46 protein-coding genes (1 of these 46 running past the window's edge) are annotated in these 57671 nt (G+C 70.2%); 22 read left to right on the top strand and 24 right to left on the bottom strand.

What is annotated here, in order from left to right:
- The 4 genes from P1K89_RS10045 to P1K89_RS33295 all read left to right on the top strand — a co-directional run.
- Positions 1–5166 carry the 3' portion of an IPT/TIG domain-containing protein gene (locus P1K89_RS10045; protein ID WP_284616234.1) on the top strand. 498 nt of this gene lie to the left of the window's left edge, so the window shows 5166 of its 5664 coding nt (coding positions 499–5664); its start codon lies off the left edge, out of view; the stop codon is at positions 5164–5166.
- A gap of 34 nt (positions 5167–5200) precedes the next feature.
- Positions 5201–10927, top strand: a complete 5727-nt coding sequence (locus P1K89_RS10040; RefSeq protein WP_284616233.1) for an RHS repeat-associated core domain-containing protein — start codon at positions 5201–5203, stop codon at positions 10925–10927.
- Positions 10924–11271: a hypothetical protein gene (locus tag P1K89_RS10035; RefSeq protein ID WP_284616232.1), complete on the top strand. Its 348-nt coding sequence runs from the start codon at positions 10924–10926 to the stop codon at positions 11269–11271. The genes P1K89_RS10040 and P1K89_RS10035 overlap by 4 nt, the downstream gene beginning before the upstream one ends.
- A gap of 78 nt (positions 11272–11349) precedes the next feature.
- Entirely contained in the window at positions 11350–12729 is a 1380-nt protein-coding gene (locus P1K89_RS33295) for an RHS repeat domain-containing protein (RefSeq protein ID WP_350080772.1), read from the top strand.
- A 482-nt stretch (positions 12730–13211) separates the two neighbouring features.
- Here P1K89_RS33295 and P1K89_RS10020 read toward each other — a convergent pair whose 3' ends face one another.
- The 14 genes from P1K89_RS10020 to P1K89_RS09955 form a co-directional block, all read right to left on the bottom strand.
- Positions 13212–14555 (bottom strand): IS5 family transposase, encoded by a 1344-nt coding sequence (locus P1K89_RS10020; protein WP_284616231.1) that lies wholly within the window; start codon positions 14553–14555, stop codon positions 13212–13214.
- Positions 14556–14927: 372 nt separating this feature from the next.
- Positions 14928–16310 carry an amidase gene (locus P1K89_RS10015; protein WP_284616230.1) on the bottom strand — a complete coding sequence of 461 codons (1383 nt, stop codon included), beginning with the start codon at positions 16308–16310 and terminating at the stop codon, positions 14928–14930.
- 145 nt (positions 16311–16455) lie between these two features.
- Positions 16456–17955, bottom strand: a complete 1500-nt coding sequence (locus P1K89_RS10010) for an ABC transporter substrate-binding protein (RefSeq protein ID WP_284616229.1) — start codon at positions 17953–17955, stop codon at positions 16456–16458.
- Positions 17956–17997: 42 nt separating this feature from the next.
- Positions 17998–18984: an ABC transporter ATP-binding protein gene (locus P1K89_RS10005; RefSeq protein WP_284616228.1), complete on the bottom strand. Its 987-nt coding sequence runs from the start codon at positions 18982–18984 to the stop codon at positions 17998–18000.
- The gene (locus P1K89_RS10000) at positions 18981–19961 is read right to left on the bottom strand and encodes an ABC transporter ATP-binding protein (RefSeq protein WP_284616227.1); all 981 of its coding nucleotides are present in this window, start codon (positions 19959–19961) and stop codon (positions 18981–18983) included. Before P1K89_RS10000 ends, P1K89_RS10005 begins: the two co-directional genes overlap by 4 nt.
- 7 nt (positions 19962–19968) lie before the next feature.
- Positions 19969–20484, bottom strand: coding sequence for a class IV adenylate cyclase (locus P1K89_RS09995; protein WP_284616226.1), 516 nt, complete (start codon positions 20482–20484; stop codon positions 19969–19971).
- A gap of 75 nt (positions 20485–20559) precedes the next feature.
- Complete coding sequence (locus tag P1K89_RS09990; RefSeq protein ID WP_284616225.1) at positions 20560–22146, bottom strand: hypothetical protein; 1587 nt, start codon at positions 22144–22146, stop codon at positions 20560–20562.
- A gap of 127 nt (positions 22147–22273) precedes the next feature.
- The gene (locus P1K89_RS09985; protein ID WP_284616224.1) at positions 22274–22954 is read right to left on the bottom strand and encodes a flavin reductase family protein; all 681 of its coding nucleotides are present in this window, start codon (positions 22952–22954) and stop codon (positions 22274–22276) included.
- A gap of 123 nt (positions 22955–23077) precedes the next feature.
- Positions 23078–25765 (bottom strand): hybrid sensor histidine kinase/response regulator, encoded by a 2688-nt coding sequence (locus P1K89_RS09980; protein WP_284616223.1) that lies wholly within the window; start codon positions 25763–25765, stop codon positions 23078–23080.
- A gap of 20 nt (positions 25766–25785) precedes the next feature.
- The gene (locus P1K89_RS09975) at positions 25786–26946 is read right to left on the bottom strand and encodes an ABC transporter substrate-binding protein (RefSeq protein ID WP_284616222.1); all 1161 of its coding nucleotides are present in this window, start codon (positions 26944–26946) and stop codon (positions 25786–25788) included.
- A gap of 14 nt (positions 26947–26960) precedes the next feature.
- Positions 26961–27809, bottom strand: coding sequence for a pantoate--beta-alanine ligase (panC, locus tag P1K89_RS09970; protein WP_284616221.1), 849 nt, complete (start codon positions 27807–27809; stop codon positions 26961–26963).
- A 14-nt stretch (positions 27810–27823) separates the two neighbouring features.
- A complete protein-coding gene (gene panB / locus P1K89_RS09965; protein WP_284616220.1) occupies positions 27824–28633 on the bottom strand; it encodes a 3-methyl-2-oxobutanoate hydroxymethyltransferase in 810 nt (269 codons plus the stop codon).
- A 104-nt stretch (positions 28634–28737) separates the two neighbouring features.
- Positions 28738–29583, bottom strand: coding sequence for an ABC transporter permease (locus P1K89_RS09960; RefSeq protein ID WP_284616219.1), 846 nt, complete (start codon positions 29581–29583; stop codon positions 28738–28740).
- 67 nt (positions 29584–29650) lie between these two features.
- Positions 29651–30613: an ABC transporter permease gene (locus P1K89_RS09955; protein ID WP_284616218.1), complete on the bottom strand. Its 963-nt coding sequence runs from the start codon at positions 30611–30613 to the stop codon at positions 29651–29653.
- An 87-nt stretch (positions 30614–30700) separates the two neighbouring features.
- Between P1K89_RS09955 and P1K89_RS09950 the strand changes: the two genes are divergently transcribed.
- From P1K89_RS09950 to P1K89_RS09925, 6 genes are read left to right on the top strand one after another with little or no spacing between them, the layout of a single operon-like run.
- Complete coding sequence (locus P1K89_RS09950) at positions 30701–32158, top strand: aldehyde dehydrogenase family protein (RefSeq protein WP_284616348.1); 1458 nt, start codon at positions 30701–30703, stop codon at positions 32156–32158.
- 45 nt (positions 32159–32203) lie between these two features.
- On the top strand, positions 32204–32464 hold the full coding sequence (locus P1K89_RS09945; protein ID WP_284616217.1) for a ribbon-helix-helix protein, CopG family: 261 nt from the start codon (positions 32204–32206) through the stop codon (positions 32462–32464).
- On the top strand, positions 32461–32877 hold the full coding sequence (locus tag P1K89_RS09940) for a type II toxin-antitoxin system VapC family toxin (protein ID WP_284616216.1): 417 nt from the start codon (positions 32461–32463) through the stop codon (positions 32875–32877). Before P1K89_RS09945 ends, P1K89_RS09940 begins: the two co-directional genes overlap by 4 nt.
- A gap of 18 nt (positions 32878–32895) precedes the next feature.
- On the top strand, positions 32896–33675 hold the full coding sequence (locus P1K89_RS09935; RefSeq protein ID WP_284616215.1) for a glucose 1-dehydrogenase: 780 nt from the start codon (positions 32896–32898) through the stop codon (positions 33673–33675).
- Between the two features lie 22 nt (positions 33676–33697).
- Entirely contained in the window at positions 33698–36211 is a 2514-nt protein-coding gene (locus P1K89_RS09930) for a serine/threonine protein kinase (RefSeq protein ID WP_284616214.1), read from the top strand.
- Complete coding sequence (locus P1K89_RS09925; RefSeq protein WP_284616213.1) at positions 36208–37278, top strand: alpha/beta fold hydrolase; 1071 nt, start codon at positions 36208–36210, stop codon at positions 37276–37278. The genes P1K89_RS09930 and P1K89_RS09925 overlap by 4 nt, the downstream gene beginning before the upstream one ends.
- Here the strand turns inward: P1K89_RS09925 and P1K89_RS09920 are convergent.
- The 5 genes from P1K89_RS09920 to P1K89_RS09900 all read right to left on the bottom strand — a co-directional run bounded on the left by P1K89_RS09920 (position 37275) and on the right by P1K89_RS09900 (position 42048).
- Positions 37275–38084, bottom strand: a complete 810-nt coding sequence (locus tag P1K89_RS09920; RefSeq protein WP_284616212.1) for an HvfC/BufC N-terminal domain-containing protein — start codon at positions 38082–38084, stop codon at positions 37275–37277. The genes P1K89_RS09925 and P1K89_RS09920 overlap by 4 nt on opposite strands.
- On the bottom strand, positions 38081–38935 hold the full coding sequence (bufB, locus tag P1K89_RS09915; protein ID WP_284616211.1) for an MNIO family bufferin maturase: 855 nt from the start codon (positions 38933–38935) through the stop codon (positions 38081–38083). Before bufB ends, P1K89_RS09920 begins: the two co-directional genes overlap by 4 nt.
- Positions 38936–39140: 205 nt before the next feature.
- Entirely contained in the window at positions 39141–39395 is a 255-nt protein-coding gene (gene bufA2, locus P1K89_RS09910; protein ID WP_284616210.1) for a BufA2 family periplasmic bufferin-type metallophore, read from the bottom strand.
- A 243-nt stretch (positions 39396–39638) separates the two neighbouring features.
- A complete protein-coding gene (locus P1K89_RS09905) occupies positions 39639–40835 on the bottom strand; it encodes an amino acid aminotransferase (RefSeq protein WP_284616209.1) in 1197 nt (398 codons plus the stop codon).
- Between the two features lie 73 nt (positions 40836–40908).
- On the bottom strand, positions 40909–42048 hold the full coding sequence (locus P1K89_RS09900) for a DUF2332 domain-containing protein (RefSeq protein WP_284616208.1): 1140 nt from the start codon (positions 42046–42048) through the stop codon (positions 40909–40911).
- A 62-nt stretch (positions 42049–42110) separates the two neighbouring features.
- Between P1K89_RS09900 and P1K89_RS09895 the strand changes: the two genes are divergently transcribed.
- A complete protein-coding gene (locus P1K89_RS09895) occupies positions 42111–42806 on the top strand; it encodes a Crp/Fnr family transcriptional regulator (RefSeq protein ID WP_284616207.1) in 696 nt (231 codons plus the stop codon).
- 7 nt (positions 42807–42813) lie between these two features.
- On the opposite strand, the gene P1K89_RS09890 is transcribed toward P1K89_RS09895, so the two are convergent.
- Entirely contained in the window at positions 42814–43305 is a 492-nt protein-coding gene (locus tag P1K89_RS09890; protein ID WP_284616206.1) for a glutathione peroxidase, read from the bottom strand.
- Between the two features lie 143 nt (positions 43306–43448).
- On the opposite strand from P1K89_RS09890, the gene P1K89_RS09885 reads away from it, so the two are divergent.
- A complete protein-coding gene (locus P1K89_RS09885; RefSeq protein ID WP_284616205.1) occupies positions 43449–44384 on the top strand; it encodes a response regulator in 936 nt (311 codons plus the stop codon).
- Positions 44385–44396: 12 nt separating this feature from the next.
- On the opposite strand, the gene P1K89_RS09880 is transcribed toward P1K89_RS09885, so the two are convergent.
- Together P1K89_RS09880 and lplT are read right to left on the bottom strand one after the other, a co-directional pair.
- Positions 44397–45293, bottom strand: coding sequence for a DMT family transporter (locus P1K89_RS09880; protein WP_284616204.1), 897 nt, complete (start codon positions 45291–45293; stop codon positions 44397–44399).
- A gap of 1 nt (position 45294) precedes the next feature.
- On the bottom strand, positions 45295–46572 hold the full coding sequence (gene lplT / locus P1K89_RS09875) for a lysophospholipid transporter LplT (protein ID WP_284616203.1): 1278 nt from the start codon (positions 46570–46572) through the stop codon (positions 45295–45297).
- Positions 46573–46715: 143 nt separating this feature from the next.
- On the opposite strand from lplT, the gene alr reads away from it, so the two are divergent.
- The 7 genes from alr to P1K89_RS09840 all read left to right on the top strand — a co-directional run bounded on the left by alr (position 46716) and on the right by P1K89_RS09840 (position 53755).
- Entirely contained in the window at positions 46716–47816 is a 1101-nt protein-coding gene (gene alr, locus P1K89_RS09870) for an alanine racemase (protein ID WP_284616202.1), read from the top strand.
- Entirely contained in the window at positions 47816–49177 is a 1362-nt protein-coding gene (radA, locus tag P1K89_RS09865; protein ID WP_284616201.1) for a DNA repair protein RadA, read from the top strand. Before alr ends, radA begins: the two co-directional genes overlap by 1 nt.
- 234 nt (positions 49178–49411) lie before the next feature.
- Positions 49412–50218 (top strand): metallophosphoesterase family protein, encoded by an 807-nt coding sequence (locus P1K89_RS09860; RefSeq protein ID WP_284616200.1) that lies wholly within the window; start codon positions 49412–49414, stop codon positions 50216–50218.
- Positions 50215–50622 (top strand): hypothetical protein, encoded by a 408-nt coding sequence (locus P1K89_RS09855; RefSeq protein ID WP_284616199.1) that lies wholly within the window; start codon positions 50215–50217, stop codon positions 50620–50622. Before P1K89_RS09860 ends, P1K89_RS09855 begins: the two co-directional genes overlap by 4 nt.
- A 41-nt stretch (positions 50623–50663) precedes the next feature.
- Positions 50664–51587: a branched-chain amino acid transaminase gene (locus P1K89_RS09850; RefSeq protein WP_284616198.1), complete on the top strand. Its 924-nt coding sequence runs from the start codon at positions 50664–50666 to the stop codon at positions 51585–51587.
- A gap of 13 nt (positions 51588–51600) precedes the next feature.
- Positions 51601–51819, top strand: coding sequence for a zinc-finger domain-containing protein (locus P1K89_RS09845; protein ID WP_284616197.1), 219 nt, complete (start codon positions 51601–51603; stop codon positions 51817–51819).
- 13 nt (positions 51820–51832) lie between these two features.
- Positions 51833–53755: a sensor histidine kinase gene (locus P1K89_RS09840; protein WP_284616196.1), complete on the top strand. Its 1923-nt coding sequence runs from the start codon at positions 51833–51835 to the stop codon at positions 53753–53755.
- A gap of 9 nt (positions 53756–53764) precedes the next feature.
- On the opposite strand, the gene P1K89_RS09835 is transcribed toward P1K89_RS09840, so the two are convergent.
- Positions 53765–54493, bottom strand: coding sequence for an anti-sigma factor (locus tag P1K89_RS09835; protein ID WP_284616195.1), 729 nt, complete (start codon positions 54491–54493; stop codon positions 53765–53767).
- Between the two features lies 1 nt (position 54494).
- Positions 54495–55127, bottom strand: a complete 633-nt coding sequence (locus P1K89_RS09830; protein ID WP_284616194.1) for a sigma-70 family RNA polymerase sigma factor — start codon at positions 55125–55127, stop codon at positions 54495–54497.
- A gap of 134 nt (positions 55128–55261) precedes the next feature.
- Here P1K89_RS09830 and purU point away from each other — a divergent pair, with 134 nt between their 5' ends.
- Genes purU through P1K89_RS09815 form a run of 3 tightly spaced genes read left to right on the top strand, consistent with a single transcriptional unit; the run spans position 55262 to position 57588 of the window.
- Entirely contained in the window at positions 55262–56146 is an 885-nt protein-coding gene (gene purU, locus P1K89_RS09825; RefSeq protein ID WP_284616193.1) for a formyltetrahydrofolate deformylase, read from the top strand.
- A 9-nt stretch (positions 56147–56155) separates the two neighbouring features.
- Complete coding sequence (locus tag P1K89_RS09820; RefSeq protein ID WP_284616192.1) at positions 56156–56605, top strand: YybH family protein; 450 nt, start codon at positions 56156–56158, stop codon at positions 56603–56605.
- Between the two features lie 11 nt (positions 56606–56616).
- A complete protein-coding gene (locus P1K89_RS09815; protein WP_284616191.1) occupies positions 56617–57588 on the top strand; it encodes a YheT family hydrolase in 972 nt (323 codons plus the stop codon).
- Positions 57589–57671: the final 83 nt, after the last annotated feature.

Below are 57671 nucleotides of genomic sequence, written 5' to 3'. Positions count from 1 at the left end.
GGCGGCAATACGGCTGTTTCGGCGGATCCTTTCACGGTCGCCGGATCCACCGGCGTTTCGGCTCCGACGATCTCGGCCTTTTCACCGGACCATGGAGGAGCCGGGACGGCGGTAACGATTTCCGGCACGAACTTCGACCCGATCGCTGGAAACAACCTCGTCACGCTCAACGGTCGTCCTGTGTCGATCACTTCGGCCACGGCCACGCAGATCGTGGTCGCGATCTCGACCGAGGCGACCTCAGGCCCGTTCAGGGTGGCGACAGCGGCGGGTTCCGCCACCTCCGCGAGCGACTTCTTCGCGCCGCCCCCAGGCGACATTGACACCAACATAGTGACTCGGACCCGCCTGGTGGTCGATGGGCCGTCCGTTGCCGCGTCGGGTGTGCCGGCCTCAAGAGTCGCGATCCATGCATTCGCCGGCGCGGCTGGACAACGGCTCGGCCTGGGCATTAGCGAAGTGAGTTCGTCATCCGGTTACAGCGAGATGGATATCCGCATCTTCGCGCCTAACGGCAGCCTGCTTTCGGCCTGCGGAAACCTCTATGTCAGCGGCGGCGGCTGCATTCTTCCGCCTCTGCCTCAGGCTGGAACGTATGTCTTGCGGGTCGGTCCCAGCTCGATCAGCGGAAGCACTTCGTACAAGCTCACGTTGAGCACGGAGATCGCCGCTGAATTGCCAGTCAACGGCACTCAGCCGACCCTGTTTACCTCCAGTCGGCCAGGGCAGAACGGACGCTATGTGTTCCAGGGCATCGCCGGCGCCAGCTATAGCATCCAGCTTGGCGACGCGAGCGTCAGCAGCGCAGTCCTCGTTTACGGGCCCGGCGGGCAGCAGATTGGCACCGGCAGCATTGGGCCGGGTTTGTCTTCGACCATCGATATCAATGGCGTACTCGGCACCGGTGCCTACTCCGTTGTGGTCGACCCCGACGGTGCGAATACCGGTCAGTTGTCTCTACTGCTGAGCACTAGCGTAACCGGGACGCTGATGATCGATGGCGCGGCTGAGGTCGTCAGTCTTTCGAGTGGTCAGAATGCACGCTACGCATTCCAGGGCGCTATCGGACAGCGCCTTGGTCTTGGCCTATCGACACTCGCCACCATGCCAGCTGGCGGTTCGGTAGCCATCAAGGTGTTTGGTCCGACAGGTGTTTTGCTGGTGGCATGCAACAACGGCGCCGCCTACACGACCGTCGGCCGCTGCACCCTTCCTCGCCTTGAAGCAGCGGGCACCTACACCGTCCTGATCGATCCGCCAGGCCCCCACTCGGCATCGACAACACTGCTGCTGAGTTCGGAGGTCGCTGGGGTGCTGGTCGTCGATGCCTCAACGGCCACCACGTTCAGCACGAATCGTGTCGGCCAGGCCGGAAGGTATACGTTCAGCGGCATTGCGGGGAAGCGATACAGCCTGGTGCCAAGCGGATATACGTTTCCCGGCCCGTATACGAGCGTCGCCGTCTATTCTCCGACAGGAGCCTTGGTGGCCAGCGCGAACATGGCAGCGTGGCCCGGCGCGCCGCTCGACATCGTCAATACGCCGACCACGGGACCCTACAGCGTCGTCGTGGAGCCCTATGGCGCCAACATCGGTGAGCTTGCACTTCGCTTGATCTCGGTCGCCGAGGGCAGCCTGTCCGTCGACGGCAGTCCCGTCAACGTCAGTCTTGCGGGCGGTCAGAACGGACGCTACACCTTTACCGGCGCAGCGGGTCAGAAGCTGGGATTGGGCATCACATCGTTCGCGACGACGCCGGTAGGGGGTTCAGCCAACGTGAGCGTCCTCGGACCGACGGGAGTCGTCCTGGTTGCCTGCAGTGTCAACCGTTCGAACGGGTGCAACCTGCCGCCACTTCCAGAGTCGGGTCAATTCACGGTCGTCGTCGATCCGCAAGTATCGAGCGCACTCAGTGCGGTTCTCACCTTGAGTCGGGACGTTGGTGGAGCATTGACCATCAACGCCACCAGCGCAACGACGCTCAACACGACCCGGCCGGGTCAGAACGGACGCTACACATTCACTGGTGCCGCGGGAGGACGATACAGCCTTGCGATCACGAACGTGACCATTCCAGGTGCGTGGACCAACGTGAGCGTCATCGCGCCCAACGGTTCACTGGTCGGCATGCGCCAGCTGACTGCGGGAATCGCTCCGTTCGCGTACGACTTCGACACTTCCGTCGCTGGCACGTACACGGTGTTCATTGACCCCTTCGAAGCAAACACAGGTCAGGTGACGCTCAGTCTGAGCAGCACCACTGCCGTGGCGCTTCCCATTGATGGCAGTTCCGTGACGGCGACGCTGGTCGGCGGCCAGAACCGGCGCTACACGTTCACCGGCAGCGTCGGTCAGCAGTTGGGCCTGGGCCTGACCGCGATGAGCACGACCCCCTCAGGCGGATCGATCGACGTGAAGGTGTTGGCGCCCAGCGGCGAAGTCCTGATCACCTGCGGCTCCTACGCGGCGTCAGCCGGATCGGCTGCCTGCAGCCTTCCACGGCTGCCTGCGGCTGGCACGTACACGGTGCTGGTCGATCCGCAGACCACCTACGCTGCATCGGTGACACTGACATTGAGCCGGGACATCGCCGGCACGCTGACCGTCGATGCAGCAACGGCCACCACGTTCAGTACCGCGCGTCCGGGTCAGAACGGCCGGTATACGTTCAATGGCGTGGCCGGATTCAACTACGCGCTTCAACCCTCCAACATTACGGTACCAGGAGAGTGGACGATCATTCGCCTGTACGCACCCGATGGAACACCCCTGGGCAGCAGCACCGGCAGCAGCACGACCCCTCCTTCGGCCATCGCACTGAACAATGCGCCCGCGACAGGTGCCTACGTCATCGTCATCGATCCGTATCTCGCTGGCACGGGCAGTGTCGACATCAGGGTTTCCCAATCCGGCACGACGGACCCTGCCCCTCAAACGCCTAACGGAACCCTGGTGATCGATGGCGCTGCGACATCGATCGCGATGCCGGCGAACCAGGTTTACCGCTATACCTTCTCGGGCACGCAAGGCCAGACGTTGGGACTGGGTGGCGGCTGGTTGACGACGTCGCCGAGCGGCAAGAACGCTACCCTCACAATCACCCGTCCTGACAACCTGACGACGCTGACGACGTGCATCCACTTGCCGTCGGGATTCAGCTGCAATATCCCGAAACTGCCCAGCACCGGAACCTATACCGTCCGGGTGCAGCCCGACCCCGGCGCGGCCATCACTTCGGGAGCTCTGACCCTCTCCAAGGATCTGACAGGTGTGCTGCTTGCCAACGCTGGAACGCCCACCACCTTCAACACAGCCAGGCCAGGGCAGAACGGACGATTTACATTCTCGGCGACTGCTGGCAAGCCTTACAGCCTAGTTTGGTCGACCACGACGATCTGGGGTACGCACCCGTTGATCGTCTACCGCCCTGATGGAGAGGTGCTCGGCACGGGCGCGTTCCAGAACGGAACCGGCGTATGGGACCTGCCGCCCATTCCCGCCAGCGGCACCTATACGGTCTTGATCGATCCCGTTAGCGCGAATGTCGGGCAACTGGATCTGTCGCTTCGCCAAGGGCCTTCCGGCACGCTCGCGATCGATGGGGCCACGACGCCCGTTTCACTGATCGCGTGGCAGAACGGTCGCTACACGTTCGCTGGAACCGCAGGAAAGTTCTTGGGGTTGGGCATCACCAACGCGCAGACAGTGCCGAGCGGCGGCTCGATCTTGCTGTCTGTCTACGATCCAACGGGCTCTCTGCTTAAGCAATGCAATGTCGGCTCGTTCCCACTATTGAACTGCAATCTGGGCCCGCTCCCATGGGCTGGAACGTACAGCGTCTTCATCGACCCGCAAGGCAGCAACAGTGCAAGCCTGAGCCTCATGCTGTCGAACGAAGTCACCGGCACGCTGACGCCCAACCCTGCATCGCCGACCGTCTTCAGTTCGAGTCGGCCCGGCCAGAACGCGCGCTACACCTTCAGCGGCGTAGCGCGGCAAAGGTTGGCGCTCCATTGGTTCGGCTCGACGTTCCCTTCCGGCAGTGTTTCGGTCTACAAGCCGGACGGTGGCGTCCTGAACTCGGCGAACTTCGGTGGCGGCGGCGCGGGTGCGCTGAATCTGGGAGAGTTGCCGGCACCTGGTTCCTATGTCGTGGTGCTCGATCCGGAGGGCATGGAAACTGGCCAGGTCAGCATTGCACTTCGGGAGGCGAACACGGCGGCCCTGGCCCTCGACGGCTCAGCGCTCGCCGTGGCCTTGGCTCCCGGCCAACAGGGGCGCTACACATTTTCGGCATCCGCCGGTCAGCATCTTGGCCTGGCCATCATGGACCTGGCGACCGTGCCGGCGGGGAAATACATAACCGTGAATGTCTACGACTCCACGGGCGAGTTGGTCACGTACTGCGGAAGCCTCGGTACGGGCTGGGCGTGCGACATCGGGCCGGTGAGGCGATCGGGAGACCATACGGTGGTGATCACTCCCGACGATGCCGTGGACGCATCGCTGTCGCTGCTTCTCTCCAGCGACTTCGCAGGTGGAGCGCTCGACCTCAACGCGGTTGAACCCACCACGGTGAACATTACGCGCCCCGGCAGGAACGCACGGTACACCTTCGGAGCGACTGCCGGAGACGAGATGACCTTGCTGCAGTCGGGCCTCTCGGCCTTCGTCAAGGTCCTGAGGCCCGATGGAATGCAACAGGCCATGGCCTGGGAACTCGCCGGAAGCCTTCAGAATCTGGGCACTCTCTCCGTTACCGGAGACTACACGGTTGTGATCGATGCGGGCCTGACCACCGGCAGCATGTCGATCGCCGCAAGACGGGGACTGTTGCGCAACGCTGTCGTTGATGACAGCGCAGTCCAGGCCGTGACCCTGCTGTCGGCACAGCGCGTCACCTTCGCTTTCAGTGCAATAGCAGGGTCGAACCTCGGTGTAGTGCTGAGCGATCTCAGCACGAGCCCGGCTGCTCCATCATCGAATCCGATTGCGGTGATCCTCTCGAACGCAAGAGGCCAAGTGTTGAAGTCCTGCGTCATTGGCGCCGAGCCCAACCCGGGCTGCAAGTTCCCGACTCTGCCGGAGACCGGAACCTACAAGGTCATGGTCTCCCCGGGACCGAATGCGGCGAGTTTCGGCTTCAGGATTCGGTCGACGATTTGAACCCAGACAAGAAACATTCGGGAGGAGATCCGCCATGATCACAGCGCTCATCGAAGCAGCAAGCCTGCGTTTGCCGCGTCGCAACTGGCTGTCGTTCAAGCTGCGCGGTGCAGGTGCGCTCGCGGCAATCGGTCTGGCCTTGCTCGTGGGTCATGCGCCAACGCTGGCCGCCGAACCGGAACTGGCGAACCAGCCGCAAGCCACCTTGTTCGCCCAGCTCTTTCCGCGTCCGGCGACGATGGATGGACAGAGCGCGACCTTGCTCCCGGACGGCCGATGGTTGTTGCTCGGTGGGGCCAAGTCGAACGGTGGGCCACCCAGCTCAATCGTCTCGGTCCTGGACCCGTCTACGCGTCGCACCACTGTCATTTCGGCTACGTTGCTGCAGGGCCGATCCCATCACAGCGCGACACTGCTTCCGAACGGCCAGGTGCTCATCCTTGGCGGGGTAACCGCCAGCGGAGGAGCCGCCGCGGCAGAACTGTTCGATCCGTTCGCAGGAGCATTCAAGCCGGCCGGCGAACTGGGCCTGCTCGCGCGATCCAAACACGCGGCGACGCTGCTGGCGGATGGCAGGCTGCTGGTGACCGGCGGGCTTTCGTCGCGCGGCACCCCCATTGCAGAAGCCGAGCTGTTCAATACGCAGTCGCATTCGGTCGAACGATTCAATGCGCGTCTGGAAGCTGCGCGTTTCGGTCACTTGGCGCACCTGTTGCCAAGTCACGCTGTGCTGCTGGTCGGGGGCTACGACGCCGCGGGTCGCCCGGTGCCCAATGCCGAAATCTACGACGTTGCTCGGCAGCGCTTCGTGCCGGTCGCGAGCGAAAGCGCCCTCGAACAGGCGCGGGCGGTATCGACGCCCGCGGCCCCGCTGATCCTGGACAGCCAGCCGGCGGCAGACAGCCGCAACGTGCCGGTGGACCAGGTCATTGCCGTTCGCCTGTCCAAGCGCATGCTGGTATCGACGATGAATACCAGCACCGTCACGCTGATCGGGCCGAGCGGCGCGGTGCCGGCCACGGTGGTTCCGGCCGAATCCGGCATGTTGCTCTTCGTGACACCCCGGGTGCAATTACTACCGGCGAGCACTTACACCCTCTTCGTCAAGGGTGCGACGGATGAACGCGGACAATCTGTCCCCTTCACGACCGTGGGGTTCACCACCGCGTCCTTGGCTCCGGGTCAGGCGACCCCACGCGAAGCCGCCACCAACAAGCTCGGGAAGACCTCCGATGGCGGTGCGCTCCAAGCGGCCAATGCGCTTGCACGCGCCACGCCATTGCCTGCGCCGGCGACGGCGACGGCGACGGCGCGCAATGCGGCCCCGAGCGGCGCCGCGCAGCAGGTGGAGGCGAGCGAAGGCGAAGACTGGCTGATCACCAACCCACAGGTTCCCGGAAAGTGGTACTACGCCAAGCCCTTCGGCGGCACGATGCGGGAGTACTTCAAGCACATTGAAGATAGTCGGCTCGCGCACCATGCCCAATTGCTCAAAGCGGGCGCCGGCGTGACTGCCGTCGCGGGCAGCGTCAAGCGGGTCAATGGACAGCCGCTGGCTGGCGTGGCCCTGGCGATCGGCGATTCGCGCACCGTCAGCGATGCCCAGGGCCGGTTCCTGCTGACAGGAGTGCCCGCAGGCGACCAGACGCTGGTTATCGAAGGCTCCACGGCCAACCGTCCCAACGCCTTCTACGGCAGCTACCTTCGTCACGTCGCTCTCAAGGCGGGCGAAACGCTGCTGCTCGACGAGCCGATCTACCTCACTAAGCTCGATCCCAAGGGAACCATCCAGATCCCATCGCCGACCACGCGTGAGACGGTAGTCACAACGCCGTCGATCCCCGGCCTGGAGATCCGCATTCCCGCCGGCACGGTCATCCGCGACCGCCTGGGCAACATTCTCACGGCCATCAACATCAGCCCCGTGCCGACCGACCGGGCGGCGTTCCCGATGCCCAAGGAGGCCGACTTCCCCGTCTACTTCACGGTGCAGCCGTCCGGCGCCTACATCCAGTCCGTCGCGAGTGGTGCGCCGCAGGCGGTCAAGGTGATCTATCCCAACAACACCGGCCAGGCGCCGGGCACGCCAGTTCAGTTCTGGGCGTACGACCCGGTCGCGGCCGGGTGGCACGCCTATGGCCGCGGCCTTGTCAGTGCGGATGGCAAGACGATTCAGCCCGAAGCGAACGTCGGCTTCTTCCGGTTCACAGGGTTCTCGTTTGGCCTATTTGGCGGCGGAGGCGGTGGCGGCGGGCCATGCCCGGGTTGTGCTGGCGGCGCCGGGGGCGGCAGCCCGGGAGGTTGCGGCGGCGGAGGAGCTTGGGGCGCCGGAGCGGGTTGCGGTGGCTGTTGCGGCGACCCGGTCTTTCTCGCGCGCGGCACCTTCCTTCACAGCATGACGGACCTGACTGTGTCCGACGTGGTGCCCCTGAGCCTGGAGCGCACGTACATGGACCAGGATGGCACGAACCGCGCCTTCGGCGTGGGCGCGATGCATCGATTCGACATGAACTTGTACCCCCTCGAGGCCTATGCCGGTGGTGATCTCGGCCACAACGCCGGCAAGATTGCGCTCATTCAACCCAACGGCATCCAGCTGGTCTTCCATCGCGTTCTGACCAGTGGCACCGGCAACTACAACGCAACCTGGGAACACCAGGAGGCGGGGCCCTTCTACAAGGCCGTCATCGAGGCGGCTGCGCCGAACTTCAATCTGCGAACACGCGATGGCACCACCTACGTGTTCTACGGATACGGCTTCAATAAGCTGCAGGCCATCACGGATCGGCTGGGCAACACCATCGAGCTGGCGCGCACGCCCGCGCTGAGCGGCCCCATCACCAAGATCATCTCGCCCCACGGCCGCTTCATCGAACTGTTCAACGACGGCAGTGGGCGAATCCAGACCGCCAAGGACAACATCGGCCGCACAGTGAGCTACGAGTATGAAACCGCGGCACCGAACGCCGGGCGCCTGAAGAAGGTGACGCTGCCCGATGGCGGCACCTGGCGCTACACCTACACGCCCGGCGGCCGCATCGAAAGCGTGTTCGACGCGCGTGACAAGCGCATGGTGTTCAACGAGTACGACACCGCCGGCCGCGTGAAGAAGCAGACCTACGCCGACAACTCCACGCTGCAGATCGCTTACACCACCGACGGCAACAACAACGTCACGCAGGCCGACGTGACCGACCGGCGAGGCTTCGTGCGACGGGTGAAGTTCGACGCCAACCGGCAGATCATCGAGAACGTCTATCCGCTCGGGCAGCCCGAGCAGCAGACGACGACCTACGTGCGCGATCCGGTCAGCGGCCATGTGATCACGTCCACCGACAACCTGAACCGGACGACACGCTACACGTACGACGCCCTGGGCAACGTCAAGACCATCACGCGCCTGGACGGCACGCCCAAGGCGGTGACCGAAAGCTTCGCCTACGACCCCAAGTTCAGCCGGCTCAAGTCGCGCACCAACGAGCTGCTGCAGACCACGAACTACGAGTACGACAGCCGGGGCAACCTCATCGAGATCAGGGATGCGAACTCGAACAAGGTCACCATGACCTACGACGAGCTCGGCCGCCTGCTGACCAGCAAGAACGCGCTGAACCACGAGACCCGGTGGGAGTACGCCGGCCCCGACCTGGCGACGCTGACCGACCCGCTGCTGAACATCACGCAGTTCGGCCACGACCCCGCAGGCCGCCCGGTGGTGCAGCGCGACCCGCTGGGCAGCCAGGCGGAATCGAAGTACGACGGCATGAGCCGGCAGACCCAGAGCAAGAACGCCCTGGGCGGCGCGGTCGACTACGAGTACGACCGCATGGGCAATCTGCGCACCCACCGCGACGAGAACACCAACCCCACGGTGTTCGAGTACGGGGACATGAACCTGCCGACACTGCGGCGCGACGCACTGCTGGCCGCCGACGACCGGCAGTACGACTTCGGCAACAACCTCACGCGCTTCACCGATCGCAAGGGCCAGGTCAGCGGCCGCCGGTTCGACGGCCTGGGGCGCATGACCTTCGTGGGCTACGGCGCCACGCCCGCCGCGCCGACGGCCTACACCAGCGGCACCCGCCTGACCTGGGACGGCGGCAGCAGGCTGACCAAGCTCGAAGACGGCGCCTGTGCCGGGCTGGACTGCGCCACCTTCACCGTGACGGCAACGATCGACCGGGTCTATGACGATCTGGATCGCCTGACACGCGAGACCAGCGCACAGGGGCAGGTCGACTACACCTACTACGCCAACGGCCTTCGCGAAACGATGACGGTGGCGGGCCAGCCCACCGTGAGCTACACCTACGACCCGGCAGGCCGCCTACGCCAGATCCAGCATGCCGCGGGCGCGGTCAACGGCAATGTGGCCCAGACCATCACCCTGGACTACGACGAAGCCGACCGCCGCACCAAGGTGACGCTGGCCAACGGCATCACGATGACCTACGGCTACGACAACGCGAGCCGGCTGACGAGCATCAGCTACAAGCGCGCCGACCAGTCGGTGATCGGCGACCTGGCCTACGGCTACGACAAGGCGGGCCGGCGCACGAGCGTCTCGGGCAGCCTGGCCAACACCGAGCTGCCCAGCGACGTGACCACGGCCACCCACAACGCCAACAACCAGCTCACCGCGTGGGGAGGCGCGGGAGCGCCGGCGATCAGCTACGACGCCAACGGCAACCTGACCCACGACGGCAGCCATGCCTACCTGTGGAACAGCCGCAACCAGTTGACCGAGATCCGGCAAGGCACGGTCACGGGGCCGCTGGTGGCGAGCTACGGCTACGACCCGGCGGGCCGGCGCATCTCGCGCACGGTGGGGTCGACGGTGACGGGCTTCCTGCACGATGGCTGGAACGTGGTGCAGGAGCTGAACGCGGCCAGCGCGAACGCGGGCAAGACCAACTACAAGGCCAACGTGCTCAACGGCCTGGCGCTGGACGAGCGCTACCTGCGCGCGGTGGCGCCCAACGGATCAGACAGCAACCTGCCGCGCAACCCAGCGAACCCGAGCACGACGGCCCCGCTGCTGACCAGCCTGCTGACCGACGCACTGGGCTCGACGCTGAAGGTGACGAAGGCGGACCAGGTGGTGCAGGCGAGCTTTGGCTACGAGCCCTTCGGGCGGACGACGCAGACCACGCCACCCGGGCAGCCCGTCAGCGACATCCCCTACCAGTACACGGGGCGGGAGAACGAGGCGGCCAGTGCTACGGGGAACCAGGCCGCAGCCCCACTGGCGTCGCTTTACTACTATCGGAATCGGTTCTATTCTGTGGCGCTGCAGAGGTTTGTGTCGGAGGATCCGATTGACTTGGCGGGAGGATCGAATTTCTACACGTATGTTGGCGCCAATCCCGTCTCTCTAGCAGACCCCAGCGGCTTGATGCCGCATACGGGTCCAATGCCAAATCGGCAGACCCTCAAACAATGTCCTGATCCATGTGTCGCGTTGGATGCGGCAATTTCTGAGACGCTGAGCGCGCTGAAGAAGGCTTGGGTCATGCTGTTCTATGATCCAGAGAACCTGTGGGATCGTGCTCGATACTCGAAGATCGTGGGTCTTGAACGTTTGGGCACCTACTCAGGCCATCGGACGAATTTCTACAATATGCGCAATCAGTTGAGGAATCTCATACAACTCGCGCGAGAAAACAGCTGCCCCGTAGACCCTGAGGCAGAACGCTGGTCCCTCTACGCGCATCCGCCAATCTCTCCTCAGACAAGTGATCCCGGATGGATGCTATGAACGGCGAGAAGCTCTACTACGTTAGCTTGTCGGCAGCGGACCCAACGAACAAGACGGATCCAAATGGCGTCCACGCGCGTGCTGCAAATCTCATCCTTCACGTCTACGTCAGGGCGATCGACGACATCTACGCGAGTGCTGCGGCCTCAGACGTCTGTGCGGAACTGGGGTGCCAGTTCAGAAGCTTCATCTATTTGCCGAAGGAGACCGATGGTTCGGCGTTTCTGCCCGGTGAAGAGCATGCTGCGGCGTATCGGTTCGCAATCGAGCACGGGCTCTCGTACATCGCCTCGCGCGTCTTTGATTGCAACCATCGCCAAGTCGACCTGCCTCAGTTCTCATGAGGAGTTGCGAGCTACACCTACGACCCGGCAGGCCGCCTGCGCCAGATCCGGCAGGCCGCGGGCGCGGTCAACGGCAACGTGGCCCAGACCATCACCCTGGACTACGACGAAGCCGACCGCCGCACCAAGGTGACGCTGGCCAACGGCATCACGATGACCTACGGCTACGACAACGCGAGCCGGCTGACGAGCATCAGCTACAAGCGCGCCGACCAGTCGGTGATCGGCGACCTGGTCTACGGCTACGACAAGGCGGGCCGGCGCACCAGCGTCTCGGGCAGCCTGGCCAACACGCAGCTGCCCAGCGACGTGACCACGGCCACCCACAACGCCAACAACCAGCTCACCGCGTGGGGAGGCGCGGGAGCGCCGTCGATCAGCTACGACGCCAATGGCAACCTGACCCGCGACGGCAGCCATGCCTACCTGTGGAACAGCCGCAACCAGTTGACCGAGATCCGCCAAGGCACCGTCACGGGGCCGCTGGTGGCGAGCTACGGCTACGACCCGGCCGGCCGGCGCATCTCGCGCACTGTTGGGTCGACGGTGACGGGCTTCCTGCACGATGGCTGGAACGTGGTGCAGGAGCTGAACGCGGCCAGCGCGAACGCGGGCAAGACCAACTACAAGGCCAACGTGCTCAACGGCCTGGCGCTGGACGAGCGCTACCTGCGCGCGGTGGCGCCCAACGGATCAGACAGCAACCTGCCGCGCAACCCGGCCAACCCCAGCGCCACGGCGCCGCTGCTGACCAGCCTGCTGACCGACGCGCTGGGCTCCACGCTGATGGTGACGAAGGCGGACCAGGTGGTGCAGGCAAGCTTCGGCTACGAACCCTTCGGGCGCACGACGCAGACCACGCCGGCCGGGCAGCCCGTCAGCGATATCCCCTACCAGTACACGGGGCGGGAGAACGAGGCGGCCAGTGCGACGGGGAACCAGGCCACGGCTCCGCTGGCGTCGCTTTACTACTATCGGAATCGGTTCTATTCTGTGGCGCTGCAGCGGTTTGTGTCGGAGGATCCGATTGACTTGGCTGGAGGATCGAATTTCTACACGTATGTTGGCGGAGCTCCAGCGTTCAAGATTGATCCACTGGGGTTGCTCGACAGCAGTCCTGGTGCGATTGGCAACTCTCTAGACCCCGCCGTTGAGCTGATCAAGGTGGTCTTTCCGGATCATCAGAATATCGACATACCTCTGCGAGCGGTCGAAGCACCGCTCAGCGAAGAGATGAAGTGTCAGGCCAAGTGCAACCTGATTGCAGGGCAGGCCTGCAAGGGAGCGGTGCGGGCTCCTGGCGGATTCTGGGGCAAGGGCGCGGCTTACGTCGGATGCAATGCGGGGATCTACCTTGCGTGCAAAAAGGCCTGCAAGCCTGCTGACCCATGCGAGCCTGCCGCCAAAGAAAGAGTGCCCGCCCTGCCTGAGTTCGGCTACTTCCCGGATGATCGCTAAGGTGCAGACGGTACTCTTGGTGGCCATCGCGGTCCGAGTCGTTCTTGACTTGATCACGATGACGAGGCGACGGTGGCAAATTGATGTTGGCTATGGCGTATTGTTCTTCACAGTTGGCATCGTCGACGTTGTCAACGACGGGTCGAGCGTCTTTGCTGTCGCCTGCGCAGCACTCGGCTTCTTCTGGTTCATCCGTGGCCTATTCTTGCTTAGGGCGAGTTGATCAGGCGAGGAGTCGTAATCTTTCAGGATCACTAGCGCGAAGCGGACGCGGAACAGCCAAACTGCTTTCAGGCCGCGCGGCGGAGGGCCTCGTTCGAAGGACTTGGATGGGCAGAGCGCAAGACAGGCTTGTAGGGTGGCTTCGTCGCATGGCGAAGCGGCCTCGCTCTGAGTTGATCGCTCGCTTCAGCGTGGAGAATCGAAATCTTCTCGCTCAGTTGGTAGATCAGTGCGTACCTAGTCGGTCCTGAACAACCTGCTTAGCGTCTGGCGGTGGCCGGAGCGAGCAGGCTTCCCGGCGATATGAGCGTCCATAGATGCCGAACGAGTACGGCAACGAGGAACGGAAGCACCCGCAGGTGCGCCAGCACGAGCCTCAGGTTGTGCCCGGCGCCGCACAGCAGCGCGTGCATGGCGTCGCCGAGCGCGCCCTTGAGCCAATTCTTGTCCAGTAGTCCGTCGGCCTTCATGTGCCCGATGACCGGCTCGATCGCCTGACGCCGCTTGAGCAGCCGCTTCAGTCGTGGTGGTAGGCGCCGGGTGTGGCTGAGCAGCAGCTGCGTCCCCTCGGGAGCTTGCACGCCGCGGTAGCCGCGATCGGCCAGCACCATGGACGGCTGCGCGCCGGTCAAGATCTCGACTTGCTCGAGTTGGTCGCCCAGGGTGTGGCCGTCGTACGGTGAACCGGGCATGGAGCGCATGCCCACCACCAGGCCTTCCCTGGCCGTGACTGCCAGCGACACCTTGACGCCGAACTCGTACGGGGTTCTTGCCTTGCCTTTGGCCAGGCACTCGACCTCCGGGGCGTGCAGCGCGTACAGCTTGTTCTTCCCGTCGCGTTGTTGGGCATGCAGACGCTGAGCAAGTTCGAGCTTGCGCCGCAGATCTGTTGAAGGCTCGATCGCCTTGCGCTTGACGTCGCGAATGACTCGGCCCAGCCAGGTCCGCAGCCTTCGAATCTCGCGACGCATGCGCTTCCACTGCTTTGCGTGAGCGTACCGGCCAGCCTGGCGCTCGGCGGCCTTGCCTACGCGTGCGTAGCTCTGGCGAAGTGCGATGCCAGCGCCTTTCGCGGCGGCCACCAGGTGCTCGCGGGCGCGATTGAGCAGTCGGCTGTCGGTCGGATGCGCGATAGCCTTGGGCTGCACCGTCGTGTCGACCACGATCGTCCGAAGGCTCTCGCTCTTGATGACGCCTGCTTTGCGCGCAGCCTCGATGCTGTGTTCGAGCAGCCACTCGCAGCCTTCCTCGCCGATGCGCTGACGCCAGCGCACGAGGCTCGACGGATCACACGGCAACTCGTGCTGGAAGTACCGCTCGCCGCTGAAGTGCTGGTAGTACGGGTTCTCGACCCAGCGCTCGCAGACCTGCTCGTCGCTGAGGGCGTAGACGTGCTTCAGGTACAGCAGCGAGGCCATCAAGCGTGTGGACAGCGCCGGCCGACCCGTCGTTGTCTCGAACTTCGGCCCCCACTGCTGCGCGAAGACCTCCCAGTCGATCAGCGCTGCGAGCCTCACCAGCTCGTGCTTTTGGTTGATCAGGTTGACCAGTTCCGTTCGGAACAGGTCCTGATCGCTCGACTCCCCAGGTGGCTTCGGGCCCATCAGCACTCCCGCTCATATTGCAAGGAATTGAGCCCATTGCACTCGATTCCTGCAAACTCCACCATCGGAAATCGCCCTCATCACGAGGAGACACGGGGCTCAGCGGCGTTCTTCAGGACCGACTACCTACCCAATTGGTACCAGAAGACTTGGCTGCTGAAGACTTCCCAACGTGGATCTACGGATTGAGGGATAGCGATAGGGACTGGAGTCGAGCGCTCGGGGATACGCTGCTGATGCTCAACGGCGAGTGCGCCGAAGGGGGGCCGGCAGCAATCGAGAAGTTGACCGAGTTTATGCGTCGATGCCCATGGGTGTCGCTGCGCGAGATCGCCGAGCGTGAAGTACGACAGCACGGCGGACGCAGATGAACTACATCGGCCAGTCGCGCATCGCCGGTCGCATCTCCTCCCACGCCCGAGCCATCTGCAGCACGCCGAGGTCGTCATGCCGCCGGCCGGCGATCTGCAGCCCGATCGGCAATCCGCCCGTCGTGAAGCCCGCATGCACCGACACCGCCGGCTGCTCGCTCATGTTGTAGGGCAGCGTGAAGGCAATGTGCTCGAACGGCCGCAGCGGATCGTTGATCGGGCTCGCCCACTCGGCCGGAAAGCTCGGCACCGGGCTGACCGGCGACAGCACGAAGTCGTACGGCTGCGTGGCGTTGACCGCGGCCTCGCGGAACGCGCCCATCGCGCTGTAGCCGTTGAAGACGTCGCTGCCGGTCAGCGTGGCGCCGGCCGCCACCCAGTCGCAGATGTACGGCAGCACACGCTCGGCGCGCTCACGCGGCAACGCATTCAGGTCCATCCAGCTGCGCATGCGCCAGAAGCGGTCCATGCCGTCGATCATCGCCCGCGTGCTGAACGGTGCGAGTGGTTCGACGATCGCGCCGGCGGCCTCGAAGGCGCGCGCCGCGGCTTCGATGACGGCGCGGGTTTCCGGCTCGACGTCCAGGCCCCAGCCGGCGTCGAGCTGCAGGCCGAGCTTCAGGCCGCGCACGTCGCGGTCCAGCTGCAGCCACGGGATGCTCTGGTACGGCAGGCTCATCGTGTCGCGCCAGTCGGGCCGCGTCAGCACCGTCATCAACCACGCGGCATCCTCGACCGAGCGCGTCATCGGCCCGGCGACGCGCCCGGCGTACGGCGGCTTGATCGGGATGCGGCCGAGGCTGGGCTTCAGGCCGACGAGCCCGCACCAGCCGGCCGGCAGCCGGATCGAGCCGCCGATGTCGGTGCCGACATGCAGCGGGCCATAACCCGCGGCCGCAGCGGCCGCGGCGCCGGCACTCGACCCGCCCGGGTTCTTCGTCAGGTCCCACGGGTTGCGGGCCAGCTTGTGGAAGCTCGACAGGCCCGAGGACAGCATGCCCCAGTCGGGCATCGTCGTCTTCGCCAGCAGCACCAGGCCGGCTTCCTTCCAGCGCGCGGCGGGCGGCGCGTCGTCGGCCGCGGGCACCAGCTCGGTGGCCGCGGTGCCGGCCGGCACCGGGCAGCCGCGGGTGGCGATGTTCTCCTTCAGCGTGCCAGGCACGCCGTCGATCGGCGACAGCGGCTCGCCACGTTGCCAGCGCTGCTCGCTGGCGCGGGCCTGCGCCAGCGCGGCGTCGGGATCGAAGTGGTAGAGCGCGCAGAGCGCGGGCTCGCGGCGCTCGATCTGCGCGATGACGGCTTGCGTCGCTTCCACCGGCGACAGCTCGCGCGCAGCGAATGCACGCGCCAGCTCGCCGACGCTCAGCGCATGCAGCGCCGTCATGTTGCCCCCTTCGCGCGTTCCGCGCGGTCCCCCCGAGGGGGGTGAGCCGGGACGTCGCTGGTCCGGTGGACCAGCGACGCCTGGCGAACGGCTGGGCCGTTAGGACCAGCCCGTCCGAGCCTGCTTCGGGCGGCCGGGCGCAGGCTCATTCCCAACGCACCGCCGCCATGTCGTTGGCGAAGATCGGCGAGCTGGCCCACAGGCCCTTCAGCCCCTTCTTCGCCACCGCCACCTGCGACGGGTTGAAGATCCACGCGTTGACCGCGTCGGTCGTCAGCTGGCGCTGGATGTCGCCGTAGAGCTTGGTCTGCTGCGCCTTCGGCGCTTCGGCACGCTGCTTGGCGAGCGCGTTGAAGGCCTTGCTGTCATAACCCCAGTAGTACGCGGGGTTGGCGTACTGCATGTAGTCCAGCGGCTCGACGTGGTTGATGATCGTCAGGTCGAAGTTGCCCTTGAAGGGGCCCGAGAGCCACTGCGCCCACTCGACGTTCTCGATCTTCGCGACGATGCCCACCTTGGCGAGCATCGCGGCCACCACCTCGCCGCCCTTGCGCGCGTACTGCGGTGGCGGCAAGGTCAGCGTGACGTTCAGCGGCGTCGCGACGCCGGCCTCCTTCAGCAGCGCCTTGGCCTTCTCCGGGTTGTACGGGTAGACGCCGGTCAGGTCGACATACCCCGCGTCGGTCGGCGCGGCATGGCTGCCGATCGGCTTGGCCAGGCCTTCGAGCACGCCGTCGATGAAGGCCTGGCGGTCGATCGCATGCATGATCGCGCGCCGCACGCGCACATCGTCGAAGGGCTTCTTCTTGTTGTTGATCGTCAGCTGGCCCTTGCCGGCGGTCGAGCCGATCTCGACCGTGAAGCGCTTGTCGGCCTGGAACTGCTTCAGGTTCTGGAACGCGGCGAAACGCGGCACGCCATCGATGTCGCCGGCCAGCAGCGCCGCGACCTGCGCCGCCGGGTCGTTGATGAAGCGGAAGCTCACGCGCTTGAGCGGCACCTTGGCCGCGTCGCGGTAGCCGTCCCACTTCGCCAGCGTCACCGACGAGCCCTTCTGCCAGGTCTCGAACTTGAAGGGCCCGGTGCCGACCGGCTGCGTCGCAGTGCTCGCCGCGCTCTTCGGCGACAGGATCACCGCGGTGTTCTCGCCGAGGCGGAAGGGCAGCGTCGCGTCCGGGTTGTTCAGCGTCAGGATCACGGTGTGCGCATCGGGCGTGGCGATCGACGACAGGTTGTCGAACACCGCCTTCTTCGCCTTGTTCGTCGAGCCCTCGGCTTTCGCGCGCTCGAAGGTCCACTTCACGGTCGCCGAATCGAAGGGCGTGCCGTCCTGGAAGGTGACGCCCTTGCGCAGCTTGAAGGTGTAGAGCTTGCCGTCGGGGTCGCTCGACCACTCGGTGGCCAGCAGCGGCGTGACGCTGCCGTCGACGTTGATCTTCGTGAGGCCTTCGAGGATGTTGTAGTGCACGATCTCGCCGATCGCCGCGGCGGGCGCCATCGTCGGGTCGAGGCCCGGCGGCTCCAGCACCATGCCGAGCACGACGCTCTCCTTGCGCGCCTGCGCATGCGCCGGTGCGACGGCGGCGGCCAGCGCGGCGACCGCCGCGAGGGCCAGAAGGGAACGGCGGACGATCGACAACGACATGCTCGGCTCCTTGGGATGGGTTCGGGGTGGGGTCGGCGGTGATCAGGCAGGCAGTGCGTCCAGCACGCGCTCCGCCTCGTGGCAGGCAGCGCGATGACCGTCGCCCACCGCGCGCAGCGCCGGCGGCTCCGCGAGGCAACGATCCTGCCTGAACGCACAGCGCGGCGCAAAGCTGCAGCCGCCCGGCGCGGCGACCGGCTCGATCGGGATGCGCGTGGCGCGTCGCGCACCGGGGCGTGCCTGCGGCACCGCGGACATCAGGAGCCGCGTGTACGGATGCGCCGCGGCGCGGAACAGCGTGTCCGGATCGCCCTGCTCGACGATGCGGCCCTGGTACAGCACGATCACCTCGTCGCACACGAGGTCGACGACCGCCAGGTCGTGGCTGATGAAGAGGTAGGTGACGCCCAGCGTGTCCTGCAGGTCCTGCATCAGGTTCAGCACCTGCGCCTGCACCGAGACGTCGAGCGCGCTGACCGGCTCGTCGGCGACGATCAGCTTCGGCTTCGTCACCAGCGCACGCGCGATCGCGATGCGCTGGCGCTGGCCGCCGGAGAACTCGTGCGGGTACTTCGCGACATCGGCCGCGCGCAGGCCGACCGCCTCGAGCATCTCGGCGGCGCGGGTGCGCTGCTGCACCGCCGGCACGCCGCCCTGCGCTTCCAGCGGCTCGGCGACGATGCGGCCGACCGACTGGCGCGGATCGAGCGAGCCGAAGGGGTCCTGGAACACCATCTGGAAGTCGGCGCGCGCGCGGCGCAGCTCGGTGGCGCTCAGCGCGTTCAGGTCGCGACCGGCCATCGTCACGCTGCCGGCGGTCGGCGCCTCCAGCGCCATCACCAGCCGCGCCAGCGTGCTCTTGCCGCAGCCCGATTCGCCGACGACGCCCAGGCTGCGCCCGGCCTGCAGCGTGAAGCTGACGCCCTGCAGCGCGCGCACCACCGGCGCGGCTTCGAGCAGGCGCTCGCGCGGCAGGCGGTAGTGCTTGACGAGGTTCTTCACCTCCACCAGCGCCGTCGTCCCGTTCATGCAATTTCCCGCACGCGGATGCAGCGCGCCGCGTGCTCGGGCGCCACCTCGATCGGCGCCGGCGGTGCGTTGCGGCAGTCGGACACGACCCACTCGCAGCGGTCCGAGAACGGGCAGCCGGCCGGCAGGTCGATCAGCTCCGGCACGCGGCCGGGGATCGTCTTCAGCCGCGTGCCGCGTGGCAGGCCGAGCGCCGGCCGCGCGGCGAACAGGCCGCGGGTGTACGGATGTGCCAGCCGCTGGAAGACGGCATCGGTCGGTCCGCTCTCGACCACCGTGCCGCCGTACATCACCAGCATGCGCTGCACCGTCTCGGCCATCACGCCGAGGTCGTGGCTGATCAGCAGCAGCGCCATGCCGTCCTCGGCGACGAGCTGGCCGATCAGCGCCAGCACCTCGCGCTGGATCGTCACGTCGAGCGCGGTGGTCGGCTCGTCGGCGATCAGCAGGTCGGGCCCGCAGGCCAGCGCGATCGCGATGACCACGCGCTGGCGCTGGCCGCCGGAGAGCTGGTGCGGGTAGGCATCGAGCCGGCGCCGCGGCTCGGGCAGCTGCACGCGTTCGAGCAGGCGCAAGGCTTCCGCGCGCGCGGCCGCGCCGTCGAGCCCGCGGTGGATGCGCAGCGATTCGCCGATCTGCCGGCCGATCGTGTGCAGCGGGTTCAGCGCCGTCATCGGCTCCTGGAAGATCATCGCCAGGCGATTCCCGCGCAGCGCACACCACGCGTCCTCGGACTGGCCGGTGAGCTCCTGGCCATCGAGCCGGATCGAGCCGGCCACCCGCGCGCCGTCCGGCAGCAGGCCCATCAGCGCCAGCGCGGTGATCGACTTGCCGCAGCCCGATTCGCCGATCAGCCCCAGCGTCTGGCCGCGTTCGAGCGCGAACGAGATGCCGCGCAGCGCATCGGCCGGGCCGCGCGGCGTCTGCAGCGTGACCCGCAGGTCGGAGACAGCCAGCAGCGGTGCCGTGCCGTGCATCGGTCGGTCAGTGCGGCAGCAGGTCCAGGTAGGCGCCGCTGATCAGCGACGACGCCGGCACGCCCAGCGCTTCGAGCAGGCTGCGCGCGATCTCGGTGCCCTCGGCCTCGGACTGGCCCTCGCGCAGCACGACCTCGAGCTCGAGGAAGTCGCCCAGGCCTTCGACATGGTCGAGGTGGATGCGCGTCTGGCCGACCAGCACCAGCACGCGGTGCTTGACGACGCGGCCGAGCACGCCGCAGGCGCGTTCGAGCGCCTCGCGCAGGCTGTCGGGGTCGGCCGCCGGCGTGATCACGTAGTCCGACACCTTCGGCCCTTCGGCGTCGGGGCGGTGGTAGTGGATCAGCTCGCCGGCGCCGTCGCTGAACACGCGCAGCTTCAGGCGGCCGTTGGGCACCTTGAAGAAGGTGTCGTCCTGGTGCATCAGCTGCGGCGGCTCGTCTTCCTCGGCCAGCGCGCGGGCGCGCGGCAGCAGGTCGTCGATGCTGTCGATGCGGGCTTTGATCTCGACGTTGGCGGGCATGAAGCCCATTGTGGGGCCTAACGTGGGGCCCAACGTCGGGCCTCACTCGCGGCCGACACGCCGCGTGCGAGCGCCTCACCATTTGCAGCCCTTGTTCCCGACGGCGTCGCGCACCAGCGGCACCACCGCCGCCAGGCCCATGCCGGCATAGGCCTCGCGGCAATCGGGCTTGGCGGCCTTCTCGATCTGCTCGGCGAGCTTGCTCTTGCGCTCGGGCGGCGGCGGCACCAGGTTCAGCAGGCTGCGCGAGCCCTGCGGCGAGAGCTCGCCGCCACGCGCGGGGCGTGGCAGGTCGAGGTTCAGCCGGGGCGCGCTCGGCGGCAGCGAGGGGGGCGTCGCGACATCGTGGCCGATGCGCGGGCCGGCGTCGGGTGCGCCGGGCGTGCCGCGCGGCAGCGCATCGGGGGCCGGGCCGGACCCGGTGGCCGGGCGCGGCGGGGCGTCGGCGCTCGGTGGGGCGGTGGTGGGCTGGGCACCAGCCGGGGCCAGCGGTTGGGCGGCAGCGGGCGCGGGCTGGGCGGTGGGCGGTGCCGTCGTCGCCGGACCCGGGGTGGCCGGGGCCGTCTGGGTCGCAGGTGCAGCCGGAGCTACCGGCGCGATGGGTGCGACGGGCGCCGCGCGCACGGCCGGCAGCGGCGGCGTCGCTGTCGGCGTTGGCACCTCCGCCGGCTTCATCTCGATCGGCGCCGGCCGTTCACGCGGTGGCAGCGGCGCCAGCGCGGGCGGCTGGGGCACCGGCGGGGCGACGGGCATCGCGGGCAGCGGCATCGGTTGCAGCGGTGTCGGCGCGGCGAGCTCGGCCGGTTTCATCTCGAGGGGGGCGGGCCGGCTGCGCGGCGGCAGCGGGGCCAGTGCGGGCGGCTCCGGGGCCGGCGGCGCGGCGCGAACGGCGGGCAGCGGCACGGGCTGCGGTGGGGTGGGTGCGGGCAACTCCGCGGGTTTCATGTCCAGCGGCGCGGACCGGGCGCGTGGCGGCAAGGGGGCGAGCGGGGGCGGCTCGGGCACCGGCGGCGCCGCGCGCACCGCCGGCAGCGGCGGCGCGGCCGGGCTGGGCGCTGCGACCTCGGCCGGCTTCATCTCGATCGCCGCCGGCCGGTCGCGCAGCGGCGGGGCGGTCAGCAGCGGCGTCGGCTCGATGGTGGTATCAGTCGGCGCGGCCGGTGCGGCCGCCGCCGGCGGCGCGGTGGGGGGCAGCGGCGGCGCGGCTTCGGGTGCGGCGGTGGCGCGCGCCGGGGCCGGTTCAGGCGGCGCCTCGCGCGCCGGGCCCGCTTCGGGCGGCGCTTCGCGCGCCGCGTCGGCCGGTGTCGGCTGCCACGGGCCCTGCTGCGCGGCGCCGGGCTCGGCATTCGGCGCCGGCTCGCGCTCGCGCACGGCGCCACCGAAGCGCTGGCGCTCGGCGCTGCCGGTGGGGCCGGCGGCCTGCGGCGGCGGGGCTTCGGCCGCGCCGTTGCCCGGGTCGCTGCGCAGCCCGCGCAAGGTGACGTTCAGGCTGCCCCAGACCCCTTCACCCTGGCGCGCGGTGCCGCCCGGCACGGTGCCGATCAGCAGCACCGCCAGCACGTGCAGCAGCAGCGCCAGCGTGAGGCACTGCCGCAGCGGCGGTGCCTGGGTGGGCGCGGGCGGCCAGGCGGCCGGGCGGAACTGGGGGGCGGCGGTGGTCACGGCGGGACGGCGAGGCCCCGAGTGTGCCCAGCACCGCCGGCAGCGTCCACGGCACGGCGGTCGGGCGCGCCACCCATTTGCACGCTGCGGATGTCGTTTGCATCCTGCAAACCGTCGACGCGTGTCGTCACGCCACGGTGGCGGCCTCGCGTGCGCGGTCGACATCCGGGCTGCGGTACATCGCCTCGGGAATGCGCGCCAGCGTCGAGCGCTGCAGCCGGCCGTCGCGCAGCCCGTAGAACTGCTGGAAGCTCATGATCAGCGGGCGCCAGCGGTCGGGGTCGATGCGGTCGGGCTCACCGTCGGCCAACAAGGCCGGCGCGACGTGCACGCGCTGGATGCGCGCCTCGAACACCCAGCACGTGCCGCGCAGCTTCGCATCGTCGTCGCCGAGGCCGTGGCGGCCCTCGATCACCGCTTCCATCTGCACCGGGCACTCGGCGATGCGCGGCGCGCGCACCGTCTCGGACGGTTCGGGCGTCAGCCCGGCCGCGGCGAACTTGTCGCGCACCGTGCGGTAGCCGCGCTGCGCCTTGCGCGCCGGCACCGGCTCGGCACCGGTGGTCAGCGCGAGCCGGTCGACGAGATCCACCTGCGCATCCGAGGGCAGGTTGATCACGCACTGCGGATCGCGCAGCAGGTTCTGCGCCGTCTGCGACAGCGCGCCGAGGCCGAGCATGCAGCGCCAGCCGAGCCAGAAGGCCGAGCTCATCGGCGCGATGTTCGGCGTGCCGTCGGGGTTGGTGGTCGTCAGCAGCACGACCGGGGTGCCGAAGTAGAGGATCGGCGGTTCGCTGCGCACATGCATGGGGTCACTCCATCGCGGGTCGGATGGCAGCAGTGTGCGCAGTGCGGCGCGCGCCGGCTGGCCGGATTCGGACCTCCGATTCGGCGGCCGGTTCACCATTCCAATGGCCGCGCCTTTTGTATGTCAGCAGATGCCGTCGTCGAGCCGCGCCGGCGGCGCCTCGTCGAGCAGGCGGCCGATCGTCTGCAGCGTCTCGTCGACGCGGATCGGCTTCGTCAGGTAGGCCGCGGCGCCGCGTGCGAGCGCAAGCTCGCGCTGCTGCGGCGTCGCGTCGGCCGACACCAGCACGGCGGGGATGCGCGCGCGCGCGGGCTCGGCCTGCAGCCACGACAGCAGCGACAGCCCCGAGCCGTCGGGCAGGTGCAGGTCGACCAGCACCAGCGCCGGCGGCTGGCGCTCGATCGCCGCGCGGCCGTCGGCCAGCGTCGTGCACACCTGCAGCGTGTGGCCCGGCCGCAGCGCGACCACCTCGCGCATCAGCGTCGCGTTGACCGGGTTGTCCTCGATGTAGAGGATGCGGTGCACGCCGCTCGGTGCCGGCAGCGGCGTCGCGCCCTCCGCCGGCGCCGCGCCGTCGTGCGCCGCGGCGGGCGCCGCCGGCAGCCAGACGCAGAAGCGGCTGCCCTCGCCGGGCACGCTGTCGACCTCCAGCCGGCCGTTCATCAGCTCGACCAGGCGCCGGCTGATCACGAGCCCGAGTCCGGCCCCGGGGACCATGCTGTTTTCGAGGCCGAGGCGGTCGAACGGCGAGTACAGGCGCTGCAGCTGCTCCGGCGACATGCCGCGGCCGGTGTCGGCGACGACGATGCCGACCTCGTCGATCCCGTCGACGTGGTGGCGCTGCAGCCGCAGCTGCACCTCGCCGCCAGCGCGGTTGTACTTGATCGCGTTGGACAGCAGGTTCACCAGCACCTGCTGCAGCCGCGTGGCGTCGGCCAGCACGGCGCCGGCCGCGCCGTCGTCGGCGGCCGGGTCGTGCAGCCGCACCGAGGCCGCCTGCGCCTGCGGCGCGACCAGGCGCAGGGCCTCGTGCAGCACCGAGCCCAGCGCCAGCGGCTTCAGATCGAGCTGCATCCGGCCGGACTCGATGCGCGACAGGTCCAGCAGGTCGTCGATCAGCCGCAGCAGGTGCCAGCCGGCGCCTTCGATGTGGCGCACGCGGTCCTGCTGCGACGCCGACAGCGGATGCGCCGCGTCCAGCGTCAGCAGCTGCGCGTAGCCGAGCATCGCGTTCAGCGGCGTGCGCAGCTCATGGCTGACGCGCGACAGGAACTCGGTCTTGGTGCGGCTGGCGGTCTCGGCCGCCTCGCGCGCGAGCTCGGCGCTGGCCGCGCGCTGGCGCTGCGTCTGGTCGAGCGCGATGCACAGGAAGCCGGCGGGCGTGCCGTCGCCGTCGTGCAGCGCGGTCGTCGCCACCGAAACCAGCAGGCGCGAGCCGCCGCGGCAGACGTAGGTCCAGTCGCGGATCTCGTAACCCGCTTCGTGGGCGACGGTGGTCAGCACGTCCAGCGGCTGCGGCGCGGCGCCCGGCGCCGCGGCCAGCTCAGCGGCACGGGTGGCGAGCTCGCCGGCGTCGTGGAACTCGGCGATGCTGCGCCGGCCGACCACCTCGTCGGCGGCGTAACCCAGCATCTTCGTCGCGCCGCGGTTGAACATGCGCACGGTGCCGGCGGCGTCGAAGGCGATCACCGAGACTTCGGTCGCCGCGTCGAGCACCGCCTGCAGCCGGCCCTGCGCGGCCTCGGCGCGGCGCTGCGCGCCGCGCAACTGGTCCAGCAGCGCGGCCATGCGCAGCCACAGCTGCTGCGCTTCTTCGGTGGCCTGCTCGGGGTCGGGCGCCTGGTCCGGGTGGTCGACCAGTGCCTGCGCCGCGTCGGCCATCTGCCGGTAGCGCCGCGACACACCGCGCGCCATGCGCGAGGCCATCAGCAGCCCCAGCAGCAGCGCCAGCAGCGAGATGCCGGCGGCCACCGCGGCGATGCGCAGCAGCGGCGCGACGACGCGCGAGCGCGGCTGCGCGACCAGCACCAGCCAGCCGGTGGACTGTGCCGGCGCGATCGTCGCGATCCAGTCCTCGCCGCGGTAGCTGATCGGCCCGCTGGCCGGGCGGCCGCCGAGGGCGGCGCGCACCGGTCCCAGCTGCGCGAGGTTCTCCTGCCAGTTCGCCAGCTGCTGCTCGGGGTGCACGATGACGCGTCCCTTGGCGTCCAGCACGATCACCAGCGCGCCGCTGGCCGGGTCGGGCCGCGGCAGGCCGGCGGCCAGCCGGTCCAGCGACAGGTCGGCCACCAGCACGCGGTCGCCCAGCGACAGCGCCAGCACCGCGGTGACGCGGCCGGTCAGCGACGACAGGAAGCTGTCCGAGCGCACCAGCGTGCCCGCCGCCTGCTTCGCCGCGGCGAAGTAGGGCTGGGCCGACAGGTCCAGGCCGATGACGTTCTGCGCGCGCACGCCGCTGTGCGCATGCGCGGCCGCGGCCCGCACCGTGCCGTCGGCGTCGGCCAGCATCAGCAGGTCGAACGAGCCGGTGTGCGCCAGGCTGCGCTGCAGCAGCTCGGATGCCGCGTCGGAGCCGGTGCCGCGCAGCAGGTCGGCGGTGAGCTGCAGGCTGCGCTCGGGCATCTGCAGCGCGCTGCTGATGTGACTGTGCACCAGCGCCTGCGTCAGCTGGTTCTCGGCCTCGACGCGCCGCCAGGCGTCGGGCAAGGTCAGCAGGCCCCAGGCCAGCGCGGCCACCAGCGGCGGCAGCGCGGCCACCAGCATGAACTGGCGGGCGAAGAGTCGCCGCAGCGAGACGCGCCGGGTTGCCATCGCGCGGGCGGTCGCGTCCGTCAGCGCGCCGGGGCCGACGCGGCGGCAGCGACGGCGGCGGCCGGCACGAAGCGGCCGTCGCGCACTTCGGCCAGGTGCAGCGGCCGTTCGGTGTCACCGAAGGCATCGAAGCGGTACTCGCCCAGCAGGCCCGGCCAGGGCTTCGCCGGATCGGACAGCTGCTTGGGCAGCGCGGCGCGGCTGCCGGCGGCCGCCAGCGCGGCCGCGCCGACCATCAGCGCGTCGTAGGACTGCACGGCCGGCGTGGCCGGCAGGTCGCCGAAGCGCGTCTTGAAGCGGTTGCGGAAGTCGACATAGGCCGGCACGGGGCTGTCCAGGTCCAGCGCCTGCAGCGCGAGGCAGCCTTCGACGGCCCGCGCGCCGACCTGCAGGAATTGCGCGTTCGCGGCCCAGGGCGACACCGCCAGCTGCACCTCGGGCTGGCGCCGGCGCAGCTGCTGTGCGAGCAGCGCCGCATCGCCGACGCCGGTGACGATCAGCACCGCCTGCGGCCGCGTCGCGAGCAGCTGCTCGGCGATGGCGCCGAAGTCCGGGCTGCGCTCCTCGTAGCCGATGCGCCCGCCCACCTGGCCGCCGAGCGCGGCGAAACGTTCGGCCGCCGCCACGCCGAAGCCGGCCGAGTACGCCCGGTTCTTGTGGTCCATCACGATCGCCAGCGAGGCCATGCCGCGCCGGTGCAGTTGCTCGCCGAGCTGGCGCGCGCCGATCGCCGCCGCGGTGCCGACGCGGAAGAACAGGTCCTTGCGGCCGCTGAGCTCGTCGGTGGTGGCGGTCGGGCTGATCAGCGGCAGTTGGTGGCGATCGGCCGCCGGCAGCGCGGCCACCGCCATCGCGCTGGTCATCGGGCCGATCGCGAAGGCCGCGCCGTCGCGGGCCAGCGCATCGATGGCCGCGACGATGCGCTGGGCGTCCTGCTGGTCGTCCTGCACCAGCAGCTCGTAGCGCGGACCGTCGCGCTGGTTCAGCGTTTCGACGGCCAGCAGCGCGCCGTTGCGGCCCTGCACGCCGAGCTCGGCGACCGAGCCCGACAGGCCGCCGACGAAGCCGACCTTCACGAGTTGCGGCGCGCGCTGGCAGGCCGCCAGCGGCAGGGCGAAGACGGTGGCCAGCAGCGCATGGCGCCGGCGAACCGGGCGGGCGGACGCCGACGCAGCTGCCACGATGACCTCGACGGTTAGGGGGTGAGCTCCAGATTGTCGATCAGCCGCGTCGTGCCCAGGCGCGCGGCGCTCAGCACGACGAGTGACGCATCACCGCTTTCATCCTCGCTCGAGGGAAGCGCGAGGTCCTTCCGGCGCCGGATCGCGACGTAGTCCGGCGCCCAGCCGCGTGCGCTCAAGGCCTGCATCGCCTCGGCCTCGATCGCCGCGAAGTCGCGCCGGCCGCCGGCCACCGCGTCGGCGACGCCGCGCAGCGTGCGCGACAGCGTCACGGCTTCGGCGCGCTCGGCGGCGCTCAGGTAGCCGTTGCGCGACGACAGTGCGAGGCCGTCGTCGGCGCGCGTGGTTTCGCCGCCGTGGATGGCGATCGGCAGCGCCAGCTGCTCGACCATGCGGCGGATCACCATCAGCTGCTGGTAGTCCTTCTTGCCGAAGACCGCCAGCTGCGGCTGCACGATGTTGAACAGCTTCAGCACCACCGTGCACACGCCGGTGAAGAAGCCGGGGCGGAAATGGCCTTCGAGGATGTCGGCCAGTTCGCTGGGCGGCTGCACCTTGTAGCCCTGCGGCTCGGGGTAGAGCTCGCGCTCGGAGGGTGCGAACAGGAGGTCGCAGCCCGCCTCCTGCAGCAACTGCGCATCGCGCTCGAGCGTGCGCGGGTAGGTGTCGAAGTCCTCGTGCGGCGCGAACTGCAGCCGGTTGACGAAGATGCTGGCGACCACCGGCGCGCCGCCGGCCGCGCGCGCCTGGCGGATCAGCGACAGGTGGCCTTCGTGCAGGTTGCCCATCGTCGGCACGAAGGCGGTGTTCGGCGCGCCGGCGAGGGCCGCGCGCAGCTCGGAGAGGGTGTGGATCGTGTGCATCGGGAAAGCCTCCTTCAGTAGCCGTGCAGTGATTCGTCGGGGAAGCTGCCGTCGCGCACCGCGCCGACATAACGTTGGATCGCCGCGGCCACGCCACCGCCTTCGGCCATGAAATCGCGCACGAAGCGCGGCGGCTTGCCCGGGTTCAGCCCCAGCATGTCGTGCAGCACCAGCACCTGGCCGCTGCAGCCGGCGCCGGCGCCGATGCCGATCACCGGAATCGGCAGCGACGCGGTGATCTCCGCGGCGAGCGCGCTGGGCATCAGCTCCAGCACCAGCATCGCGGCGCCAGCGTCGGCGAGCTCGCGCGCGTGGCGCCGCAGCGTCTCGGCGGCCGCGTCGTCGCGGCCCTGCACGCGCCAGCCGCCGAGCGCATGCACCGATTGCGGCGTCAGCCCGAGGTGCGCGCAGACGGGAATGCCGCGTTCGCTCATCTGCCGCACCAGCGGCGCGGTCCAGCCGCCGCCTTCGAGCTTGACCATGTGCGCGCCGGCCTGCATCAGTCTGGCGGCGCTGTCCAGCGCCTGCGCGGTAGACGACTGGTAGCTGCCGAACGGCAGGTCGCCGAGGACCCAGGCGCTGCGATTGCCGCGGGCCACGCACTTCACGTGGTAGGCCATCTCGTCCAGCGTCACCGGCAGTGTCGACGGCCGGCCCTGCAGCACCATGCCCAGCGAATCGCCGACCAGCAGGATGTGCACGCCGGCGTCATCGGCGACCCGCGCGAAGGTCGCGTCGTAGCAGGTGAGCATGGCGATCTTCTCGCCGGCGGCATGCATCGCGCGCAGGCGATGCAGCGTGATCGGTTTGCGCGCGTCGGGCATGGGGGCTCGCCGGGGTACTGCAGGGGCGCGCAGTCTAACGCTGCAGTGCAGCAAAAGTCTGTCGTGGGGATGACGGTTGGAGCGCTCGCTCCAGTCGCCGGCGTTCAGCGCTTGCGTGCGAGCTTCGGGTCCATCAGGTCGCGCAGCCCGTCGCCCATCAGGTTCAGCCCCAGCACGCTCAGCGCGATCGCCACGCCGGGGTAGACCGCCAGCAGCGGCGCGCTGAAGAGCTGGCTCTGCGCCTCGTTGAGCATGCGGCCCCAGCTCGGCTGCGGCGGCTGCGTGCCCAGCCCCAGATAGGACAGCGCGGCCTCGGCGAGGATCGCGGTGGCGAAGGAGATCGTCGCCTGCACGATCAGCACGCTGGCGATGTTCGGCAGCACATGGTCGAGCGTGATGCGCCAGGGCCCCTTGCCGGCGGCGCGCGCGGCCAGCACGTACTCGCGCGCCCACACCGCGTTGGCCGCGCCGCGCGTGATGCGCGCGAACACCGGGATGTTGAAGATGCCGATCGCGACGATGCCGGTGACCAGCCCCGGCCCGTAGATCGCGCCCAGCATGATCGCCGACAGCAGCGCCGGGAACGCGAAGGTGAAGTCGGCGGCGCGCATCACCAGTTCCTCGACCCAGCCGCGCCTGGCCGACGCCAGGCAGCCCAGCAGCACGCCGGCGATCAGCCCGATGCCGACCGCGATGATGCCGACGACGATGGAATTCTGCGATCCGACCAGCAGCTGCGACGCGATGTCGCGGCCCAGGCTGTCGGTGCCCAGCCAGTGCGCCGCGCTCGGGCCTTTGAGCTTGTTCGGGATGTCGATCTCGGCCGGCGGGTAGGGCGACCATAGCAGCGACAGCGCCGCCGCCAGCAGCAGCAGCGCCGACAGCGTGGCGCCGAGCACGAAGCTGGGGTGGCGGCGGGCGCGGGCCGCGAAGCTCGTCGGCGTGTTCATGCGGCCCCCTGGGCGCTTCGCGCCGTCCCCCCGAGGGGGAATGAGCCCTTGGGGCGGCCCGGCGGGCTCATGCGTCGCTCGCCCGCAGCCGCGGATCGACCAGCGCGTACAGCACGTCGACGACGAAGTTGACGACGATGACGATCGCCACCAGCAGCATCACGACGTCGCGCACGACGACGAGGTCGCGGTTGGCGATGGCCTGGAAGACGAGCCGGCCGATGCCCGGCAGTACGAAGACGTTCTCGACCACGATGGTGCCGGTGATCAGGTTCGCGAATTGCAGGCCCATGATCGTCAGCACCGGGATCATCGCGTTGCGCAGCACGTGGCGCCACAAGGTCGCCCGGCTACTGAGGCCCTTGGCTCTGGCGGTCCTGACGTAGTCCTCGCGCATCACCTCGAGCACCGACGAGCGCGTCACCCGCGCCAGGATCGCCGCCTGCACCAGCGCCAGCGCGATCGCCGGCAGCGCCAGCGACTGCAGCGCCGGGCCGAGACCGCCGCCGTCGGCTTCGCTCCAGCCCGGGAAGCCGCCGGCCGACACCCACTGCAGCTGCACCGCGAACAGCAGGATCAGCATGATCGCGAACCAGAAGTTGGGCACGGCGATGCCCAGCTGCGACGCCAGCATCACGCCGACGTCGCCGGCGCGGTTGTGGCGCGCCGCGGCATAGATGCCGAAGGCCAGCGCGAGCACCGTGGTCAGGGCCATCGCCAGCAGCGCCAGCGGCACGGTCACGCGCAGGCGCTCGACGATCAGCTCGGCGGTGGGCGTGCCGTAGGACAGGCTGTTGGCGGTCTCGCCCTGCACCAGGCCGGCGATCCAGGTGATGTAGCGCTCGCTCGCCGGCCGGTCGAGGCCGAGCTTCTTCTCCAGCGCGGCGATCGATTCGGGCGTCGCGGTATCGCCCAGCATCACCTGCGCAACATTGCCCGGCAGCAGCTCCAGCACCGCGAACACCAGCAGCGAGGCGACCGCCAGCGTGGCGAAGAAGGTCGCGAGGCGCCTGGCCAGGAAAACGCTCATGCGGGCTGGTGCGCAGCGGTGCGGGACATGAGAACTATCATGCCCCAAACCCTCTGTTCCCCTGTTGCCCTTGGCGGAGCGATCGAGATGGCCGCGACGATTCCCTTCGACACCACGCAAGTCCTCATCGGCGGCCGCTGGTCGCCGGGCGCGAGCGGCGAGACGCTGCCGCTGATCGATCCGAGCGACGGGTCGCTGCTGGCGCAGATTGCGCGCGGCACGGCGGCCGACATCGATGCCGCGGTGGCCGCCGCGCAGGCGGCGCTCGACGGCGACTGGGGCCGGCTGACTGCCGCCGAACGTGGCCGGCTGCTGCTGAAGCTGTCGGCGCGGGTGGCCGACGCCGCCGACGAGCTGGCGGAGCTCGAAGCGCGCGACGTCGGCAAGCCGGTCAAGCAGGGCCGCGCCGACGCGCTGGCGCTGGCGCGCTACCTCGAGTTCTACGGCGGCGCGGCCGACAAGGTGCACGGCCAGACGATCCCGTTCGCCGACGGCTACACCGCGCTGACGCTGCGCGAGCCGCACGGCGTCACCGGCCACATCGTGCCGTGGAACTACCCGATGCAGATCATCGGCCGCTCGGTCGGCGCGGCGCTGGCGATGGGCAATGCCTGCGTGCTCAAGCCCGCCGAGGAGGCCTGCCTCACCGCGCTGGCCTTCGGCCGCCTGGCGCTGGAGGCCGGCCTGCCGGCGGGCGCGCTGAACATCGTGCCGGGGCTGGGTGAAGAAGCCGGCGCGGCGCTGACCGCGCATCCCGGCGTCGCGCACCTGTCCTTCACCGGCTCGGTGGCGGTCGGCCGGCTGGTGCAGGCCGCCGCCGCGCGCAACACCATCCCGGTCACGCTGGAGCTCGGCGGCAAGAGCCCGCAGCTGGTCTTCGCCGATGCCGACCTCGACGCGGCGCTGCCCTTCCTGGTCAACGCCGGCATCCAGAACGCCGGCCAGACCTGCTCGGCGGCGTCGCGCATCCTCGTCGAGCGGCCGGTCTTCGACGAGGTGGTCGCGCGCATGGCCGAGCGCTACCGCGCGCTGCGCGTCGGGCCGGCGCTGGACGATCTCGACGTCGGCCCGCTGATCTCGGCGCGGCAGCGCGACATCGTGCAGGGCTATCTCGCCGCGGCGCACGACAGCGGCCTGCGCATCGCCGCGCAGGCGACGCTGCCGCCCGGCCTGCCCGAGCGCGGCTGCTACGTGCCGCCGACGCTGCTGGCGCCGGTGACGCCCGAGCACCGCCTCGCGCAGGAAGAGATCTTCGGCCCGGTGCAGGTGGTGATCCCGTTCGACGGCGAGGATCACGCGGTGGCCATCGCCAACGGCACCAACTTCGGCCTCGTCGCCGGCGTCTGGACGCGCGATGGCGGGCGGCAGTTCCGCGTCGCCAAGCGGCTGAAGTGCGGCCAGGTCTTCGTCAACAACTACGGTGCCGGCGGCGGCATCGAGCTGCCCTTCGGCGGCGTCAAGCAGTCGGGCCACGGCCGCGAAAAGGGCTTCGAGGCGCTGTACGGCTTCTCGGCGCTGAAGACGGTGGCGATCCGGCATGGATGACGCTGTCATACAATGGATGACAGTCCGGAAGACAGGAGGACGGCCATGCGTGTCAATGCTCGCCTCGATGACGAGACCCAGAAGCAGCTCGAGTACCTCGTCGAGACGACCGGCGAGAGCGTCAGCCATGTCGTCCGCGAGAGCGTCGCGCGCTACTACGACGAGGTGCGTTCCCGCCAGCCCACGCTGAAGCATTTCGGCCGTCTGATCGGCAAGGGCCACAGCGGCCGTAGCGACATCGCATCCAACGTCAAGCAATACGTCGCCGAGAGCCTCGAGGCCAAGCACGGGTTGCGGCGCAAGTGATCGCCGTCGACAGCGGCTTTCTGTTCGCGCTGGCCGATGCCGATGATCGCTGGCATGCGCGCGCGAGTGCTGCTGCCGACACCGTCGCGGAAGGCTGGGTGACGACGTGGGCCGTCCTGGCGGAGACAACGCACCTGCTGGCGGCGCGGCTGGGCATCGAGTTCGCCATCGGCCTGATGGAGGACGTGGTGGCAGGCGCGATCGTGGTGTGGGACCCGCCCCCGCTGCAGCGGGCGACGATTCCGGCATTGATGCGCAAGTACGCCAAGTTGCCGATGGACCTGGCCGACGCGACGCTGGTCCTGCTGGCCGAACACCTGGGCCATGGACGCATCCTCACGACCGACCAGCGCGATTTCGGCGCCTACCGCTGGAAGCAGCGCAAGCCCTTCCACAACCTGCTCGCCGACTGAACACATGAGGAGACTCACATGACCCCCACCGGCACGCGCTTGAAGAACAAGGTGGCCATCGTCACCGGCGGCGGTTCCGGCTTCGGCGCCGGCATCGCGGCGAAGTTCGTCGCCGAGGGCGCGCAGGTGCTGATCGCCGACCGCGACCTGCAGGCCGGCCTCGACGTCGCCGCGCGGCTCGGGCCGGCGGCGCGCGCGGCGCGGGTCGACGTCAGCGACGCCGCCGACGTGCGGCTGATGTTCGAGGCCGCCGAAGCGCACTTCGGCCGCCTCGACATCCTCGTCAACAACGCCGGCGTCGGCCACAAGCCGCAGCCGCTCGAAGGCCTGCCCGAGGACGAGTTCGACCGCATCACCGCGGTCAACATGCGCGCGATCTACCTCGCGATGCGCGAGGTCGTGCCGCGCCTGAAGGCCAACGCGCCAGGCGTGCACGGCCAGCGCGGCGTGGTGCTCAACGTCGCGTCGACCGCCGGCGTCAGCCCGCGGCCGCGCCTGGCTTGGTACAACGCCAGCAAGGGCTGGGTCATCACCGCGACGCGCGCCTGCGCGGTCGAACTGGCGCCCTTCGGCATCCGCGTCGTCGCGCTGAACCCGGTGGCCGGCGAGACGCCGCTCCTGGCCACCTTCATGGGCGAGGACACGCCCGAGATGCGCGCGAAGTTCCTGTCGACGATCCCGATCGGCCGCTTCTCGCTGCCCGAGGATCTGGGCAACGCGGCCTGCTTCCTGTGCAGCGACGAGGCGACGATGATCACCGGCGTGTGCATGGAAGTCGACGGCGGCCGCTGCATCTAGGCGGCAAAAGGCGCGGCAGGCGATGGCCGATCCGGATGCGACCCGCGTGCGCGGGGCCGACCCGGACGCCACCCGCGTGCAGGGCGGCGATCCCGATGCGACGCGCGTGCGCGATGTCGATCCCGATGCGACCCGTGCGCGGGCGCCGGCGGCAGCCGACCCGGAGGCCACCCGCGTGCGCCCGGCGGCGCCCCCGGCGGCCGAGCCCTTCCCCGGCGGGCGCGACACCGATCCCGAAGCGACGCGCGTGCGCGTCACCCGCCATCGCCGCGATGCGCTCGACGAGCCCGAGCCGCCAGAACTACCGACGGCGCCGGTGCCGCTGCCGCGCCAGCCGCCGCTGGCGCTGCAGCCCGGCTTCCGGCTGCACGAGTACCGCATCGAACGTGTGCTCGGCCAGGGCGGCTTCGGCATCACCTACCTGGCCACCGACGTCAACCTGCGTGCGCCGCTGGCGATCAAGGAATACCTGCCGGAGGAGATCGCCTTCCGCACCGGCGACCGCAGCGTCAGCCCGAACGCGTCGCGCCACCGCGAGCGCTACAAGCTGGGCCTGGAGATGTTCCTCGCCGAGGCGCGCACGCTGGCGACCTTCCGCCATCCGAACATCGTGCGCGTCGCGCGCTTCTTCGAGGCTCACCGCACCGCGTACATGGTGCTGGAGTACGAGAAGGGCCAGCCGCTGCGCACCTGGTGGCCCGAGCACCAGTCGCTCGGCGAGCGCGGCCTGCTGCAGCGTCTGCAGCCGCTGCTCGACGGGCTGGCGGTGGTGCATGCGGCGGGTTTCCTGCACCGCGACATCAAGCCCGACAACATCCAGGTGCGCGCCGACGACGGCCGCTTCGTGCTGCTGGACTTCGGCTCGGCGGCGCAGACCGTCACCTTGGCCGACCAACAGGCGGTGATCGTCACGCCCGGCTTCGCGCCGCTGGAGCAGTACGGCTTCGGCGAGCAGGGCGCGTGGACGGATGTCTACGCGCTCGGCGCGACCTTGTACTGGGCCGTCACCGGCCACAAGCCGCCGGATGCCGAAGCGCGCGCGGCGGGCGTGCAGATGAAGCCGGCGGTCGAGGCCGGGCGCGGGCGCTACGGCGAGGCCTTCCTGCGGGCGATCGACTGGGCGCTGGCGACGAGCGCCGGCGAGCGCCCGCGCGACATCGCCGCGTGGCGGCAGGCGCTGCTGGCCGACCACGCGGCCTCGCTGGGGCTGAAGGAGGCGCTGCACCGCGACGATCGCGGCGCGGCGTCGGCGAACCAGGGTGTCGGCGCTCGTGCGCTCGAGGGCGTTCGCACCGTCTTCTCGCCGTCGGCCTGGCCGCTGGCGGTCAAGCTCACCGTCGCGATGCTGGTCACCGCGCTGCTGCCGATGCTGCTGACCGCGGCCTACAACCTCGACCGCAGCCGCGAGGCGCTGCTGACCAGCGAGATCGGCCAGGTCGAGCTGCTCGCGCACCAGACCGCCGGCCGGCTGTCGCAGCTGATCGTCGACAGCCAGAACCTCGCGCGCGTGCTCGGCACCGACAGCGACTTCGTGCGCTGGCTCGGCGCCCCGGACGAGGCCGGCAAGGCGATGCTGCGCGAGAAGGCGATCGCCATCGCGCAGGCCAACCGCGACGTGCACCTGGTGATGGTGATGGACCGCGACGGCACCGCGCAGGTGTCCAACGACCCGCAGGTGATGGGCCGCAACTTCCGCTTCCGCCAGTACTTCCAGGAAGCGCTCGCCGGCCGCCCCTTCATCACCGGCGTCGTCGTCGGCGCGGTGGCCGGGCAGGCGGGCGTGTTCTTCTCGGTGCCGGTGCAGGACGCCGCCGGCGCGGTGGTCGGCGCCGTCGTGCTGCGCATCCATGCGGCGTCGTTCGCGGCCATCCTTGACGAGATGCGCTCGGCTGCCGCCACCGCCGGCGTGTCGTCGAGCGAGGCGGCGCTGACGCCCTTCCTCGTCGACGGCGACGGCGTGGTGATCTACCACCCGCGCGAGGACCTGCTGTACAAGAGCCTCGCGCCGCTGCCGCCGGACCGGCTGGCGGCGATCCGCGCCGACCAGCGCTTCCGCCGCGACACCATCGAGCACCTGAACCAGCCCGAGCTGTCGGCGGCGATGCTGCGCGCGCAATCGCCCGGCCACCTCAACTACCGCTCCGCGATCACCGGCGTCGACGAGATCGCCGGCTTCGCGCCGGTGCCCGGCCAGGGCTGGGTGGTCGGCGTCAGCGAGCCGCGCGCAGCCTTCGAGCAGCCGGTGGACGAGCTCTACCGGCAACTGCTGGTCAGCATCGGCCTGGTCGGGCTGCTGTTCACCGGGCTGGCGCTGCGCTTCGCGCGCAGCATCGTGCGGCCGATCCAGGCGTTGACCGGCGCGGCGCATGCGCTGAAGGCCGGCGACTTCGAGAAGGCGACGGTGACCGTGCACAGCCGCGACGAGGTCGGCCAGCTCGCGCGCACCTTCAACGTGATGATCGACGTGCTGCGGCAGCGCGAGCGGGAGCGGGAACGGGAAACCTCCGCCGCGCCGCCGCCGAAGGATCGGCCGTGACAGGGCTGCCGCCGTTGCGCAAGTCCGCCTGGCCGCCGCCGGGCTGGCACGACTGGCTGGCGATCGCCGAACGGCTCGACCGCCGCTTCGACGGCCACTACGCGATGGCCGGCTTCGACTACCAGCAGGCGGTCGCGTTGCAGGCCGCCGTGCCGCTGCGGCTGCGCCGGCCCTACGAGGTGCCGGTGGCCTGCACCGACTGGGGTCCGCGCCACGGGCCGCTGGTGATCTGCTGCGGCGGCGTCGCGAACACCGCGATGCGCTTCGCCTTCCTCGCCGCCGACCTCGCGCGCGAGGGCTTCCGCGTGGTCTGCATGGACTGGCTCGGCCGCGGCCGCAGTGGCTGGCTGGCCGACCACAGCGAGTACACGCTGGCGAGTTACGTCGAGCAGCTGCGCCAGCTGATCGGTCACCTGGGCGGCGAGCCGGTGGCGCTGGTCGGCTCGTCGATGGGCGGCAGCGTCGCGATGGCGCTGGCGGCGCAGGCGCCGCAGCTGGTGTCGCGGCTGGTGCTCAACGACGTCGGGCCGCACATCCCGCGCGCGCGCCGGCTGCGCCGCGCCGAGACGCTGGCGCGGCACTACGTCTTCCGCACGCCCGAGGAGCTGATGCGCCGGGCCGGTGCCGCACAGAAGCACGACGGCCCGGTGGCCGACGACGTGCGGCTGTTCATCGCCTACCACCAGACCTGCTGGTCGCCCGACAACGGCGGCCGCGTCTACCGGCACGACCTGCGCGCGCTGCTGGCCTACCGCGACGACGCGGCGAGCAGCGTCGACCAGTGGGCCGAATGGTCGGCGATCGGCGCGCCGGTGCTGGTGCTGCATGGCGAGCAGTCCGATGCGCTGACGGCGCCGACCCTCGAGCGCATGCGGCAGAGCCGGCCCTTCGCGCTGGCGCACGTGCCCGAGACCGGCCACACGCCGGTGCTCGCCGACCGCAACCAGACGGCCTTCATCGGCGCCTGGCTGCGCGGCGCGGTCGGCGATGCGGTCGAGTGTTCGCTGCAGCATGCGTCGCCACGGCATGCGTGGCAGTCCGCCGAGGACGTGTCTTTCGAGCGCTAGGACGCCGGCCCGGCCAGGCCCGACAGCAGCCCGTCGTCGAGCCAGCGCGCGAGCAGCCCGGCGACATGGGCCGGCGCGGCATCCTCGTCGACGAACCCCACCGCGTGCTCGCACAGCGTCGCGAAGTCGGCGCCGTCGGCCAGTGCCTGCAGCAGCGCGGCTTCGTCACTGGCGAGCGATCGCCACAGCGTCTCCGGCCCCTGCCGCCAGGCGAGCAGGGTGTGCGGCGCGGCCTCCGGTGCCGGCAGCTCGGGTTCGTCGCCCGATTCCGGGTCGGCTTCGCGCAGCACGCGCCAGGCCGCTTCGACCGCCCAGTCCAGCGGGAGGCGCTGCACCGCCGGGTGCAGCGTGAAGCGCAGCGCGGGCCAGTCGCCGGGGGCCACGGCGGCCAGCGCGGCCCGGTCGAGCAGCGGCGCGTCGGCGGCGTCGAAGGCGGTGCGCAGCGCCCAGTCCATGCGCGCGAGGTCGACGAAGGCCGGGTGCGGCACGAGGCTGTCCTCGGCGTCGAGCGACGCCGCCATGAACTCGGCGAGGCGGTGCCCGAACCAGCGGATCGACGGCGTGCGCGAAGGATGCGCCGCCAGGTAGGCGCGCGCCAGCGTCTCGAAGCCCTCGTCGCCGAGCGCTCGCGCGAGCACCTCGTGGTTGTCGCGCAGCGCGTCGACCAGCCGGGCCGCGTACGCATGGCGATAGGCGAACAGCGCCGGCGGGCCGCCACGCGGATCGTCGGCCAGCAGCGCACCGGGCTCGGCGCCATCGGCCACCGCGGCGGCGAAGGCGCGTTGCGTCTCGCGCAGGCCGTTCATGCGGGTACTCCCGCCGCGGCCTCGGCGACCACCGCGGCCGCGATCTGCCGCGCGATGTCCAGCTCGGCCAGCAGCTCCGGCAGCGGCGGGATGTGGTCGTCGCGTTCGATCATCGTCGGCTTGAAGCCCAGGCGCTGCAGCGTGTAGCGGTAGAGGTCCCAGACCTCCGCGCACACCGGCGCGTCATGGGTGTCGATCAGCACGTCGCCCTGGCGCGAATGGCCGGCCAGGTGGATCTGCAGCACGCGATCGGCCGGCATCGCGTCGATGTAGGCGCGCGCATCGAAGCCGTGGTTGACGCTGGAGACGAAGACGTTGTTGACGTCGAGCAGCAGCCGGCAGTCGCAGCGCCTGAGCAGCTCGGCGACGAACTCGTACTCGCGCATCTCGTCGGATGCGAAGCGCACGTAGCTCGACAGGTTCTCGATGGCGATCCGGCGGCCGAGGATCTCCTGCACTTCGTCGATGCGCGCGACCACGTGGCGCAGCGCAACCTCGTTCATCGGCAGCGGCAGCAGGTCGTGCAGGTTGCGGCCATCGACGCCGGTCCAGCACAGGTGGTCGGACAGCCAGGCCGGCTCGACCCTGGCGGCCAGTGCCTTCAGCTCGCGCAGGTAGCCGCGGTCCAGCGGATCGGTGCCGCCGATCGACATCGAGACGCCGTGCATGACCACGGGGAAATCGCGGCGGATGCGCTCCAGGTGCGCCAGCGGCCGGCCGCCGGGCACGAGGTAGTTCTCGCTGATGATCTCGAGCCAGTCGACCGCCGGCGGCGTGCCGGACTGGAAGTCGGCGTAGTGCTCGGTGCGCAGGCCGAGGCCGAAGCCGGTGATGGTGGAAGGGCCGCTCATCGTGTCCGCCATGCAAAAGCACCCGGCACCGTTGCCGGCGGCCGGGTGAAGAAAGGCACCAGGAACGAGCTCCTCGCGAAAGCTCCTGGAGCGTGCACCGCCGCCGGCCGATGTCCGAGGGCGGTGCACGCGCCAGGCGCCCGGCGTCCGGCCCCGACGCGGGGTCGCCGGACGCCGAGGCGCTCAGGGCGCTCGGCGGGGCCGCTTACTTGGCGACCTTGCCGCCCTTGTCGGTGCACTCCTTGGCCGACTTGACCGTCACCCAGCCCTGGCCCTTGCAGCTGTTCTGGCCCTTGCACGAGCTGCTGGCGGTCTTGCACTCGCTGGTGCCCTTGCAGCTGTTCGTGCCGGTGCACTTGACGCCCGCGTCGGCGGCGGCGGCGGTGGTCGGGGCCAGGCCCATCGAGAACAGCGCGGCGGCGGCGGTCGCGATGGCCATGCCGGACTTGAGGTGCTTCATGTCTGTCTTCCTTTCAGTGGATGGGAACAATGATCGGCGCGTCGGTCCGGAGAAGCCGGTGCCGTCATCGCGCCTGTCTGTCGCGGCCAACGGCGAAAGCCTTACAGGCTTCGCCACCATTCCGCCGACCAGACCTGGATACGCGTGCCTCCCCCGATCGGATGCAGGCGGCCGCAGGGCCGCCTGCGGGCCGGTTCGATCGACAGCCGATCGACAGCCGATCGCCAGCCGATCGCCAGCCGATCAGCCGGCCAGCACCGCCGCCATCGCCTGCGCGGTGCGCTCGACGTTGCTGGTGTTCAGCCCCGCGACGCAGATGCGGCCGGAGCGGATCAGGTAGACCGCGTGCTCCTCGCGCAGCCGGTCGACTTGGTGCGCCGTCAGGCCGGTGTAGCTGAACATGCCGCGCTGGCTGAGGAAGTAGCCGAAGTCGCGGCCCGGCACCAGCGCCACCAGGCGGTCGTGCAGCGCGCGGCGCATCGCCGCGATGCGCTCGCGCATCGCGGCCAGCTCGCCTTCCCATTGCGCGCGCAGCTCGGGGTCGCCCAGCACGCGCGCGACGATGCGTGCGCTGTGCATCGGCGGGCTGGAGTAGATGCGGCGCACCGTGTAGCGCAGCTGGCCCATCACCAGGTCGGCCTCGGCCTTGTCGGCGCAGATCGCCGACAGCGCGCCGCAGCGCTCGCCGTAGACGCTCATGCTCTTGGAGAACGAGTTGGCGATGAAGAAGGTGAGGCCGGCGTCGGCCAGCGCGCGCACCGCGTAGGCATCCTCGGCGATGCCGTCGCCGAAGCCCTGGTAGGCGAGGTCCAGGTAGGGCAGCAGCTCGCGCTCCTTCAGCACCGGCACCAGCGCGTCCCATTGCGCGTGGCTGAGGTCGACGCCGGTCGGGTTGTGGCAGCAGGCGTGCAGCAGCACGATGCTGCGCGCGGGCAGGCTGCGCAGGGTGTCGAGCATCGCGTCGAAGCGCACGCCGCCGGTCGTCGCGTCGTAATACGGGTAGGTATTCACCTTGAAGCCCGAGCCCTCGAACATCGAGCGGTGGTTGTCCCAGGTCGGGTCGCTGACCCACACCTGCGCCTCGGGCAGCCAGGTCTTCAGGAAGTCGGCGCCGACCTTCAGTCCGCCGGACGAACCGACGCTCTGGATCGTCGCGACGCGGCCCTCGGCGATCGCTGGATGGTTGTCGCCGAGCAGCAGCTTCTGCACCTGGCGGCGCGTCTCGGCATCGCCTTCCATCGCCAGGTAGGGCTTGGGGCCGTCGGCGGCGACGATCTGCGCCTCGGCGCGGCGCACGCTGTCCAGCACCGGCAGGTGGCCCGCCTCGTCGAAGTAGATGCCGATCGACAGGTTGACCTTCTGCGGCCGCGGGTCGGCGTTGAAGGCGTCGACGAGCGCGAAGATCGGATCGCCGGCGTAGGGCGTGATGTGCTGGAACATGCGCGAGGTCTCGGTGGCGTTGCGGGAACCGGGGATTATCGAAGCCCTGTCCCCGAAAAGGTCACCGAAAGCCTCACCCGGTCCAGGCCGCCCAGCGCCCGTGTGGGTGGCTGCGGGCGACGAGTCGCGGCCCGGTGTCGGGCAGCGTCAGCCACCACGACGACGCATTGGCGAGCTCGGCGTCGCTGACCAGCGCATCGGCCGGCGGGGGCGGCGGCGCGTCGCCGAGCGCGAGCCCCGGCCCTTCGGCGCTCAGCCACGCGATGCGGCGGCGCTGCACCAGCTCGCGCATCGCGGCCACATGCCGTTGCAGCGCCGCCGGCTCGAAATACGCCAGCACCCAGCTGTTGAAGACCACCGGCTGCACGCCGGCCGGCAGCGCATCGAGCCAGGGCTCGATCGCCGCGAAGCAGTCGGCCTCGCGCCGCACCGGCCAGCCGGCCGCGCGCACGATGGCCGCGGCGGCGTCGAAGCGCTCGCGGCGGCGCCGGTCGTGCGGCCACAGGCAGGCTTGCAGCCAGCGGGTGGCATCGGCGTCGTGCAGGTCCACCGGCGCGGGGTCGATCCCGATGCGCTCGGCGATGCACGCCGGCGGCAGCGCCGGCGGTTCGATGCCGCCGACCGGGTGGCAGTCGATCAGCGGGGCGGCGGGGTCGTCGACCGCGCCCCAGGGGGCCGTGCCGTGCCGATAGCGATAACGGTCGACGCCGAGGTTCAGCCCGGCGCTGCAGCCGAAGTCCAGCAGCGCCAGCGGCCGGCCGCCGGTCGCCCGCGCGAGCTGCGCCAGCGCCGGCCACAGCACCGCGCAGCGGCCGGCCTCGTTGGTCTGCGTCGCCCTCGTCGCGCAATGGGCGGCCAGCGTGGGCGCCTCGCGCTGCAGGAACTCGTCGAGCGCCGCGGCCAGCGCCCCGTCCGGTGGACGATCGCCTTGCGCGCTGGGAAACCAGGCGGCCAGCCGACCGCCGGCACCGGCGAGCACGCGTTCGTGGATCGCCGCCAGCAGCAGGTTCGGCCGCTGCTGCGTGCGCGGCGCGGCATCGAGCAGCGCCAGTGCCGCGGGCCGTTCCGCCAGCAGCCGGCACAGCACGACGTACAACGGGTCGTCGCCGCATTCGGTGCGCGCGAAACGCTCGAACTGGTCGCGCCGGCGCTGCAGCGTCATCGGGTCGGCGCCCGGTGCGGTGGGGTCGGTGAGGGAGGGCGAGGGGTTCATGGTGCGCCGCAGCGTACGCCCGCAGACCCACCGGTCTCTGTCGGGTAGCCGACAATCGGCGCATGGCTTCGGCGGCGTCCTCGATCGACGTCCGGCTGCACGCGCTGCTGGGCGCGAACTTCCCGGACCTGCGGCTCGAGTCGGTGGCCGCCGCCGCGGTGCTGGGCCGCGCGCTGCCGCACTGCCGCGTGCGGCGCCTGGCCGCCGGCGCGACGCTGTTCGCGCAGGGCGCGCCGGCGACCGCGCTCTATGGCGTGATCGACGGCGAGCTCGCGCTGCGCTTCGCGGGGGTCGACGGTGCGCTGTCGACGATCGAGCTCGCCACGCGCCACCGGCTGTTCGGCCTCGCCGCCTTCGCCGGCGGCAGCGCGAGCAGCTACGAGGCGGTCGCTCAGCAGGCGAGCCAGGTGTTCGTGATCGGCCGTGCCGGCTACGACCTGCTGATGGACGGCCTGCCCGGCTTCGGCCGCGCGCTGATGCGCGAGTTCGCGCAGCGCCACGACGGCATGCTGCGGCTGCTGGAAGCGTCGCGCCTGCAGTCGGCGCCGGAGCGGCTGTCGCTCGCGCTGGCGCAGCTGCGCGCCGCGGGCCGTGCCGAGGCGCCGGACGCCGACGGCTGCGTGCTGCTGCGCACCACGCAGGCCGAGCTCGCCGCGCTGGCCGGGCTGTCGCGGCAGACGGTCAACGAATGGCTTCGGCGGCTCGGCGCCCAGGGGCGCATCGAGACCGTCTACGGCGGCGTGCGCCTGCGACCCTGAAACCCGCTCAGGCGGCCAGCGCGGCCTCGATGTCGCCGGCCAGCTTCTCCGGCGCGTCCTGCGGCGCATAACGCTTGAGCACCTGGCCGTCGCGGCCGACCAGGAACTTGGTGAAGTTCCACTTGATCATCTGCGTGCCCAGCAGGCCCGGCGCTTCCTTCGTCAGCCACTGGTACAGCGGGTGGGCGTTGCTGCCGTTGACCTCGATCTTGCTCATCATCGGGAACGACACGCCGTAGTTCAGCTGGCAGAACGAGGCGATCTCGCCGTTGCTGCCGGGGTCCTGCGCGCCGAACTCGTTGCTCGGGAAGCCGAGCACGACGAGGCCGCGGTCCTTGTAGCGCTCCCACAGCTTCTCCAGCCCCCCGAATTGCGGGGTGAAGCCGCAGGCGCTGGCGGTGTTGACGATCAGCAGCACCTTGCCTTTGTACGTCGACAGCTTGACGCGCTTGCCGCCGATGGTCTGGGCCTCAAAATCCCCGATGCTTTGTTCAGACATTGCTGACACACTCCTATGCATGGCCATTTCGCAGTCGGCCGGGCATGTTAATCCCTAGCTCGCCGGCCTCGCGTGGTTGACGATCCGGGAGTCCGCCCGGACCATGGCCGCCCCTGGCCGATCCTGTCGAATCCTTTCAAGCGATGTCCTCGTCGATTCCGGTTGCATTGCTGGGCTTCAGCGCCTTCGAACGCAATGCGCTGGCGTCCTACTTCCGCCTCTCCGCACGGCGCAGTCCGCACTACGCGCATGTGCTGGACGTCGACGAGGCGCGCTTCGTCGTCGCCGATGCCGACCAGGCCGGTGTGCCCGAGCTGCTGCAGGCGCTGGGCCGCATCCCCGACGCGGTGTTCGTCGGCGCACAGGGCCCCGAGGGCGCGGCCAGCTGGATGATGCGCCCGATCGACCCGGTGCACGTGCTGCGCGAGCTCGATGCGCTGGTCGCGCTGCGTGACAACCCCGGCAGTGGCCCGCTGCCGCTGCTGGCGCCGACGCCCTCGCATGCGCGGCCGACGACCATCGGCAAGGCGGTGCCCAGCCCGCTGCGCCGCGCCGCCGACGAGCAGCAGATGCAGGCCGCCATCCCGCTGTCGCCCGAGGAGCGCCGTGTCGCCTCCGAGCGCCAGCGCGCCCGGCGCGAGGCGATGCTGCGGCCGCAGCCGCTGCGCAGGGCGCTGCTGGTCGACGACAGCGAGCTCGCGCTGCACTTCCTCGACCGCCAGCTGCAGCGCTACGGCCTGTCCACCGAATGGGCGCACCACAGCGGCCGCGCCCTGGAGCTGCTGTCGACGCAGGCCTTCGGCTTCGTCTTCGTCGACATCGACCTCGGTCCGCACAGCGACCTCGACGGCCTCGCGCTGTGCCAGCAGATCAAGCACCGCCATGTGCACCCGGGCGGCAAGGCGCCGCAGCTGGCCATCGTTTCGGCCTTCCACGATCCGGTCGACCGCGTGCGCAGCACGCTGGCCGGCGCCGACATCCACCTCGGCAAGCCGCTGGACTTCGAGGCGCTGGACCGCTGGCTCAGCCAGCAGGGCTTGACCCGCGGGCCGGAGCTGCCGGTGCCGGCGGTCGAGTAGCGGAAGTCGGGATCAGCGGCGCAGGGCCGCCAGTGCCGCCGCAGACAGGATCAGCGCGCCGCCGATCGCCGTGCGCGCATCGAGCGCGCCGGCACCCAGCAGCAGCGCGGAGGCGCTGGCGAAGACCACCTCGGTCAGCATGATCACCGCGGTGGTCGCGGCCGCCAGCCGCGCGGCGCCGTACTGCAGCGCCAGGTTCGACGCGACGAACCACGCCGCCAGCGCCGCGGTGCCGATGACCCAGCCGAACGCCGGGGCCGGCGGCGGCCCGATGCGGCCGGCCTGCCACTGCACCAGCGCCAGCAGCAGCGCGATCAGCATGCCGCCGCCGAACATCGCCAGCGCGCGCGCCGGCTCGCTGCGCTTCGCTTCGCGTCGCAGCATCACGTTGTTCAGCGCGAAGCTGAAGCCGCCGACGAGGCCCAGCACGTCGGGCAGCGTGAAGGCGGCGAGGTCGGTGCCGTTCCTCGGCCACAGCACCACCACCGCGCCGACCAGCGCCAGCACGATGCGCAGCACCGCGGCGGCGTGGATGCGCTCGCCGAGCAGCGGCCGCGCCAGCAGCACCGCCCACAGCGGCATCAGGTAGAACAGCAGCACCACGCGCACGACGTCGCCGATCGTCACGCCCCAGTTGAAGCAGGCGTTGGTCGTGCCGGCCGCGAGCACCAGCGTCCACAGCGCCGGCGTGCGCAACACCTCGCCCAGCGCGCGCGGACGCGCGAGCAGCAACCCGGCGACGGCGACGCCGAAGGTGATCGCCGTCAGCCACAGCGGATGCAGCCCGGCGCCTTCGAGCTGGCGGAACGGCCACCACGAGACGCCCCAGGTGAAGGCGTTGAAGACCAGCGCCAGCGGCGCCAGCGTCCGCGCGTCGGTGGCGCGGGCCGGAGAAGCGACGCCCGCCACGCTAGTGCTTGTCGGTGCGCGCGATCGCCAGCAGCCGCTCGACCTCGTCGCGATGCGTCACGCAGTTGCGCTTGTGCCAGCGGCCGATCAGCCACATCGTGCCGGCGACGACGAGGCCGAACACCGCGATGGCGGTGAAGGCCGACAGGCCGAGCTTGACCATGCCGGTGTAGAACGCGCCGAGGCCGAGGATGCAGGCCTGCTCGTTGAAGTTCTGCACGGCGATCGATCGGCCGGCGCCCATCAGGTTGTGGCCCCGGTGCTGCAGCAGCGCGTTCATCGGCACCACTAGGAAGCCGCCGGCCAGGCCCAGCAGCGTCAGGAACGGGATCGCCACCCACAGGTCGCGCACGACGTTGAGGCCGATCACGAACACGCCCATCGCGATGCCCAGCGGGATCACCGAGGTCGCGCGGTCCAGGCGCATGCGCATCGACGCGACCACCGCGCCGATCGCCACGCCGACCGAGACCACGCCGGCCAGCGACGAGGCCTGCGTCGTCGTGTAGCCCAGCGCCGCCGCGGCCCACGGGAAGACGATGATGCGCAGGTTGCCGCCGACGCCCCAGAACATCGTCGTCGTCGCCAGCGAGATCTGGCCGAGCTTGTCGCTCCACAGCCGCGCGTTGCACTGCGAGAAGTCGCGCACCAGCTCGACCGGGTTGGTCGACAGCGGCTGCAGCGGCGCCTCGGTGCGCGGGATGTAGAGGTTGAAGACGGCGGCGATCACGTACAGCACGATCAGCGTCGAGATCGCGGCCTCGGGCCCGGTGTCGATGCCGGTGTCGATCATCGGCAGGTCGAAGCCGAGCAGCATCGGCGCGATCTTCGGGCCGACGAGCTGGCCGCCGAGCAGGATGCCGAGGATGATCGAGGCGATCGTCAGCCCTTCCATCCAGCCGTTGGCCTTGACCAGCTGCGACGGCGGCAGCAGCTCGGTCAGGATGCCGTACTTGGCGGGCGAATACGCGGCCGCGCCGAGTCCGACCACCGCATAGGCCAGCAGCGGATGGGTGCCGAAGAGCATCATCAGGCAGCCGATGATCTTGATCGCGTTCGACGCGAACATCACCTTGCCCTTGGGCACCGCGTCGGCGAAGGCGCCGACGAAGGGCGCGAGCACGACGTAGAACAGCGCGAACATCGGCGACAGCGCCGGGATCTGCCAGGCCGGCGCCTGGTTCGACTTCAGCAGCTCGATGGCGCCGACCAGCAAGGCCTGGTCCGCCAGCGAGCTGAAGAACTGCGCCGACATGATGGTGTGGAAGCCTCTCTTCATTCTTTCTCGATGAAATGCTTCCCCAACCTCGGCAACCCACGCAAAGACGGTCGCACCCCCGCGACCGGCCGGCGGTTATAGCACGCCGACCCTCGCGGCCCCGGCACAATGGCCGGCTTGTCCGACCGACCTCCGAAGCCACCGTGCCGCGCCCGATCGAAGCCCTGATCCACCCCGACGCGGTGGCCCACAACCTCGCCGTCGCCCGCGCGGCGACGCCCGACGCGAAGCTCTGGGCCGTCGTCAAGGCCAATGCCTACGGCCACGGCATCGAACGCATCTACCCCGGGCTGCAGGCCGCCGACGGCATCGCGCTGCTGGACCTGGCCGAGGCCGAACGCGTGCGCGCGCTCGGCTGGCGCAAGCCGGTGCTGCTGCTCGAGGGCGTGTTCGAGGCGCGCGACCTCGAGCTGTGCTCGCGGCTGAACCTGTGGCATGCGGTGCACCACGACCAGCAGATCGACTGGCTCGGCGCGAACAAGACGCACCAGCCGCACCGAGTGTTCCTGAAGCTCAACAGCGGCATGAACCGCCTCGGCTTCGCGCCGTCGGCCTTCCGCAGCGCGTGGGCGCGGCTCAATGCGCTGCCGCAGGTCGACGAAATCTCGCTGATGACGCACTTCGCCGATGCCGATGGCCCCAACGGCACGGCGGCGCAGATGGCGCTGTTCGACGAGGTCACGCGCGACCTGCCGGGCGAACGCTCGGTCAGCAACAGCGCGGCGATCCTGCGCCACCGCGGCCTGCGCAGCGACTGGGTGCGCGCCGGCATCCTGAGCTACGGCAGTGCGCCCGACTACCCCGAGCACGACATCGCGCACTGGGGCCTGCGGCCGACGATGACCCTGCGCGCGCAACTGATCGCGACGCAGCAGCTGAAGGCGGGCGATGCCATCGGCTACGGCGGCCGCTTCCGGGCCGAGGGGCCGCTGCGCATCGGCGTGGTGGCCTGCGGTTATGCCGACGGCTACCCGCGCATCGCCGCCACCGGCACGCCGGTGCTGGTCGACGGCGTGCGGTGCGGAATCGTCGGCCGCGTCTCGATGGACATGATCACCGTCGACCTGACGCCGGTGCCCGCCGCGCGCATCGGCAGCGAGGTCACCCTGTGGGGCCGCGGTCCGCAGGGCAGCGTGCTGTCGATCGACGAGGCCGCCCGCAGCGCCGGCACCGTCGGCTACGAGCTGATGTGCGCGCTCGCGCAGCGTGTGCCGGTGCACGTGGCCGACGGGCACGGCGCGTGATGTCGAAGGCGAAGACGCAGTACACCTGCAGCGCCTGTGGCGGCACGAGCCCGAAGTGGCTCGGCAAGTGCCCGCACTGCAACGAGTGGAATACGCTGGAAGAAACGGTCGCCGAATCCGGCAACGGACCGAAGCACCGCTACCAGGCGCTGGCCGCGGCGCAGCCGGTGGCCACGCTGTCGGAGATCGAGGCCGCCGAGGTCGAGCGCACGCCGACCGGCCAGCCCGAGCTCGACCGCGTGCTCGGCGGCGGCATCGTCGAGGGCGGCGTCGTGCTGATCGGCGGCGACCCGGGCATCGGCAAGTCGACCTTGCTGCTGCAGGCGGCGGAGTCGCTGTCCTCGTCGATCAAGGTGCTGTACGTGACGGGCGAGGAATCGGGCGCGCAGGTCGCGCTGCGCGCACGGCGGCTGGGCCTTCCCGGCACGCAGCTGCGCGTGCTGGCCGAGATCCAGCTCGAGAAGATCCAGGCCGCGCTCGCCGCCGAGACGCCGGCCTTCTGCGTCATCGATTCGATCCAGACCCTGTACTCCGAGCAGCTCACCAGCGCGCCCGGCTCGGTCGCGCAGGTGCGCGAATGCGCGGCGCAGCTGACGCGCACCGCCAAGGCCACCGGCTGCGCGATCGTGCTGGTCGGGCATGTGACGAAGGAAGGCGCGCTCGCCGGTCCGCGCGTGCTCGAGCACATCGTCGACACGGTGCTGTATTTCGAGGGCGACACCCACTCCAGCTACCGCCTGGTGCGGGCAATCAAGAACCGCTTCGGCGCGGTCAACGAGATCGGCGTGTTCGCGATGACCGAGCGCGGCCTGAAGGGCGTCAGCAACCCGAGCGCGATCTTCCTGTCGACGCATGGCGCGCCGGTGCCGGGCTCCTGCGTGCTGGTGACGCTGGAGGGCACGCGGCCCCTGCTGGTCGAGATCCAGGCGCTTGTCGATTCGGGCGGCGCGGCGCCGCGGCGGCTGTCGGTCGGCCTGGAGCGCGATCGCCTCGCGATGCTGCTGGCGGTGCTGCACCGCCATGCCGGCGTCGACTGCCTGGACCAGGACGTCTTCGTCAACGCGGTCGGTGGCGTGCGCATCAGCGAGCCGGCGGCCGACCTCGCGGTGCTGCTGGCCATCCAGGGCAGCCTTCGCGGCAAGGCGCTGCCCGCCGGCTTCCTCGCCTTCGGCGAGGTGGGCCTGGCCGGCGAGGTGCGGCCGGCGCCGCGCGGCCAGGAGCGGCTGAAGGAAGCCGCGAAGCTCGGCTTCTCGATCGCCGTCGTGCCCAAGGCCAATGCGCCGAAGAAGCCGATCGAGGGCCTGACGGTGCATGCGGTCGAGCGCATCGAGGAAGCGATCGACGTCGTGCGTGGGCTGTGAGCGACGGCTGTGAGTGCCCGCTTCACGATGCCGGCTAGGCAAAAAAAAACCGGCCGCGGGTGCGGCCGGAATTCATCCTGGAGGAGTTTCACACGCTGGCCCGGTGCACTGCCACCGGTACAGTGGCCGGATGAGTCGCTCGAAGCATCCGGCTGGGACACAGCTTGCGCTCGTGCAGGCTCGGCCGCAACCCCGAAGCACGGGGTGAATACCGCGTAAATCGGGGGAAACGTGATGCCATTGACGAAACCGGCCACGGGCCGGATCGCGGTGCTGTCGGACATCCACGGCAACCTGCCGGCGCTGGAGGCGGTGCTGGCCGAAGCCGGGCGCGCCGGCGCGGCGACGGTGGTCAACCTCGGCGACATCGTCAGCGGCCCGCTGTGGCCGGCCGAGACCGCCGCGCGCCTGATGGCGCTGGACTGGCCGACCATCGCCGGCAACCACGAGCGCCAGGTGCTGACGCAGCCGCCGGACCGCATGGGCCTGAGCGATGCGCAGACCGCGCCGCTGCTCGATGAGGCGCAGCGCGCCTGGCTGCAGTCGCTGCCGCCGACGCGGTGGCTCGACGACGAGGTGTTCTGCTGCCACGGCACGCCCGGCACGGACCTCGTCTACCTGATGGAGACGCTGACCGGCGACTTCGATCCCGCCGGCTCGCCCGGCCTGCGCGCGGCGACGCCGGCGGAGCTGGCCGCGCGGCTCGGCACGCCCGGCGCACGCCTGGTGCTGTGCGGCCACAGCCACGTGGCGCGCACGATGCAGCTCGGCGACACGCTCGTCGTCAATCCCGGCAGCGTCGGCCTGCAGGCCTTCGAGGACGACCACGTGCATCGCCACCGCGTCGAGGCCGGCAGCCCGCATGCGCGCTGGGTGCTGGCCGAGCTGCGCGCGGGGCAGTGGCACGTCGAGCACCGCTTGACGCCGTACGACTGGGAAGCGGCCGCCGTGCAGGCCGAATCGAAGGGCCGCCCCGACTGGGCGGATGCGCTGCGCACCGGCTTCGTCGGGCGCACGCTGCGAAAGGAAACGACGACGTGAACGCGCTCATCGGCTGGATCATCGCGGTGCTGGCGATCGCGATCGGCTACACGGTCTACGGCTGGCCCGGTGTCGCGCTGGCCGGGTCGATCCTGGTCTTCTGGCTGCTGCTGCAGTTCACCCGCGCGATGCGGGCGATGCGGGCGGCCGGGGCGGCACCGGTCGGCCACGTGGCCAGCGCGGTGATGCTGCAGGCCAGGCTGCGCCCGGGCCTGCGCCTGATCGAGCTGATCACGCTGACGAAGAGCCTCGGCGAGAAGCTGGCCGACGACCCCGAAACCTACCGCTGGGCCGATCCCGGCGGCGCGTCGGTGATCGTCGAGCTGCGCGGCGGCCGCCTCGCCGAGTGGCGCTTCGCACGTCCCGATGAGCCGGCGCAATCCGCGCCGGAGGCCGGCGCCTAAAATCCCGGCTCCTTCAGACCCCTCGATTCGAAAGGCACCCCATGTCGATGTCCGACCGCGACGGCAAGATCTGGATGGACGGCGCGCTCGTCGACTGGCGCGACGCCAAGATCCACGTGCTGACCCACACGCTGCACTACGGCTGCGGTGCGTTCGAGGGGGTTCGGGCCTACAACACGGTCAACGGCACAGCCATCTTCCGTCTGCGCGAGCACACCGAGCGCCTCTTCAACAGCGCCAAGATTCTCCGGATGAAGATTCCGTACTCCCTCGAGCAGGTGATGGAAGCCCAGTGCGAGGTCGTGCGCCAGAACAAGCTCGAAAGCTGCTATCTGCGCCCGCTGACCTGGATCGGCTCCGAGAAGCTCGGCGTCAGCCCCAAGGGCAACACCATCCACCTGATGATCGCCGCCTGGGCCTGGGGCGCCTACCTCGGCGAAGAAGGCTTGAAGCGCGGCATCCGCGTGAAGACCTCCAGCTACACCCGCCACCACGTCAACATCACGATGACGCAGGCCAAGGCGGTGAGCAACTACACCAACTCGATCCTCGCCAACATGGAAGCCACCGACGAGGGCTACGACGAGGCGATGCTGCTCGACTCGGCCGGCTTCGTCAGCGAAGGCGCGGGCGAGAACCTCTTCGTCATCAAGAACGGCGTCGTCTACACGCCCGACCTGTCGGCCGGCGCGCTCAACGGCATCACCCGCAACACCGTGTTCGCGATCTGCGAGGACCTCGGCCTGAAGGTGGTCGAAAAGCGCATCACCCGCGACGAGGTCTACATCTGCGACGAGGCCTTCTTCACCGGCACCGCGGCCGAAGTGACGCCGATCCGCGAGCTCGACCGCATCGAGATCGGCCGCGGTTCGCGCGGGCCGATCACCGAGAAGATCCAGAGCGCGTTCTTCGACATCGTCAACGGCCGCAATGCGAAGTACGCCGAGTGGCTGACCCGCGTCTGAACGCTGTCCGATCATGAGCAACAACCACACCGAACCGAAGTCCCTCGTCGAGGTCGGCGCGAAGGATCTGCAGGGCCCCGGCGTCATCTTCTGCCCGAATCCGAAGATGCCGCTGTGGAGCAACCACCCGAAGGTCTTCATCGACGTCGCGACGACCGGCGAAGGCCGCTGCCCGTACTGCGGCACGATGTACCGGCTCAAGGCCGGCGAGAAGCTGCACGCGGGCCACTGAGGCCAGCATCGCCATGCCCGCCGGCCTGCTCGCGCTGACGCAGGCCGCGCTGCTGGAGCACCTGGACCGCGACGATCCGGCGTTTGCGCTGCGGCGCCTGGTCGCCGATGCGAGCCGGCACCTGGGCTTGAGCTGCGGCCTGCTGGCGATCGCACCGGACGGCCAGCCGCGCTGGACCACCGGCGTCGTGCCCGATGCGGCCGTGCGCCGCGGCACGCCGCTGGCCGGGCGCCACGAGCCCTTCTTCGAGGACGGCTTCTGCTGGCTGCCGCTGTGGCGCATGGGCCAGTCGGTCGGCGCCTGGCTGGTCGCTGCCGATCCGGGCGACGACATCCACCAGACCGCGCGCGTGCTGCAGCCGCTGCTGCAGACGGCCGCCTGCCTGCTGCTGCGCGACCAGTCGGCCGCCGCCGGCCGGCCGGGCGGCAGCCAGGCCGAGCTGATCCGTGCCGCGCTGCGCGGCACCGGCACCTTCGTCTGGGAATGGGACATCCGCAGCGACCGTTTCGCCGAGACCGACGAAGGTTTTGCGCAGCTGGGCTATCCGCCGCCCGAGGCCGGCGCGACGCAGCGCGACTGGGACGCGCTGATCCACCCCGACGACCTCGCCGAGAACCACGAGGCCTACCTGCGCCATGCGCGCGGCGAGGTCTCGGTCTACGAAAGCGCCTACCGCGCGCGCGCCGCCGACGGCAGCTGGCGCTGGGTGCAGGAGCGCGGCCGCATCATCGAATGGGACGCGGCAGGACAGCCGGTGCGCCTGGTCGGCATCCAGGCCGACATCACCGAGCACCGCGCGGCGCAGGAGGCCGCGGCGCAGGCGGCGGCGCGGCTGACGAAGATCGCCTCGCATGTACCGGGCATGCTGTTCCAGTTCGAACGCCGGCCCGACGGCAGCAACCGCTTCCCCTACGTCAGCGAGCGCTGCGAACCGCTGTTCGGCGTGCCGGCCGAGGCCCTGGTTGCCGACGCCACCGCGCTGCTGCGGCGCATCGACTTCACCGACCGCACGCTGATGCTCGACAGCATCGAGGCCTCGATGCGCGACCAGACGCCGTGGCAGCTGAGCTTCCGCATCCATCGTCGCGATGGCCTGCTGCGCTGGATCCGCGGCAGCGCGACGCCGCAGATGGAGGCCGACGGCGGCTGCGTGTGGCACGGCTACTTCGAGGATGTCACCGAGGCGTTGACGGTGGAGCAGGCGCACCAGCAGCGCGCCGCGGCCGAGGCGGCGAACCGCGCGAAGACCGAGTTCCTGTCGCGCATGAGCCATGAGTTGCGCACGCCGCTGAACGCGGTGCTCGGCTTCGCGCAGCTGCTGGAGGTCGACGGCGCCGCCTTGCCGCCGGAGCAACGCCGCCGCGTCACGCTGATCCGCGAGGCCGGCGAGCACTTGCTCGAGATGATCAACGACCTGCTCGACCTGACGATCATCGAGGCCGGCCGCCTCGCGCTGCAGACCGAAGCCGTCGCGCTCGATGCGCTCGTCGACGACTGCCTGGCGATGGTGCTGGCCGCGGCGCAGCAGGCGGGCGTCACGCTGCTGCACGAACCCTTGCCCGCACTGACGGTGCAGGGCGACCGCAAGCGGCTGCGCCAGGTGCTGCTGAACCTGCTGTCGAACGCGATCAAGTACAACCGCCGCGGCGGCCAGGTGCTGGTGCACTGCGTGCGGCTGGCCGACGGCGGTGTCGCGCTGCGGGTGATCGACAGCGGCATCGGCCTGACGGAGGCCGAGATCGGCCAGCTGTTCCAGCCCTTCAACCGGCTGTCGCAGGCGCACGGTCCGATCGAGGGCACCGGCATCGGCCTGGCGGTGACGCAGGCCCTGGCCACCCTGATGGGTGCGCGCATCGAGGTGCAGAGCATGCGCGGCAGCGGCTCGACCTTCAGCGTCGTGTGGCCGGCCGCGCTGGTCGGGCCGGCCGGCGCCTGAGCTCGCCCGCTACAGCTGCAGCTTGCCCGCGTAGACCACCGGGCCGGTGGGCGCGCCGGTCGGCGAGCCCCCCGGCGGTTCGATGCTGACGGCCAGCGCCGCAGTGTTCTTCTGGTCGAGCAGCGCCGCCGGCAGCTTGCGGCGGTCGATCACGGTCAGCCCGTCGGGCTTGATCAGGCCCAGCGAGCGGGGCGCGCCCTGCGGCGGCACGGCCCACAGCTCGAGCGCGCGGTTGACGTCCATCACCACCGGATGCACCGGCCGTGTGACCAGCGAGCGGCCGTCGCCGGACAGGCTGGCGACGAAGGTGCTGGCCCCGGCCGCGCCCGCGGGTGCACCGTCGGCCGCCTGCAGCACGACGACCACCGGTGGCGCCTGCGGCGACGGGCTGGCCAGCAGCACGCCGAGGCCGACCGCGGCGACCGTTGCGAAGCCCGAGGCGGCGCGCCAGAACGCGAGGCCGCGCCACCAGGGCGTCAGGGCGGGCGGCGCGGGTTCGGCTTCGCTGGCCGGCCACAGCCGGCGCTCGATCGCCGCCCAGGTTTGCGGGGGCGGGCTCTGCGGCTCGACTGCCGCGGTCAGCGGCATCAGCCGCGCCCGCCACGCATCGACCGCGGCGCGCAGGTTGGGATGCGCGGCGAGCAGCACCTCGAAGCGGCGCCGCGCCGGCCCGCGCAAGGTGCCGGCGACGTATTGCGCGGCGAGCGCATCGGCGAGTTCGCGTCGGCCGTAGTCCATCTCAGGCTCCCGCCACCGCGTCGCGCTGCGCAGCGCGTTCGAGGCAGGTCTTCAGGCTCATCAGCGCGCGCCGCACCCAGCTCTTCACCGTGCCCAGCGGCTCGCGCAGCTGCTCGGCGACCTCGGCATGCGACAGGCCGTCGAAGAACGCCAGCGCGACGCTCTGCCGCTGCTGCGCCGACAGGCCCTGCATGCAGTGCGCCAGCTGGCGCGCATCGGCGGCCCGCTGCAGCAGGTCGACCGGGCCGGGGCCGTCGTCGGCCAGGCGCTGGTCGAGGTCGGGCCGGTCGTCCTCGTCGTCGGCCGCGTGCACGCTCTCCAGCCGCGGCTGCGTCTGCGCGCGGCGCAGGCTGTCGATCGCCTTGTTGCGCGCGATGTGCGTCAGCCAGGTCAGCGGCTGCGCCTGCTGCGCGTCGAAGCTGCCGGCGGCCTTCCAGGCGCTGACATAGACCTCCTGCAGCAGGTCCTCGGCGACCGCACGGTCGCGCTGGATGCGCAGCAGCACGCCGAACAGATGCGCGCTGGTCGCGTCGTAGAGCTGCTTGAACGCGGCGCGGTCGCCGAGCGCGGCACGCGACAGCAGTTGCGCGAGCACGCGGCTCTTCTGGCTCCAGTCCTCGGGGGCGGTTTTCATGGCAGGGTGCGGCCGGTCGATTCTGCCCGGCAGGGAAGGGGTTCATACAATCCAGGGATGATCAGCCCCCAGCTCACTTCGTTCGCGGCCCCCCAGGGGCGCTCAGTGCCCTTCGGGCGGCCGGGCGGGCACTGATGTCGCGCGAACACGAATTCATCCTCACGCTGTCGTGCCGGGACCAGACCGGCATCGTCTACGCGGTCTCGGGCCTGCTGTTCCAGGCCGGCTGCAACATCATCGACTCGCAGCAGTTCGGCGACGTGCAGAGCGAGGACGCGACGGGCCTGTTCTTCATGCGCGTGCACTTCGCCGCGCCGCCGCACCTGGCCGAGGTGGCGATGCTGGAGAACCTGTTCGTGCATGTGCGCGGCCAGTTCCAGATGGAAGCGCGCTTCCATGCGGTCGCGCAGCGCCCGCGCCTGCTGCTGATGGTCAGCCAGCACGGCCACTGCCTCAACGACCTGCTGTTCCGCGTCAAGAGCGGCCAGCTCGACGTCGACGTGCGCGGCATCGTCTCCAACCACACGACCTACGCGGCGCTGGCCGACAGCTACGGCATCCCGTTCCACCACCTGCCGCTGGTCGGCGGCAGCGACGCGGCGACCAAGCGCGCGCAGGAGCGCGAGGTCGAGGCGATCATCGAGCGCGAGCGCATCGACCTCGTCGTGCTGGCGCGCTACATGCAGATCCTCAGCGCCGAGTTCTGCGACGTGCTGAAGGGCCGCGCGATCAACATCCACCACAGCTTCCTGCCGAGCTTCAAGGGCGCGAAGCCGTACTTCCAGGCCCATGCGCGCGGCGTCAAGCTGATCGGCGCGACGGCGCACTACGTGACCGCCGACCTCGACGAGGGCCCGATCATCGAGCAGGACGTCGAGCGCGTGGACCACTCGCTGTCCGCCGACGACCTGACGGCCGTCGGCCGCGATGTCGAGAGCGTCGTGCTCGCGCGCGCGGTGCGCTGGCACGTCGAGCGGCGCGTGCTGATGAACGGCCACAAGACGGTGGTCTTCCGCTAGGACCGCCCGATGCCGCGCACCAGGCCGCCCGCCGCGCTGATGGGCTCGCCCGACGAGGTCGAGGCGCAGTTCTACGAGGCGCTGCGCGACGGCGACCTCGACAAGCTGATGAGCCTGTGGTCCGACGACGAGGAGATCGTCTGCGTGCACCCGGGCGGCCCGCGTGTGATCGGCCCGCGCTCGGTGCGCGCGGCCTTCGAGGCGATCTTCGCCAGCGGCCGCGTGATGGCCTATCCGGAGAAGGTGCACCGCGTGCAGCTGATGGACGCGGCCATGCACAACGTCGTCGAGCGCATCGAGCTCGCCGCCGCCGCCGAGGGGCCGCGCGTGGCGTACGTGGTCGCCACCAACGTCTACCACCGAACGGCGCAGGGCTGGCGCCTCGTCGCGCACCACGCCAGCCCGGGCAGCGCGGTCGAGGTGCCCGAGCTCGTCGAGTCGCCGTCCGTCCTGCATTGAGCGGGCCCGCGATGGAGCGATTCGCCGCGCCGTGGTGGCTGCCCGGCGGCAACGCGCAGACGATCTGGCCGGCGCTGGTCTCACGACGCCGCTCCCCGGCCGCGCTGCCGCCGCTGCGGCGCGAGCGCTGGGACACGCCGGACGGCGACTTCATCGATGTCGACTTCGCCGATCCGCCGCAGCCCGGCGCGCCGTGGCTGGTGCTGTTCCACGGCCTCGAGGGCGGCCGCGGCAGCCATTACGTCGCGGCCTTCGCCGCCGCGGCGGCGGCGGCCGGCTGGGGCTTCGCGCTGCCGTACTTCCGCGGCTGCTCGGGCGAGATCAACCGCGCGCCGCGCGGCTACCACTCGGGCGACTACGAGGAGGTCGGCTGGATCCTGCAACGCCTGCGCGCACGCAGCGCGCAGCCGCTGAAGGCGGTGGGCGTGTCGCTGGGCGGCAATGCGCTGCTGCGCTGGGCCGAGGAGGCCGGCGACAGCGCGGCGGCGGTGGCGGGCTGCGTGGCCGCGGTCTGTTCGCCGCTGGACCTCGCGGCCGTCGGCCGCGCGATCGGCCGCGGCTTCAACCGGCTGACCTACACCCGCATGTTCCTGCGCACGCTGAAGCCGAAGGCGCTGGCCAAGCTGGTGCAGCATCCGGGCCTGTTCGACCGCCAGCGCCTGCTCGCCGCGCGGGATCTCTACGACTTCGACAACGTCTTCACCGCGCCGCTGCACGGCTTCCGCGACACCGACGATTACTGGGCGCGCGCGTCGGCCAAGCCGCACCTGCGCCGCATCCGCGTTCCCGCGCTGGTGCTCAATGCGCGCAACGATCCCTTCGTGCCGGCCGCCAGCCTGCCGCAGGCGCACGAGGTCTCGCGCTTCGTCACGCTGTGGCAGCCGCCGCACGGCGGCCACGTCGGCTTTCCCGGCGGCCGCTTCCCGGGCCATGTGCTGACCCTGCCCGAAGCGGTGCTGGGCTGGATGCGGGCGGTCCACTGAGCTAAGGTGACGCGTGGCCGGCCCCTTGCTCACTTCGTTCACTCCCCCAGGAATCCGAAGGATCCCTGTCGGGATGCCTGGGG

The organism is Aquabacterium humicola (assembly GCF_030167915.1).
In the GTDB taxonomy this organism is placed as follows: domain Bacteria; phylum Pseudomonadota; class Gammaproteobacteria; order Burkholderiales; family Burkholderiaceae_C; genus Pseudaquabacterium; species Pseudaquabacterium humicola.
The sequence above is the reverse complement of the archived record's forward strand: the minus strand, read 5'-3'. Positions and strand labels throughout refer to the sequence as shown.

What these genes read in the sequence shown, in the direction of transcription:
- P1K89_RS10040 (WP_284616233.1), top strand. Translation starts at nt 5,201, where the DNA reads ATGATCACAGCGCTCATCGAAGCAGCAAGCCTGCGTTTGCCGCGTCGC.
- P1K89_RS10035 (WP_284616232.1), top strand. Translation starts at nt 10,924, where the DNA reads ATGAACGGCGAGAAGCTCTACTACGTTAGCTTGTCGGCAGCGGACCCA.
- P1K89_RS10020 (WP_284616231.1), bottom strand. Translation starts at nt 14,555, where the DNA reads ATGGGCCCGAAGCCACCTGGGGAGTCGAGCGATCAGGACCTGTTCCGA.
- P1K89_RS10015 (WP_284616230.1), bottom strand. Translation starts at nt 16,310, where the DNA reads ATGACGGCGCTGCATGCGCTGAGCGTCGGCGAGCTGGCGCGTGCATTC.
- P1K89_RS10010 (WP_284616229.1), bottom strand. Translation starts at nt 17,955, where the DNA reads ATGTCGTTGTCGATCGTCCGCCGTTCCCTTCTGGCCCTCGCGGCGGTC.
- P1K89_RS10005 (WP_284616228.1), bottom strand. Translation starts at nt 18,984, where the DNA reads ATGAACGGGACGACGGCGCTGGTGGAGGTGAAGAACCTCGTCAAGCAC.
- P1K89_RS10000 (WP_284616227.1), bottom strand. Translation starts at nt 19,961, where the DNA reads ATGCACGGCACGGCACCGCTGCTGGCTGTCTCCGACCTGCGGGTCACG.
- P1K89_RS09995 (WP_284616226.1), bottom strand. Translation starts at nt 20,484, where the DNA reads ATGCCCGCCAACGTCGAGATCAAAGCCCGCATCGACAGCATCGACGAC.
- P1K89_RS09985 (WP_284616224.1), bottom strand. Translation starts at nt 22,954, where the DNA reads ATGCATGTGCGCAGCGAACCGCCGATCCTCTACTTCGGCACCCCGGTC.
- P1K89_RS09980 (WP_284616223.1), bottom strand. Translation starts at nt 25,765, where the DNA reads ATGGCAACCCGGCGCGTCTCGCTGCGGCGACTCTTCGCCCGCCAGTTC.
- panC (WP_284616221.1), bottom strand. Translation starts at nt 27,809, where the DNA reads ATGCACACGATCCACACCCTCTCCGAGCTGCGCGCGGCCCTCGCCGGC.
- panB (WP_284616220.1), bottom strand. Translation starts at nt 28,633, where the DNA reads ATGCCCGACGCGCGCAAACCGATCACGCTGCATCGCCTGCGCGCGATG.
- P1K89_RS09960 (WP_284616219.1), bottom strand. Translation starts at nt 29,583, where the DNA reads ATGAACACGCCGACGAGCTTCGCGGCCCGCGCCCGCCGCCACCCCAGC.
- P1K89_RS09955 (WP_284616218.1), bottom strand. Translation starts at nt 30,613, where the DNA reads ATGAGCGTTTTCCTGGCCAGGCGCCTCGCGACCTTCTTCGCCACGCTG.
- P1K89_RS09950 (WP_284616348.1), top strand. Translation starts at nt 30,701, where the DNA reads ATGGCCGCGACGATTCCCTTCGACACCACGCAAGTCCTCATCGGCGGC.
- P1K89_RS09945 (WP_284616217.1), top strand. Translation starts at nt 32,204, where the DNA reads ATGCGTGTCAATGCTCGCCTCGATGACGAGACCCAGAAGCAGCTCGAG.
- P1K89_RS09935 (WP_284616215.1), top strand. Translation starts at nt 32,896, where the DNA reads ATGACCCCCACCGGCACGCGCTTGAAGAACAAGGTGGCCATCGTCACC.
- P1K89_RS09930 (WP_284616214.1), top strand. Translation starts at nt 33,698, where the DNA reads ATGGCCGATCCGGATGCGACCCGCGTGCGCGGGGCCGACCCGGACGCC.
- P1K89_RS09920 (WP_284616212.1), bottom strand. Translation starts at nt 38,084, where the DNA reads ATGAACGGCCTGCGCGAGACGCAACGCGCCTTCGCCGCCGCGGTGGCC.
- bufB (WP_284616211.1), bottom strand. Translation starts at nt 38,935, where the DNA reads ATGAGCGGCCCTTCCACCATCACCGGCTTCGGCCTCGGCCTGCGCACC.
- bufA2 (WP_284616210.1), bottom strand. Translation starts at nt 39,395, where the DNA reads ATGAAGCACCTCAAGTCCGGCATGGCCATCGCGACCGCCGCCGCCGCG.
- P1K89_RS09905 (WP_284616209.1), bottom strand. Translation starts at nt 40,835, where the DNA reads ATGTTCCAGCACATCACGCCCTACGCCGGCGATCCGATCTTCGCGCTC.
- P1K89_RS09900 (WP_284616208.1), bottom strand. Translation starts at nt 42,048, where the DNA reads ATGAACCCCTCGCCCTCCCTCACCGACCCCACCGCACCGGGCGCCGAC.
- P1K89_RS09895 (WP_284616207.1), top strand. Translation starts at nt 42,111, where the DNA reads ATGGCTTCGGCGGCGTCCTCGATCGACGTCCGGCTGCACGCGCTGCTG.
- P1K89_RS09890 (WP_284616206.1), bottom strand. Translation starts at nt 43,305, where the DNA reads ATGTCTGAACAAAGCATCGGGGATTTTGAGGCCCAGACCATCGGCGGC.
- P1K89_RS09885 (WP_284616205.1), top strand. Translation starts at nt 43,449, where the DNA reads ATGTCCTCGTCGATTCCGGTTGCATTGCTGGGCTTCAGCGCCTTCGAA.
- lplT (WP_284616203.1), bottom strand. Translation starts at nt 46,572, where the DNA reads ATGAAGAGAGGCTTCCACACCATCATGTCGGCGCAGTTCTTCAGCTCG.
- radA (WP_284616201.1), top strand. Translation starts at nt 47,816, where the DNA reads ATGTCGAAGGCGAAGACGCAGTACACCTGCAGCGCCTGTGGCGGCACG.
- P1K89_RS09860 (WP_284616200.1), top strand. Translation starts at nt 49,412, where the DNA reads ATGCCATTGACGAAACCGGCCACGGGCCGGATCGCGGTGCTGTCGGAC.
- P1K89_RS09850 (WP_284616198.1), top strand. Translation starts at nt 50,664, where the DNA reads ATGTCGATGTCCGACCGCGACGGCAAGATCTGGATGGACGGCGCGCTC.
- P1K89_RS09845 (WP_284616197.1), top strand. Translation starts at nt 51,601, where the DNA reads ATGAGCAACAACCACACCGAACCGAAGTCCCTCGTCGAGGTCGGCGCG.
- P1K89_RS09840 (WP_284616196.1), top strand. Translation starts at nt 51,833, where the DNA reads ATGCCCGCCGGCCTGCTCGCGCTGACGCAGGCCGCGCTGCTGGAGCAC.
- P1K89_RS09835 (WP_284616195.1), bottom strand. Translation starts at nt 54,493, where the DNA reads ATGGACTACGGCCGACGCGAACTCGCCGATGCGCTCGCCGCGCAATAC.
- P1K89_RS09830 (WP_284616194.1), bottom strand. Translation starts at nt 55,127, where the DNA reads ATGAAAACCGCCCCCGAGGACTGGAGCCAGAAGAGCCGCGTGCTCGCG.
- purU (WP_284616193.1), top strand. Translation starts at nt 55,262, where the DNA reads ATGTCGCGCGAACACGAATTCATCCTCACGCTGTCGTGCCGGGACCAG.
- P1K89_RS09820 (WP_284616192.1), top strand. Translation starts at nt 56,156, where the DNA reads ATGCCGCGCACCAGGCCGCCCGCCGCGCTGATGGGCTCGCCCGACGAG.
- P1K89_RS09815 (WP_284616191.1), top strand. Translation starts at nt 56,617, where the DNA reads ATGGAGCGATTCGCCGCGCCGTGGTGGCTGCCCGGCGGCAACGCGCAG.